This is a genomic window from Stomatobaculum longum (assembly GCA_000242235.1).
Lineage (GTDB): Bacteria > Bacillota > Clostridia > Lachnospirales > Lachnospiraceae > Moryella > Moryella longum.
The window spans coordinates 115,344-172,370 of record JH590864.1 but is presented as its reverse complement, the minus strand read 5'-3'; the positions used below and the strand labels follow the sequence as shown (position 1 = coordinate 172,370).

General features: G+C 57.0%; 50 protein-coding genes, 1 tRNA gene, 1 other RNA gene and 1 riboswitch (1 of these 53 cut by a window edge). Of the genes, 8 read left to right on the top strand and 44 right to left on the bottom strand.

The genetic code is table 11. The features are described from left to right. Both HMPREF9623_RS09305 and HMPREF9623_RS09300 read right to left on the bottom strand, forming a co-directional pair. Positions 1-698: the 5' portion of a hypothetical protein gene (locus HMPREF9623_RS09305; protein ID WP_009533632.1), read on the bottom strand. It extends 7 nt beyond the left edge of the window; the window shows 698 of its 705 coding nt (coding positions 1-698); its start codon is at positions 696-698; its stop codon lies beyond the left edge, outside the window. A gap of 144 nt (positions 699-842) precedes the next feature. Next, positions 843-925: transfer RNA gene (locus HMPREF9623_RS09300), tRNA-Leu, on the bottom strand. Positions 926-1,149: 224 nt separating this feature from the next. On the opposite strand from HMPREF9623_RS09300, the gene HMPREF9623_RS09295 reads away from it, so the two are divergent. Then, positions 1,150-1,428, top strand: a complete 279-nt coding sequence (locus HMPREF9623_RS09295) for a type II toxin-antitoxin system HicB family antitoxin (RefSeq protein ID WP_009533631.1) — start codon at positions 1,150-1,152, stop codon at positions 1,426-1,428. 13 nt (positions 1,429-1,441) lie between these two features. Here HMPREF9623_RS09295 and HMPREF9623_RS09290 read toward each other — a convergent pair whose 3' ends face one another. From HMPREF9623_RS09290 to HMPREF9623_RS09195, 20 genes are all read right to left on the bottom strand, one after another. Further along, positions 1,442-1,783, bottom strand: coding sequence for an arsenate reductase family protein (locus HMPREF9623_RS09290; protein WP_009533630.1), 342 nt, complete (start codon positions 1,781-1,783; stop codon positions 1,442-1,444). A 272-nt stretch (positions 1,784-2,055) separates the two neighbouring features. After that, entirely contained in the window at positions 2,056-3,168 is a 1,113-nt protein-coding gene (locus HMPREF9623_RS09285) for an ABC transporter ATP-binding protein (protein WP_009533629.1), read from the bottom strand. A gap of 152 nt (positions 3,169-3,320) precedes the next feature. Beyond that, positions 3,321-3,713: a hypothetical protein gene (locus HMPREF9623_RS09280; RefSeq protein WP_009533628.1), complete on the bottom strand. Its 393-nt coding sequence runs from the start codon at positions 3,711-3,713 to the stop codon at positions 3,321-3,323. A 45-nt stretch (positions 3,714-3,758) separates the two neighbouring features. Continuing rightward, positions 3,759-4,769, bottom strand: a complete 1,011-nt coding sequence (locus tag HMPREF9623_RS09275; protein ID WP_009533627.1) for a FecCD family ABC transporter permease — start codon at positions 4,767-4,769, stop codon at positions 3,759-3,761. Then, complete coding sequence (locus HMPREF9623_RS11000) at positions 4,766-6,376, bottom strand: ABC transporter substrate-binding protein (RefSeq protein WP_009533626.1); 1,611 nt, start codon at positions 6,374-6,376, stop codon at positions 4,766-4,768. The genes HMPREF9623_RS09275 and HMPREF9623_RS11000 overlap by 4 nt, the downstream gene beginning before the upstream one ends. Positions 6,377-6,395: 19 nt before the next feature. Further along, complete coding sequence (locus HMPREF9623_RS09265) at positions 6,396-7,691, bottom strand: sirohydrochlorin cobaltochelatase (protein WP_009533625.1); 1,296 nt, start codon at positions 7,689-7,691, stop codon at positions 6,396-6,398. A gap of 39 nt (positions 7,692-7,730) precedes the next feature. Beyond that, entirely contained in the window at positions 7,731-8,339 is a 609-nt protein-coding gene (locus HMPREF9623_RS10995; RefSeq protein WP_009533624.1) for a hypothetical protein, read from the bottom strand. A gap of 101 nt (positions 8,340-8,440) precedes the next feature. After that, positions 8,441-8,926: a hypothetical protein gene (locus HMPREF9623_RS10990; protein ID WP_009533623.1), complete on the bottom strand. Its 486-nt coding sequence runs from the start codon at positions 8,924-8,926 to the stop codon at positions 8,441-8,443. Positions 8,927-9,100: 174 nt separating this feature from the next. Then, a riboswitch (cobalamin riboswitch) is annotated at positions 9,101-9,275 on the bottom strand. Between the two features lie 4 nt (positions 9,276-9,279). Beyond that, entirely contained in the window at positions 9,280-10,572 is a 1,293-nt protein-coding gene (gene eno / locus HMPREF9623_RS09250; RefSeq protein WP_083826809.1) for a phosphopyruvate hydratase, read from the bottom strand. An 81-nt stretch (positions 10,573-10,653) separates the two neighbouring features. Further along, a complete protein-coding gene (locus HMPREF9623_RS09245) occupies positions 10,654-11,613 on the bottom strand; it encodes a 3-hydroxyacyl-CoA dehydrogenase (protein WP_009533621.1) in 960 nt (319 codons plus the stop codon). 81 nt (positions 11,614-11,694) lie between these two features. Then, complete coding sequence (locus HMPREF9623_RS09240) at positions 11,695-12,495, bottom strand: segregation and condensation protein A (RefSeq protein ID WP_009533620.1); 801 nt, start codon at positions 12,493-12,495, stop codon at positions 11,695-11,697. Beyond that, entirely contained in the window at positions 12,485-13,366 is an 882-nt protein-coding gene (locus tag HMPREF9623_RS09235; protein WP_040800287.1) for a metallophosphoesterase, read from the bottom strand. Before HMPREF9623_RS09235 ends, HMPREF9623_RS09240 begins: the two co-directional genes overlap by 11 nt. Beyond that, entirely contained in the window at positions 13,359-14,780 is a 1,422-nt protein-coding gene (locus HMPREF9623_RS09230; protein ID WP_009533618.1) for a serine hydrolase, read from the bottom strand. The genes HMPREF9623_RS09235 and HMPREF9623_RS09230 overlap by 8 nt, the downstream gene beginning before the upstream one ends. A 79-nt stretch (positions 14,781-14,859) precedes the next feature. Beyond that, positions 14,860-16,038, bottom strand: coding sequence for an alanyl-tRNA editing protein (locus tag HMPREF9623_RS09225; RefSeq protein ID WP_009533617.1), 1,179 nt, complete (start codon positions 16,036-16,038; stop codon positions 14,860-14,862). A gap of 102 nt (positions 16,039-16,140) precedes the next feature. Next, positions 16,141-16,740, bottom strand: a complete 600-nt coding sequence (gene thrH, locus HMPREF9623_RS09220; protein WP_009533616.1) for a bifunctional phosphoserine phosphatase/homoserine phosphotransferase ThrH — start codon at positions 16,738-16,740, stop codon at positions 16,141-16,143. Positions 16,741-16,809: 69 nt separating this feature from the next. After that, positions 16,810-18,576 (bottom strand): ABC transporter ATP-binding protein, encoded by a 1,767-nt coding sequence (locus HMPREF9623_RS09215; RefSeq protein ID WP_009533615.1) that lies wholly within the window; start codon positions 18,574-18,576, stop codon positions 16,810-16,812. 1 nt (position 18,577) lies between these two features. Beyond that, positions 18,578-20,326: an ABC transporter ATP-binding protein gene (locus HMPREF9623_RS09210; RefSeq protein WP_009533614.1), complete on the bottom strand. Its 1,749-nt coding sequence runs from the start codon at positions 20,324-20,326 to the stop codon at positions 18,578-18,580. Positions 20,327-20,551: 225 nt separating this feature from the next. Then, complete coding sequence (locus tag HMPREF9623_RS12025) at positions 20,552-25,156, bottom strand: hypothetical protein (protein WP_009533613.1); 4,605 nt, start codon at positions 25,154-25,156, stop codon at positions 20,552-20,554. 11 nt (positions 25,157-25,167) lie between these two features. Then, positions 25,168-31,665, bottom strand: a complete 6,498-nt coding sequence (locus HMPREF9623_RS09200; protein ID WP_009533612.1) for an InlB B-repeat-containing protein — start codon at positions 31,663-31,665, stop codon at positions 25,168-25,170. A 22-nt stretch (positions 31,666-31,687) separates the two neighbouring features. Continuing rightward, entirely contained in the window at positions 31,688-33,352 is a 1,665-nt protein-coding gene (locus HMPREF9623_RS09195) for a hypothetical protein (RefSeq protein WP_009533611.1), read from the bottom strand. Positions 33,353-33,765: 413 nt separating this feature from the next. On the opposite strand from HMPREF9623_RS09195, the gene HMPREF9623_RS09190 reads away from it, so the two are divergent. Next, positions 33,766-34,272: a hypothetical protein gene (locus HMPREF9623_RS09190; protein WP_009533610.1), complete on the top strand. Its 507-nt coding sequence runs from the start codon at positions 33,766-33,768 to the stop codon at positions 34,270-34,272. A 154-nt stretch (positions 34,273-34,426) separates the two neighbouring features. Here HMPREF9623_RS09190 and HMPREF9623_RS09185 read toward each other — a convergent pair whose 3' ends face one another. From HMPREF9623_RS09185 to HMPREF9623_RS09130, 13 genes are all read right to left on the bottom strand, one after another. Continuing rightward, positions 34,427-35,314, bottom strand: a complete 888-nt coding sequence (locus HMPREF9623_RS09185; protein ID WP_009533609.1) for a radical SAM protein — start codon at positions 35,312-35,314, stop codon at positions 34,427-34,429. Between the two features lie 107 nt (positions 35,315-35,421). Further along, entirely contained in the window at positions 35,422-37,104 is a 1,683-nt protein-coding gene (locus HMPREF9623_RS09180; protein WP_040800354.1) for a glutamine--tRNA ligase/YqeY domain fusion protein, read from the bottom strand. Between the two features lie 36 nt (positions 37,105-37,140). Further along, entirely contained in the window at positions 37,141-37,863 is a 723-nt protein-coding gene (locus HMPREF9623_RS09175) for a hypothetical protein (RefSeq protein WP_009533607.1), read from the bottom strand. Between the two features lie 11 nt (positions 37,864-37,874). Beyond that, a complete protein-coding gene (locus HMPREF9623_RS09170) occupies positions 37,875-39,689 on the bottom strand; it encodes an acetyl-CoA carboxylase carboxyltransferase subunit alpha (protein ID WP_009533606.1) in 1,815 nt (604 codons plus the stop codon). Between the two features lie 9 nt (positions 39,690-39,698). Further along, positions 39,699-40,133, bottom strand: a complete 435-nt coding sequence (gene fabZ, locus HMPREF9623_RS09165) for a 3-hydroxyacyl-ACP dehydratase FabZ (RefSeq protein WP_009533605.1) — start codon at positions 40,131-40,133, stop codon at positions 39,699-39,701. Between the two features lies 1 nt (position 40,134). Beyond that, the gene (fabF, locus tag HMPREF9623_RS09160) at positions 40,135-41,376 is read right to left on the bottom strand and encodes a beta-ketoacyl-ACP synthase II (protein ID WP_009533604.1); all 1,242 of its coding nucleotides are present in this window, start codon (positions 41,374-41,376) and stop codon (positions 40,135-40,137) included. A gap of 56 nt (positions 41,377-41,432) precedes the next feature. Continuing rightward, on the bottom strand, positions 41,433-42,179 hold the full coding sequence (fabG, locus tag HMPREF9623_RS09155; protein ID WP_009533603.1) for a 3-oxoacyl-[acyl-carrier-protein] reductase: 747 nt from the start codon (positions 42,177-42,179) through the stop codon (positions 41,433-41,435). Next, positions 42,176-43,081, bottom strand: a complete 906-nt coding sequence (gene fabD, locus HMPREF9623_RS09150; RefSeq protein WP_009533602.1) for an ACP S-malonyltransferase — start codon at positions 43,079-43,081, stop codon at positions 42,176-42,178. Before fabD ends, fabG begins: the two co-directional genes overlap by 4 nt. Continuing rightward, on the bottom strand, positions 43,074-44,012 hold the full coding sequence (gene fabK, locus HMPREF9623_RS09145; RefSeq protein ID WP_009533601.1) for an enoyl-[acyl-carrier-protein] reductase FabK: 939 nt from the start codon (positions 44,010-44,012) through the stop codon (positions 43,074-43,076). Before fabK ends, fabD begins: the two co-directional genes overlap by 8 nt. Next, positions 44,009-44,242, bottom strand: coding sequence for an acyl carrier protein (gene acpP / locus HMPREF9623_RS09140; protein ID WP_009533600.1), 234 nt, complete (start codon positions 44,240-44,242; stop codon positions 44,009-44,011). Before acpP ends, fabK begins: the two co-directional genes overlap by 4 nt. A gap of 107 nt (positions 44,243-44,349) precedes the next feature. Further along, positions 44,350-45,297, bottom strand: a complete 948-nt coding sequence (locus HMPREF9623_RS09135; protein WP_009533599.1) for a beta-ketoacyl-ACP synthase III — start codon at positions 45,295-45,297, stop codon at positions 44,350-44,352. A gap of 8 nt (positions 45,298-45,305) precedes the next feature. After that, a complete protein-coding gene (locus HMPREF9623_RS11545) occupies positions 45,306-45,473 on the bottom strand; it encodes a hypothetical protein (RefSeq protein WP_009533598.1) in 168 nt (55 codons plus the stop codon). A gap of 66 nt (positions 45,474-45,539) precedes the next feature. Further along, positions 45,540-46,712: an NAD(P)-dependent malic enzyme gene (locus HMPREF9623_RS09130; protein WP_009533597.1), complete on the bottom strand. Its 1,173-nt coding sequence runs from the start codon at positions 46,710-46,712 to the stop codon at positions 45,540-45,542. 303 nt (positions 46,713-47,015) lie between these two features. On the opposite strand from HMPREF9623_RS09130, the gene HMPREF9623_RS09125 reads away from it, so the two are divergent. The 5 genes from HMPREF9623_RS09125 (at position 47,016) to HMPREF9623_RS09110 (ending at position 49,845) form a co-directional block, all read left to right on the top strand. Next, entirely contained in the window at positions 47,016-47,459 is a 444-nt protein-coding gene (locus HMPREF9623_RS09125; protein WP_009533596.1) for a DUF3290 family protein, read from the top strand. Positions 47,460-47,498: 39 nt separating this feature from the next. Next, on the top strand, positions 47,499-48,143 hold the full coding sequence (locus tag HMPREF9623_RS09120; RefSeq protein ID WP_009533595.1) for a DUF421 domain-containing protein: 645 nt from the start codon (positions 47,499-47,501) through the stop codon (positions 48,141-48,143). Positions 48,144-48,186: 43 nt separating this feature from the next. Next, positions 48,187-48,527: a transfer-messenger RNA gene (gene ssrA, locus HMPREF9623_RS11300) on the top strand. Positions 48,528-48,619: 92 nt separating this feature from the next. Continuing rightward, positions 48,620-49,255: a Type 1 glutamine amidotransferase-like domain-containing protein gene (locus HMPREF9623_RS09115; protein WP_009533594.1), complete on the top strand. Its 636-nt coding sequence runs from the start codon at positions 48,620-48,622 to the stop codon at positions 49,253-49,255. Next, positions 49,252-49,845 (top strand): sugar O-acetyltransferase, encoded by a 594-nt coding sequence (locus HMPREF9623_RS09110; RefSeq protein ID WP_009533593.1) that lies wholly within the window; start codon positions 49,252-49,254, stop codon positions 49,843-49,845. The genes HMPREF9623_RS09115 and HMPREF9623_RS09110 overlap by 4 nt, the downstream gene beginning before the upstream one ends. A gap of 53 nt (positions 49,846-49,898) precedes the next feature. Here HMPREF9623_RS09110 and HMPREF9623_RS09105 read toward each other — a convergent pair whose 3' ends face one another. The 8 genes from HMPREF9623_RS09105 to HMPREF9623_RS09070 all read right to left on the bottom strand — a co-directional run bounded on the left by HMPREF9623_RS09105 (position 49,899) and on the right by HMPREF9623_RS09070 (position 54,644). Next, positions 49,899-50,177 carry a DUF1294 domain-containing protein gene (locus HMPREF9623_RS09105; protein ID WP_009533592.1) on the bottom strand — a complete coding sequence of 93 codons (279 nt, stop codon included), beginning with the start codon at positions 50,175-50,177 and terminating at the stop codon, positions 49,899-49,901. Positions 50,178-50,289: 112 nt separating this feature from the next. Continuing rightward, entirely contained in the window at positions 50,290-51,054 is a 765-nt protein-coding gene (gene yaaA, locus HMPREF9623_RS09100) for a peroxide stress protein YaaA (RefSeq protein ID WP_009533591.1), read from the bottom strand. Then, positions 51,051-51,506: a thioredoxin-dependent thiol peroxidase gene (gene bcp / locus HMPREF9623_RS09095; protein WP_009533590.1), complete on the bottom strand. Its 456-nt coding sequence runs from the start codon at positions 51,504-51,506 to the stop codon at positions 51,051-51,053. Before bcp ends, yaaA begins: the two co-directional genes overlap by 4 nt. 134 nt (positions 51,507-51,640) lie before the next feature. Continuing rightward, positions 51,641-51,820 (bottom strand): NUDIX hydrolase, encoded by a 180-nt coding sequence (locus HMPREF9623_RS10985; RefSeq protein WP_050806357.1) that lies wholly within the window; start codon positions 51,818-51,820, stop codon positions 51,641-51,643. After that, a complete protein-coding gene (locus HMPREF9623_RS09085) occupies positions 51,814-52,488 on the bottom strand; it encodes a DNA alkylation repair protein (RefSeq protein WP_009533589.1) in 675 nt (224 codons plus the stop codon). Before HMPREF9623_RS09085 ends, HMPREF9623_RS10985 begins: the two co-directional genes overlap by 7 nt. 4 nt (positions 52,489-52,492) lie before the next feature. Further along, positions 52,493-53,491, bottom strand: a complete 999-nt coding sequence (locus HMPREF9623_RS09080; protein WP_009533588.1) for a helix-turn-helix domain-containing protein — start codon at positions 53,489-53,491, stop codon at positions 52,493-52,495. Between the two features lie 155 nt (positions 53,492-53,646). Further along, a complete protein-coding gene (locus HMPREF9623_RS09075; protein WP_009533587.1) occupies positions 53,647-54,192 on the bottom strand; it encodes a DUF1697 domain-containing protein in 546 nt (181 codons plus the stop codon). A gap of 182 nt (positions 54,193-54,374) precedes the next feature. Continuing rightward, on the bottom strand, positions 54,375-54,644 hold the full coding sequence (locus HMPREF9623_RS09070; protein ID WP_009533586.1) for a CsbD family protein: 270 nt from the start codon (positions 54,642-54,644) through the stop codon (positions 54,375-54,377). A 310-nt stretch (positions 54,645-54,954) separates the two neighbouring features. Between HMPREF9623_RS09070 and HMPREF9623_RS09065 the strand changes: the two genes are divergently transcribed. Then, the gene (locus tag HMPREF9623_RS09065) at positions 54,955-55,230 is read left to right on the top strand and encodes a TIGR03905 family TSCPD domain-containing protein (RefSeq protein WP_009533585.1); all 276 of its coding nucleotides are present in this window, start codon (positions 54,955-54,957) and stop codon (positions 55,228-55,230) included. 221 nt (positions 55,231-55,451) lie between these two features. On the opposite strand, the gene HMPREF9623_RS09060 is transcribed toward HMPREF9623_RS09065, so the two are convergent. Beyond that, entirely contained in the window at positions 55,452-56,714 is a 1,263-nt protein-coding gene (locus tag HMPREF9623_RS09060) for a PDDEXK-like family protein (protein WP_009533584.1), read from the bottom strand. Positions 56,715-57,027: the final 313 nt, after the last annotated feature.

Below are 57,027 nucleotides of genomic sequence, written 5' to 3'. Positions count from 1 at the left end.
TTCGCGCTGTCCTGGGCAAAGGTGCGGAAAATCTGCTTGACCTCGCCGTCTTTGATCACAACCGAGATGACCTGCGGGCCCCAGCCCTTGGCCTTGTCGGCCTCGAACGCCTTCTTAATCTGGTCGGCCTGATAGGTGACACCGTTCTGCTGGTTCAGATCGGAGTAGTCCATGTAGACCACATCGCTCGCGAGCTTCAGCTCCTCCGTGCCGATCGAGTAGTAGAGCGGCGTGCCGTCCTCGCTCTCGGTACGGAAGTAGTCGCCGTCCTGCAAAAGGCTCACGCCGCCGTTTGCCACACCGCCGTTGATGATGACCTCCGGGAAATTGCCGGTCTCGGCGTTCTTCTTCTCGATGGTCTTGATTGCGACATTGTGATTCGCGACCTGAATCACATCGCCCGCCTTCAGCGCATTGATTTTTGCCACATCATAGCGGTCAAAGGCAAAGAACTCTGCCTTTACGGTCTTGCCGTTGAAGCTGTCCGCATCCAGCTGCACCGGGAAACCGCCGTTCTGGTGATCGGTCTTGCCCGCCTCGGGTGCAATGATGCTGCCGCCTGCCGCCGTGGTTCCCTCTTCGACCGTAGAAGCCGCAACCGTGGTCTCCGCCGCCGTGCTCTCCTGCTTCGAACCGCCGCAAGCGCTGATGCTGAGTGCCGCCAGCGCCGCAACGCAGAACAATCCTGCTTTTCTCATATAGAACCTCCCGTCATTTACCTGCCATTGTCTTTTGCTCTTGAACCTTAATCTTCATTATACTGGTTTACAGAAATGAATTCAAGCTGCGCCGCGGGTATAAAAAGAGAGGGCTGTGACTTTCGTCACAACCCTCTCATACGCTGCGGGAAATGGGACTTGAACCCACACGGCTTGTGGCCACTAGATCCTTAGTCTAGCCTGTCTGCCAATTCCAGCATCCCCGCTCGGTACTTTGTAATTCTACTATGTCGTTCCGGAGAATGCAAGCACTTTTTTATTTTTTTGCAAAATCAGTTTCGCCGATTGCAAGATCAAGTAGGACAGTTTGAACTCATTCCTACCGCGAATCGCGGGGCAGGGGGTGCCGCTGTTTTCCTGTCATTTATGCGATCTGTCATTCATGCTATAATGGAGCGAAACATTTTTGAGTCTCCGGAAAGGATACCCCATGGCATTTGATTACCCGATTATTCTCACCGAACGTGACGGCCGCTTTCGGGCTGCTTTCCCGGATTTTCCGGGCTGCTACGGCGAAGGCGCAGACCGCGCCGACGCGATCGATGACGCGCGCGCGGAGGGCGTCCGCTGTATTCTCCAGGAACTTGAGGAGGGCAATCCGCTCCCGCTCCGCTCTCTCCCGGAGGATCTCTGCCGAGACAATGCGGGCGAAGTTGTGATGCTGACCCTCACCCTGCCCCGCGAGGAGAACTGGAGCTGGCTCGGTTAAATCGGGCACTATCTCACGCCCAGTTCTTCCAGACCTCGGGCTGATAGCCGACCGTCGCCTGCGCGCCGTTTCGCACGATGGGCTGTCTTAAAATTTCCGGGTGTTCCAGCAAAAAGGCTTCCCTGTCCTCTTCCGCCGTGTGCTGAAACCAGATCACAGTCTCCTTCGCCTTCGCGGCGGTGTCGACCAGAGCTTCCGCGCTGCCGAGCGCCCGGCATACCGCGCGGAGTTCCCCCTTGCTGAGTCCCTTCTCAAAGAGATCCACGCGCTGTACCGGGATGCGGCGCTCCTTAAAATAGCGCTCTGCCTTCTTGACGTCAAAATTCTTGCCGCCGCCGAAAATCTGAATGTTCATATTCCACCTTTCCTCCTATCCCGCTTTCCTTCCGATAATCTGTCATTTCCGCAGATATACACTCGCTATCGTCCCTGCAGGCGCGATTGCGACAGTTCTTTGATGCCCTCTGCCCTCTCGCACTTACGGTCTTTTCCCACATCGATGCTTTGGCTTTCGGCCGTTCTTTCGCACGCCCGCAGGAAGCGCGTGTTGCCCGTGCTCGCAGGCTCGCCCTTGCGAACACTCCTCGACTCTTCGCGATTCGGCCCAAGCGATGCAGTAAGCTCGTTTTATTTCTGCTCTAAAATCCCCTTTGATTCCGCAAGTTCCCGCAAGGCAAGCAGGGCCGCATTGCCGCTTCCGAGCGGCGGCTCCGCCCAGATGACCCGCCTGACCTTTGAGAGACAGGCCTTTGCCGCTTGCAGGTCGGGCGCCGAAACCGGCTCGTAAGGCGCGGTCTCAATGACCTTCTCGGCAAGGCGGATTGCCACCGGATAATCGAGATCCGCGGGGCTGAAAATCCCGGCCGCAAAAGAAGTGCCCTCGCGCCGAAGCCGCCGGTAAACCGGTATGCCGCTCCCGCCGCCCGCGAGTACCAGCGTGTCCGGCGGCGTGCCTTCCGTGCGCCGCGGCAATTCCGCACTGCCGGAGAGCGCGTCGTAGGTAGCGCCCAGTCCGTAAATGCGGCGCATATTCTCTTCGGAAAGCGCCTCTTCCGGTGCAGCCGGCGGCAGCACCTTGCCGTCCGCGACAAGCAGCACGCGGTCGGCACATTTGAGCGCGAGGTCCGGCTCGTGGAGCGAAACCAGAACCGCGAGTCCCTCCCGGGTCGCGAAATCCCGCAGCAAACCGAGGAGCTCTATCTTATGACGAAGGTCGAGAAACGCCGTCGGCTCGTCGAGCAGAATGAGCCGCGGCTCCTGCGCGAGCGCCCTGGCGAGCAGCACGCGCTGGCGCTGGCCGTCACTCAGCTCCGCAAAGGGGCGCTCTCTGAGTTCCTCGGTGCACACATAGGCCATGGCGCGCGCCACCGCCGCGTGATCCTGTTCCCGCAAGGTGCCGAAGCGCCCCGTGTAGGGGTAGCGCCCTGCCTCGACCACCTCGCGCGCCGTTGCAAACTCCGGCTCTCTCCGCTCGGTAAATAAAAGCGCCATACACGCCGCGCGCTCTCTCCCGGAATAGGCCTGCAAATCTTTGCCTTCCAGGTAGATGCTGCCCCCCTGCAGGGCAAGCTGTCCCGCAGCGCTCTTTAAGAGGGTCGACTTGCCCGCACCGTTCGGCCCGAGCAGGGCCATAACCTCACCCGGGTGAAGTTCAAATGCGACCTCCGAGAGCACCACGCGCGCGCCGTAGCCCGTTTTGACCCCCTCTGCCGCTAGTTTTTCCCGCTGCTTATTCCGCATAGCCTCTCCTCCTCTCGATACGCCCTCTGCCTGACAGCACCGTTCTTTTTCTTTTTTAACCGCTGCGCGATGACAAAGCGTTGCCGCAATATCGCGTCTATTGGAATGCATTTGAATGCGAAAAACAATGACGGCGTTTGCTACGTCTCTTTTTATACACCGACTCTCAAGAGCCACGCTTCGATATCGTCTGTCGCTGCCCCCGGGGAAAGCAGCATGGTCTCCGCATTGGTTTCATCTACCAAAATCACTTCTTCGTCACGCGGAAAGTACCGCCTGATCCATAGAATGAAATTTGCGTAATCCCGGATTCTATGTTCCGAATCAAAATACTCCACCGCAAGCGTGCGACGTGTTCGATCGAGTCTCAGTTCAAACCGGAAGCGATTCGCATACCTACTCCAAGCAATATCATAGGCCACAGACTCGCCTTGACGCTGTTCCGTCTCTGTGCCCGGATATATTTTTGCAATCTCCTCCCCGAACGTTCGGATGTCAAATTCTCCGCCTGTTTCGCGCAAGTGTAAAAAACTAGTGACCGACATGTTCCCTCCGCATATCCTCTTATGTTCCGACTGTGTACCGCTGCCTCATTTTCCCCGCCGTTTTACCAGTAGCCACAGCACAATCGGCGCGCCGAAAAAAGAAGTCACCGTGCTGAGCGCAAGCTCGGTCGGCTGAAAGGCTGTCCGCGCAATAAAGTCCGAGGCCATGCAGAAGACCGCGCCACCGAGAAACGAGGCCGGTAGCACGAGCTGCGGCTTGTTGGTACAGAGCAGGCGCTGAATTAAAAACGGCGCGGCCACACCCACAAACGAGACCGGCCCCGCAAAGGCGGTCACGGTCGCGGCGAGCAGGCTTGCGAGGAGAATTAAGAGCGTGCGAAGCCGCATGACATTGACGCCGAGGCTCTCGGCATAGCTCTCGCCGAGCTGCACGGCGCCGAGCGGCTTGGCGAGAAAGAGGAGCGCTACCGCGCAGCCCGCAATGAGCAGTGCCGCTGTCCTGACCTCTGCGAGGCTCATGCCGGAAAAGCTGCCCTGCGACCAGCTGTGCAGGGACACAATCTCCGAGTCCGCCGCAAAACTCAGCAAAAAATCGGTCGCGGCCGAACAGATATACCCTATCATGATGCCGGCCACCAGGAGAGCCGCCATATGGCGCACCCGGCTTGAGACCGCAAGCAGAAAGCCGAGCGAGACCAGCGAGCCGAGAAAGGCGGCGAGCACCAGCGCAAGCGAACTCGTCGCGCGGTTTCGCGCGAAAAAGAGCATCATGCAGATTGCCACCGCAAGCCGCGCGCCCGAGGAGACACCGAGCACAAAGGGGCCCGCAATCGGGTTCGCAAAATAGGTCTGCAGGAGAAAACCCGAGACCGCGAGCGCGCCGCCGAGCAGCAAGGCCATCAGCGCGCGCGGCAGGCGTATCTTGAATAAAATGCTCGCCGCCGGATCTTTGCTGCCCGGCGTACTGAGAAGCGCCCACAGCTTCCCCGGTGAAAAGAGCACCGTCCCCGCGGCGAGATTCCAGTAGAACAACAAAAGCAGCGCAAGGCCGAGAAACAGAAATACCAGCGCGCTCCGCCCTCTCCCCGCACTCATGAGAGTTTCCTCAGATACTGCAGCGGGACATCGGTCTCGCCGTGCAGCACATGGTAAAAGTCGAGCGTCAGACCTGCGACCGCATCCGCCGACTGGTACATGTCGCCGCCGAGCTGATAGACCTCCCCCGCCTGTACGGCCTTGAAATCGGCGAAGAGCTCATCCTTTGCCTTGAGCTCCGCGAGATCTTTGAGCGGCGCCTCCACGGTCGCATTGTAAATCAGTACATCGGCATCGCGCGCCGCCTCGAAAAATGCCTCTCGCGACACGCGCTGCACCGAACTCCTGCCGGCCTCATCCGCGCCGACCCCGACATAATGCCCGCCCGCAAGCTGTATCATCTTCGGCACATAGTCCGTGCGCCGCCGGACGACAAAACTGCCGTCGCGGTTCATCGCAAAGAAGACGACCTGTTTGCCGCTGTCCGCGACATTCCGTAAGGTGTCCATTTTTTCGCACTGCGCGTCAAAAAACCGTTCGGACTCTGCCTGATGATTTGTCAGCACGCCGTAGAGCCGCACCCACTCGGTGCGCCCGAGCGGGTGGCTCTCGTTGCTCGAGTAGTCGACAAAGACCGGAATCCCGAGCCGCTCGAGCATCTCCTTCACCTCGGGCGCGTGCAGTATCATCAGCGACTCGATGGCGAGATTGCAGCCCTCCGATGTGAGGAGCTCGTAGTCCGGCGCGCTGTACTTTCCCGCAAAGCGCATGGCACCGCTCGAAAGCGCCTGCTTCGGCGCGTCAATGTGCCAGCCCTCCGCTCTCGTGCCGGTAAAGCGGACATCGCCGAGCGCCCCGTTTACTTCAAAGAGACTCATTGCCGCCGTCGCCGCGAGGTAGATATGGTCCAGCGGCTGCTGTAAACGCACCACATCACCGGGCAGCTCTTTCGGCGCTGTCTCTCCTTCCGGAATCACCAGATAGCGCGCCGCGCCGTGCACATCGATCAGCGCGAAATTCTTCTCGTAGAAGTATATGTCAAAGGTCTTTGCATAGCGAAGGTCCATCCGTTTAACAAAGCGCAGCCCCGGAATCTCCGGAGCTGCCGCCTGACTTACCTCTTCTGCTTTGACTTCTGTGACTTTGACCTGATGGTCGTACCAGACACCCTTGGTGCCGACGAGGGCGAGCGGGAATTCCGTGTCGAGCGCCGGGACGGGGATATCGAACCCGTAGACCTCCTGCGTACTCCCGTCCTCAAACTTGACCGTGTCGGTTGTTGGCTGTAAGAGCACGGCGCCGTCCTTTTTGGCATCCTCGGCGCGCCCGGGGAAAAGATTGAGGATGCGCTTCGACTGAAGCGACACATGGAGGGTCATCTTCCCGTCCTTTACGGTCAGTGTCCCGCGGTCGTGCATCGCCTCGCTCACATGAAACATCGAGCTGTCCGTCTCAAAGCGCGCCGTATAGACGCCGTCCGGCAATGCAGCGGTCGCCGCGACCTGACTCTCCGCCGTCACCGCTGTCGTCTCTTCCTTCGCCGCCGTCTCGCTGCTACCGGCGCTGCTCTCGGGCGTCTTCGCCCGACAGCCGCCGACAAGCATGCTAAGCCCGAGCGCCAGCGCAAGTAAGCCGCCGACGCCTCGCATCCTGCTGTTTCTCTTCATCTTCTCTCCCTGTCAGTCTTTAGTTTGCCTTGCTCTCGGCCGCCGTGGTCTCGGCTGCGCCGCTCTCTGCCGTCTTGCCCTCGGCCTGGTCGATGGCTGCCTGCGTGTGCGCCGCATAGACCTTCTCAATGTCGACGATACCGCCCATGCCGAGAATCTGGGTCTCGACGCGGTCAAAGTTCTTCGACGCGATAAATTTCTGCACCCAGGAATCGTCCTCCGTGCCTGCCATATCGTTGTGTGCGTGGTCGCCTGCGACAACCATCATCGGGCGAATCGTGACCTTCTTATAGCCCGCCTTCTTGACCGCCTCAATCACAGCGTCGACCGCGGTCTCCTCCGGCTCGCCCTCGACGGTGCCGATGAACACATTGTTGTAGCCGAGCTTCCGCATCGCGGTCTGCATCTCGGAATAGGTGATTGCCGCGGTGTGAGAGGTGCCGTGTCCCAGGAAGACAAACGCCACGCCTTCCTGTCCCGCCTTCTGGACAGAATCAAAACCGCCGTCGGTCACAGCCGCCTGGACAAGCAAGGTCGCGACCTGCTCCTTGTCGGCATTGATCTCCTCCGCGTCCTTGCCCACTTCGCCGAGCAGCGGCTCTGCGAGCGCGACCTTTGCGAAGTCCGCCTTGTGCTTGTCGAGCGTCTCCTTTAACTCATCGTACTCCTTGCCCTGCATGAGGTGGGTCGGCTGGACAATGAGCTCTTTGACGCCGTTCTTCTTGGCGCGCTCCAGTGCCTGCTCCACATTGTCAATCTTCTCGCCGTCCCGCGCGAGGATGTGGTTCATGATGATCTGAGACGTAAAGGCACGGCGCACGCTGTAGTCCGGGAACTGCTTTGCGAGATAGGACTCGATGCCGCCGATATCCTTCGCGCGGCTGTCGTTATAGGACGTGCCGAAGCTCACCACCAGAATCTCCTTCCCACCGATCTCATCCTGGTTTAAGGGATTGTCCTTTGTCACATCGCCGGTGTCCAGACCGAAATACTCCGGTGACGCGTGCTCGCCCTTCACCTCTGCCTTTGCGCTGTCACTCAAAGCGTCCCAAGCCTCCTTTGCCTCTTTGCAAAGCTTCTCCGTGTCCTCGCTCCAGTTCTGGACATAGATTGCATCAATCTTCTTGCCGACCTCTGCCGCCTTAGCCTTCTCTTCATCGGTCGCAGGGGCCAGTGTCGTCGCTTCTGTCGCTTCCGTTGCCTGCGTCTCCGCCGCGCTCACGGTCTCCGGCTTCTTTTCTTCTTTTTTGCCGCCGCAGGCTGTGACCGCCAGGGCCGCCGTCAATGCCAACAATGCAAGCTTTGTCTTTCTCATCTCTCCGCTCCTTTATGAATGTGCTGTTTGCCGAAGTCCTTACTTCTGCAGTTCGAATGTGAGCTGATAGTCGATTGCATGCGGCGTGCTCATCGCCGTCGTATCGCCGACCATCGCAAGCGGCTTATCGAGCTCCGTGACCGAAACCATAAAGACCGAGTGGCCGTTCTGGATCTCCGGCGTAAAGCGAATGCCCTCGACTTCCATGTAGTCGTACTTGTCACTGCTCCAGACAATCTTTGCCGTCGCTCTGCCGTCCTTCACCGTGAGCTCGGTCGGGCTCGCAATCTTTGCTCTGCCGCTGCCGCCGGAAAGCGTCACATTGACCTGATAGGTTCCGTCGGCAACCGTCAGTTTCTCGTGCTTCTCCGCGAGCATCTGTGCCGCTGCCTCGGCCTGTGCCGTGATATCGTCGCCCGCCTTGAAATCCTCTGCCTTGAAGTCCGCAAGCTTCTTTTCGCCTTCGCTCGCCGCGCTCTCGCCCTTCGATGCCGCATCGGATGCTGCGCTCTCGCCTGCCGAAGACATCGCTGCCGCCGTGCTCTCGGCAGCCGAAGCCGCGCTCTCCGCCTTCTTTGCGCCGCAACCCGCTGCGAGAACGGCTGCGAGCGCCGCTATTGCCACCGCTACTCCGTATTTCTTCTTCATTGCCTAACCCCTCTGTCTATTTATTCCTCAAAACCGTCTCTGTTCGCATAAAAAGAGGCTCATCCTCGCGGAGAGCCTCTGGCATTTCAGCAAACAGTATCTTATCTGGACTCGGAAACCGTGGTCTCGCCGGCCTTGTCAGCACCCGCAGCAGCTTTATCTACTGCCTCGCCTGCCTTCTCTGCCGCTTTGCCCGCCTTGTCGGCTGCCTCACCGGCCTTCTCCGCCGCTTCGCCCGCAGCCTTCTCGCCGGCCTTCGCCGCATCGGAGCCTGCCTTCGCCGCATCGGAAGCCGCCTTGTTTGCGCCCTCCGCTGCTGCGGAAGCTGCATCGGAGCCTGCCTTTGCCGCGTCGGAAGCTACTTTGTTCGCCTCTTTAACCGCGCCGGAAGCTGCCTTGCTCGCCTCTTCGACACCGCTGGAAGCTGCCGCATTTGCGCTCTCCACCATGCTGGAAGCGGACTCCACAGCACCGGAAACCGACTCGGAAGCTGCCTTGCTCTCGTCCTTCTTGCTGCTACAGCCGGTCGCCAGAACTGCCGCGAGCGCTGCTGCCACTAAAACTGCTCCAACTTTAACTTTCTTCATTTCAATTTCCTCCCTTTGCATGAAATTATGCCGTTTCATTGTAACATATCCGCGCAAAAATTCCAAATAAAGTGCAAAGAGAGACTCATCTTTGCAGAGAGCCTCTCTTTGTCACACAAAGAAGAGGCAGCTCGCCTCTTCTCTGCGTTCCCGGACAGGCACTCGTGCTCAGGAAGGTACTTAAAAGACAGGGCCGGTCTCCCGGCTCGCGGCTCACAGCCCCTTGTCTGCCTTCCCGCTCTCGCAGTGACAGACGGACTCCCCGCATACGGTGACGAGTTCGCGCAGATTCTGCTGCTTCCCGATTATCCGGAGATCTCTCTCCGGCACCCTGCCTTTATTTTTTCGTGTGATTAACGGTTGAACGCGTTCTTGCCCGGATACTCCGCCGCGACACCGAGATCCGACTCGATGCGGAGCAGCTGGTTGTACTTCGCGACACGCTCGGAACGGCTCGGCGCACCGGTCTTAATCTGACGCGTGTTCAGCGCGACCGCGAGATCGGCAATCGTCGTATCCTCGGTCTCACCGGAACGGTGGGAGGTAATCGCCGTGTAGCCCGCCTTGTGCGCCATCTTGATTGCCTCAAGGGTCTCGGAGACCGAACCGATCTGATTAAGCTTAATCAGAATCGAGTTGCCGCAGCCAAGCTCAATGCCCTTCTTGAGGCGCTTCGTGTTCGTGACAAAGAGATCGTCGCCGACCAGCTGAACCTTGTCGCCGAGCTCCTTCGTCATCTCTTTCCAGCCCTCCCAGTCCTCTTCGTCGAGACCGTCCTCGATGGACCAGATCGGATACTTCTCAATGAGGCTCTTCCAGTGCGCAATGAGCTCCTTCGAGGTGAAGTCCCTGCCGGACTTCGGCTGATGATAGAAGCCGATGCCCTTGTCGCTCTTCCACTCGGAGGAAGCCGCATCCATCGCGAGCACAAAGTCCTTGCCCGGCTCGTAGCCTGCGTCGCGGACTGCCGCGAGAATGTGCTCAATCGTGTCCTCGTCATCCTTTAAGTTCGGTGCAAAACCACCCTCGTCGCCGACAGCCGTCGTATTGCCCTCGCTCTTCAGAATCTTCTGGAGGCTGTGGAACACCTCGGTGCACCAGCGGAGACCCTCGGAGAAGCTCGGCGCGCCGACCGGCATAATCATGAACTCCTGGGTGTCCACGGAGTTCGTCGCGTGTACGCCGCCGTTTAAGATATTCATCATTGGCACCGGGAGGTTATTGCCGTTTGCGCCGCCGAGGAAGCGGTACAGCGGAATGCCGAGCGACTCGGCCGCAGCCTTTGCCGAAGCAATCGAAACCGCGAGAATCGCGTTTGCGCCGAGCTTCGACTTATTCTCGGTGCCGTCCGCCGCGAGCATTGCGGCATCGACCGCGTAGACATTCTGCGGATCCAGACCGTGCAGCACCTCGTTAATCACGGTATTGATGTTCTCGACTGCCTTTCTCACGCCCTTGCCGCCAAAGCGGGACTTGTCGCCGTCGCGAAGCTCAATCGCCTCAAACTCACCGGTCGAAGCGCCGCTCGGTGCGGTGCCTCTGCCGACCGAACCGTCGGAAAGCGTGACCTCTGCCTCGACCGTCGGATTGCCGCGGGAGTCAATGATCTCTCTTCCGATTACCTTCTCAATAGAAAGATGTGTCAACATATTGGTTCCTCCACTTCTGAAATCTGTTAAAGAACTCTTGTCCGTACCAGTATAGCACGGAACCGTTTGCCCTGCCTCTTATTTTTCGTAGCGGTAAAAGCCCTCGCCCGCGTTGACGCCGGTCTTGCCCGCGTCGATTTTTGCCTTGAGTCCCGCCGCAATCTTGCCGGCCGTGCTCTCCGGATTTTTTGCCTCCGGGTTCATCGAGACGATGTTGTAAGCGGTCTGAAGCCCCACAATGTCGAGAATCCGGAAGGGGCCGTAGGGCGAACCCGTGCCGAGCGTCCAGGTCTTATCAATGGTCTCCGGATCCGCGACCTCATTGGCCCAAAGCGCCTCCGCGGCACTTAAGAAAGGCACAAGCATTGAGTTCAGAATATAGCCCGGCTGCTCCTTTTTGAGTTCCAGTGGAATCATGCCGATTTCCTTGGCAAATTCCACGACGCGGCCAAAGACCGCCTCCGAAGTCCCGCTGTGCCCCATGATCTCCGCCGTATTGCTGCGCCAGATATTGTTTGCAAAGTGAAGCGCGAGATAATTCTCCGGATAGGGCAGCAAATCCGAGAACATGCTCGGAATCATCGTCGAGGAATTGGTCGCGACAATCGTCTTTTCGTCGAGAAAGGGGGCGAGTTTCGCGTAAAATTCCCGCTTGGCCTCCCTGTCCTCCGCCATGCTCTCGATGATGAAATCCGCCTCGCGGACACTCTCCGCAAGATCCAGCGAGAGCCGAATGTTCTGTTTCGCCGCCTCGACAGCCTTCTCGAGGCGCGCGAGATCCTCTGCGCTCTTGACCGCCGCCGCGTCGCCGAAACCGCGCGGCAAATCAAGCGGTTTGCCCGCGAGCATCGCCTCGCCGATCCGCGCGAGCTCCGCGCGGTACACATTGTAAAGTCGCGTGAGCTTCGGCTCCGTTCTGCCGATCGAGCCCTCGCTCCGGAGCCATATCGTCACCGGGAAGCCCTTAAACGCCGTCTGAAACGCAATCTGCGCGCCGAGCACGCCGCCGCCCGCCACCAATACATGCCGAAATTCCATATTCACCTCCGGTCTCTCCGAGACCTTGTACATTTATCGATACAAAGAGAGCATACCACGACCTGGAAGCCGCGCGCAAGCTCAGCCGTCAAAAAGCTCCGAGAAGTCGTGCCGGTTCTCCAACTCCTCCGCCGAGACCTCGAGGTAGATGTCGAGCGCCGGGCTCTCCTGCGAAGCGGTCAGAATTCCCGCCTTCATGAGTTCGAGCACCGCGAGAAACGTGACCACGAGGAGCAGCTTGCTGCGCCGCTTTTCAAGTAAGTCCCGGAACGAAAAACTCTCGTGCGCGCGCGCATAACTCATGACCGCTTCAATCTGCATCTTCAGACTGATAGGCTCGCGTTTGATGGTCCCGAAGCGACTCCGCTCCGGATCGATCCTGTCTTCGCGCTGACGCATGACCTCCTGAAACACAAACTGAAGTCGCGTGAGCGTCACATCCTGAAAGAGCTCGTCGAGATCCACGGGCTGCGTCCACTCCGCGACTTCTTTCGGAAGCGCGGGTTCGCGGAAAAAGACCTTGTAGGCGTCAAATTCGCGGTCGGCGAGTTCCTCCGCCATGAGCTTATACTTCTTGTGCTCCAAGAGGCGATTCACAAGTTCCGCTCTCGGATCCACCTCTTCGCCGGTCTCCTGATCCACCTCGCGCGGCAGGAGCATGCGCGCCTTGATATCGAGCAAAGTCGCCGCCATCAGAAGGAATTCCGAGAGCTGATCGAGATCCTCCCTCTCCATGCCGGAGAGATACGCCATATACTGCTCCGTGATCTCGGCAATCGGAATGTCGTAGATATTGATTTTATTCTTTTCAATCAGCCTTAAGAGAAGATCGAGCGGCCCCTCATACTTTTCAAGCCGCAGCGAGAGCGCCTCATCTGCCATGTCCTCTCCCCTTTCGAAGCTCCAGCACCATGAGCTCCGGCAAATTCATAAAGCGGAGGTTGATGCTGTGCGTACCGATGCCCGGGCTTAGGAGCATCGCGTGTTCTCCCCGGTAGAAAAGCCCGCTCGCCGGGCGGCGGAAAAATTCAAACTGCGGCGTCATGAGACCTATGTTCCCCGGGAGCCGCACTGTGCCGCCGTGCCAATGCCCCGCGAATGTGAGATCCGCGCCCCAGCGCGCATAGGCGTCAAAAAAAGCCGGGCTATGCGCAAAAAGAAGCTGAAAGCGCGTCGCATTTGCCGCGCCGAGGTGCTCCTGCACATAGTCCGCATGCATCTCATCGTGCGGCGCTCGCCGGTAAAAGTTCTCGGTGATATGGAGCCCCGAGAGTGCAAGGTCATTGCCGAGCAATACAGTCTCATCCGAGAGATAGTGTACGCCCTGCCAACTAAGCCCCGCCTGCAAGTCGTCGAACAGCTGCAAATAGCGCCCGCGGTCGCGGTCCAGCCGCGCCTCGTGGTTTCCCTCGCCGTAGTAGACCGGCGCGATTTCCGCAAGCCGCTCCGTCAGCGCGAGGGTCGCCTGAATCGAAGCACCGTGCTTTGCCGTCACCATATCTCCGCCGAGGAAGATGTAGTCCGGCCGAAGCCGCTCCGTTTCTTTCAGGAGCCGCGCCGCAATGTCGCCGAGACGGCGCTCGTGAAAGTCCGAGAGGTATACAATGCGGCGCGGTCTTTCGATTTTCGGGCTCCGCAGTTCATAGCGGCGCACAATGAGGCTCCGACGCTCCCGCTCGGATTCAAAAAGGGCGGCCGCCGCAATGCCGACCGCCGCCGAACCGAACGAGAAGAAAAGCTTCTTCTTATCCAATCCAAACCCCTTCCCTGTTGACTCGGTATCCATCCGGTGTGCGGCTGTCTGTCAACATTTTGCCGTCACTTCCAAGATAATACCACTGATTTCGATACTGTAGCCAGCAGTTTTGCTGCAGTGCGCCCTGCCCCGGTGCCAGGTAATACCAGGCGCCCGTGCTATCCTGCTGCCAGCCCTCCTTCATATTGCCGTCCGCGTCAAACCAGTACTGCGCACCGTTAATCTCCCGGCGAGCATTCTTCACGAGCTCACCGTTTGCTTCTCTGTACGCCCACACGCCGTTTCTTTGGAGCCACCCCGCCTGACTTGGCAACTTTGCCCCCGGTCCGCTTAGTGCCTGATTTTGATTTGCCGACGGATTTGCTTCCTGTCTGCTTGCCGGATTTGCCTGACTTCCCGCCGGACTTACCGTTTGTCGGCTTACCGCCTGCTGATTTTCCGCCGGATTTTCCTGCTGACTTTGAGCCTGACTGTTTGCCGTGAGCGCCTGTACTCTGCCGCTTGTCTCCTGTGCCGTTTCCCCGCCCACGGCTTCCTGTTTTTTTCCGCCGGACTCTCCCGCGAGCTGGAACCCGTAGTCGAGCAGCGCCCTTGTGTCCGCGTATTGCGTCCGCTTGCTCTTCATAACCACCGCAATGAGACGCACGCCGTTTCGCTCCGCGCAGGTTACGAGCGTATTGCCAGCCGCGCTCGTATAGCCTGTCTTGCCGCCGAGAATGCCCGGATAATAGTCCGAACCGCCCGGCGCAATCATACGGTGTCCCATTGTGATGTCCGTGCCGTTCGGACGCTTTTTGGTCGCCGGAAAATGGTACGAAGTCGTCTGATCCAGCGCACGGAAATCGGCGCGATCAAAACAGGCCTTCGCAATCAGCGCCATGTCATGCGGTGTCGTGACATGGTTTGCGTTGTTCAGACCGTTCGGATTCACGAAATTCGTGTTGGTGCATCCGAGCTGTCCGGCTCTCCGGTTCATCTTCTGTGCGAACGCGGAGACCGAACCCGAGACATGCTCGGCGAGCCCGTTCGCGACCTCGTTCGCGGATTTCAGCATGAGCCCGTAGAGGCAGTCCCGCACCTTGACGCGATCGCCCTTTGTGAGCTCCAGATTCACCGCGCCCGACTCCAGATTTCCGGTCGCGCTGTCGGAGAACACAACCACATCGTCCTGTGAGCTGTTCTCGAGCACCAGAAGTGCCGTCATAAACTTGGTGATTGAAGCCGGATAGAACTGCTGATTTGCGTTCTTCTCATACAAAAACTGTCCCGTCGTCGCATTGTAGAGCGCCGCGCCCTCCGAGGCAATCTGCGGCGCGGTCGCCGCATAAGCTGGCTTTACGCCGATAGAGCCGCCGAAAAGCAGCAGTGCCGCGATGAGACAACAGAGCCCTTTTTTGATTTTTTCCTGCATCAAAACGAAATCTCCCTCCCCTGAGATGCCGTCTCCGCTCTCAGTTCTATTTCATTTTTCTTATAATTTTATCACAGTCTTACTTCTCATTTTTTACAAAATCATGAAAAAGAGTGGGTATTTCTGTCGCTTTACAAAAGATACGACCCTGAATGCGATCTTTTCCACCGCCGCCCTTGCCGCCGCGCGAGCGGATTTCGGCGAGAAAAGACTCCCGGTCAACCCCGTCGCCGGACAGGAGAAACGCATAGCCCGTCTCCTCCGCGCCGGAGAATAGCCCGAGTACACCGGAAAAGCACTCTCTGAGCGGCTTTAGCGCGCGCTGGAGCACACTCTCCGGGAGCGGCGGCAGAACAAGGCAGGGTGCCTGCTCACCCCTCTGCGCCGCTGTCTCTGCCTTGGCAAGAATCAGTTCGACCGCAAGCGAAGCCGCGCGGCTCTCGGCGGCAGCGCTCTTCTCCTGCACTTTCATAACCGCACTGTCCAGTTCGCCGAGCGGCGTCGAGAGTCGCGCCGAAATCTCTTTTGCCTCGTCGAGGCAGGCCGAAAACGCTGTGAGCGCCCGCATTCCGCAGGCAAGATACAGTCTGGTGCCGCCCTTATAGTTCATTGCGCTCAGAATCTTTACGAGTCCCACCTCCGAACTCCGCGCGACATGGGGCGCACAGCAGGCGCAGGTGTCCACATCCCCGATTTCGACGAGGCGGATTGCCCCCGTCAGTTCCTTTTTCTGCCGGTAAGAAATCGCCGCAAGCTCCGCCGCGTCCGGATAAAAGGCTCGCACCGGGATGTCCCGGAAAACGGCCTCATTGACCGCGCTCTCAAGCTTTGCGAGATCCGCCGCGCCGAGCGGGACACTGAGATCCACCTGCACTTCGCGCTCGCTCAGATGAAAGCCCACATTTTCCGCGCCGAAGAGGCGGTGCGCAAGCCCCGACAACATGTGCTCGCCCGTGTGCTGCTGCATAAAGTCAAAGCGGCGTGCCCAGTCGACCGTCCCCGTGACCGTGCTGCCGACCGATAGCGGCGCGTCGACCAGATGGGTGATGATGCCATCCCGTATCGTGACATCCAGAATTTTTGCCCCGCCGAGCGTGCCGCGGTCCGCCTTCTGCCCGCCCTGTTCCGGAAAAAAGGCCGTCCGGTCCAGAATCACCGCAAAACAAGTCTCGCCGTCTGCCGTTCTCTCCGTTAAAGAGAGCACTTCCGCCGTAAAGCAGAGCTCCCGCGGATCTCTGTCAAAAATCGCCTCTGTCATACGAATCTCCTCTCCGCCCGCCGCGGCAAATGTGCAAACGCTCCGATTTCCCGCACACGAAAAGACAGCCTCCTTTCGGGAAGCTGTCCTTTGCTCATCTCGTCACTGCGCTGCCTTGATTGCCGCGAGCAGTTCCGCATAGGTCTCAAACACCGGATACTGCGGGTAGGTCTTCTTGATTTCCTCCGTCGTCCGGAACAGGAAGCCCGCCTTGCTCGCCTCGATCATGCCGAGGTCGTTGTAGCTGTCACCGCTCGCAATCGTCTCATAGCCGATTGACTGGAGCGCGCGCACCGTCGTGAGCTTCGAGTGCTCGATGCGCATCTTGAAGCCCGTGATTTCACCGCTCTCCGCGACCTCAAGCGAGTTGCAGAGTATCGTCGGATAGCCGAGCTTTTTCATGAGAGGAGACGCGAACTGCGTGAACGTGTCACTCAGAATCATGACCTGGGTAAAGCTCCGGAGCTCGTCGAGGAACTCCTTGGCGCCCGGCATCGGATCAATCGTCGCGATGGTCTCCTGAATCTCCTTGAGCCCGAGGCCGTGCTCCTTCAGAATGTCAATGCGGTAGCGCATCAGCTTGTCGTAGTCCGGCTCGTCCCGCGTTGTGCGGCGAAGTTCCGGGATGCCCGAAGCCTCCGCAAACGCAATCCAGATTTCGGGAACCAGCACGCCCTCCAGATCCAAGCAAACAATATTCATGTTGTGCCTCCTCATTTCGCAATTTCACAATAACAGCCACATTATACCAAAGCGACCCGCTCTTTGCCACTAAATCGACTTGCCGAGGAACTGGCTCTCATAGAGCGTGTAGTAGAAGCCCTTCGCCGCCATGAGTTCCTCGTGGTTGCCCTTTTCGATGATGTGTCCGGCCTTCATCACAAGAATCACATCGGCGTTCCGTATCGTCGAGAGACGGTGCGCGACAATAAAGCTTGTGCGCCGCTCCATGAGCTTGTTGAATGCCTCCTGAATTTTGAGCTCCGTCCGCGTGTCGATCGAAGAAGTCGCCTCATCCAGAATCAGCATCGACGGATTGCTCATCATGACGCGGGCAATGCAGAGGAGCTGCTTCTGTCCCTGCGAGAAGCCCTCGCCGTTCTCGGCAATCACCGTGTCATAGCCCTGCGGCAGTTTTTCGATGAAATTCGCAATGTGGCAGATGCGCGCGACCTCGCGCATCCGCTCCTCACGGATGCCCGGATTGCCCATCGTGATATTCTCGCGTATCGTGCCGCTCTTTAGCCAGGTCTCCTGTAAGACCATGCCGAAGCCGCCGCGGAGCGAGGTGCGCGTCAGATCGCGGAGATCCGTGCCGTCGAGGGTGATGCTGCCGCCCGTCACATCGTAGAAACGCATCAGGAGATTAATGAGCGTCGTCTTGCCGCAGCCGGTCGGCCCGACAATCGCGATTTTCTGTCCCGGTTTCACCGCAAAGTCAAAGTTCTCAATGAGATGCTGTTCCGGCACATAGGAAAAGGCGACCTTGTCAAACCCGACCGCACCGTCGAAGCGCTCCGGTGCCTTGGCATCCGCCGCGTCGGGCACCTCCTCCGCCTCCTCGATAAACTCAAAGAGTCGCGCCGCGCAGGCAATCGCGTTCTGAAGCTCGGTCACAACGCCCGAAATTTCGTTGAACGGCTTTGCGTACTGGCTCGCATAGCTGAGAAAAGCCGTGAGCTCGCCGACCGTCAGATGCCCGCCGATCACCGAGAGAGCACCGACCGCGCCGACAATCATATAGACTAAGGCATTTACAAAGCGCGTCGTCGGGTTGGTCAGCGAAGAGAAGAAAGTCGCTTTCAGCGAAGTCTCGGTCAGCTTTTCATTGAGCGCATCGAAATCCGAAATCACGGCGCGCTCGCGGTGAAAGGCCTTGACGACGCGCTGTCCCTCGACCATCTCGTTAATCATGCCGGTCTGCTCGCCGCGAAGCGTCGACTGCGCGCGGAACAAAATATAGCTGTGCTTTGAGATATAGCCCGCGAGCAAGAAACTAAGCGGTGTGATCAACACGACCGCGAGCGTAATCCAGACATTGACCGAGAGCATGAAGAGGAGCGTCCCGAGTATCGTGAGAACACCCGTAAAGAGCTGGGTAAAGCCCATCAAAAGGCCGTCCGAAAACTGGTCGGCATCCGCAATCACACGGCTCTCGATCTCGCCGACCGGATGCGCATCGAGGTAACTTAACGGCAGGCGCTCAATCTTCCGGAAAGCATCGTTTCGAAGCGCCTGCACGACCGCATAGGCCAGGTGGTTGTTGCAGAGATTCATGCACCACTGAAAGATGCCCACGCCCGCCGCCGCGAGGACAAGCTGTAGCATGATGCGCCGCACACCGTGGAAATCCACCCGTCCCGCGCCTATCATGTGGTCCACAACGGCACCGGTCAAACGCGGCGCGAGCAGAGTCAGAACAACCGTCAGGAAGGCAAAGAGTAGCGATGCCATCAGGTACAGCCGGAAGCGGCCGATGTAACGGAGCACCTTTTTGACGGTGCGCCACTGAAAATCATTTTTCTTCTTCTGTTTCATCTCACGCCTCCTTCGGGAACTGGGAGTAGTAAATCTCCTGATAGACCCGGTTGTCCCGGAGAAGCTCCTCATGTGTGCCGCTGCCGACCAGTTGCCCGTTATCGAGCACCAGAATCCGGTCCGCATACTGCACCGAAGCCGCGCGCTGCGACACAATGAAGCAGGTAATGTCCTTTGCGCTCTCGCGGATTGCGGTGCGAAGCGCTGCGTCGGTCGCAAAGTCGAGCGCCGAAGCACTGTCGTCGAGAATCAGAATCTCCGGCTTCTTCATCAGCGCGCGCGCAATCGTGAGGCGCTGCTTCTGACCGCCCGACAGATTCCGGGCGTTCTGCTCCAGATGGAAGTCGAGCGTGCCGGGCTTGGTCTCGACATATTCCTTCGCCTGCGCGACCGTCAGCGCCTCCCAGAACGCCGCACTATCCGCATCCTCTTTGCCCCAGCGAAGATTGTCGGCAATGCTGCCCTGAAAGAGCTCGGCCTTCTGTAAGACTATACCGATTGCCGCGCGGAGACTCTCGAGCGTCAGCTTCCGCACATCCTCTCCAAAGACCGCTACCTCGCCCGCCGTCACATCATAGAAACGCGGAATCAGATTCACGAGCGAGGACTTGCCGCTGCCCGTGCCGCCGATAATGCCGATGGTATCGCCCGCATAGGCCGTAAAACTGATGTGCGAGAGCGCTTCGCCGCTCTCTGCGTCATAGCGGAGCGAGACATCCCGGAATTCGACCGCCTTCTTCCGGCCGTTTGCATCCGCTACCTCGCCCGCAAACACCTGCGCCGTGTCCTCGCTGCCGTCCTGCATATCGCACCGCACCTCCAGCACTGCGGCAACGCGGTCACTGCAGGCCATGGCGCGCGTCACCTGAATAATCAGATTGGCGAGCTTGATTAACTCCACCAAGATCTGCGACATATAATTCAGCAGCGCGACCACCTGACCGGTCGCGAGAATGCCTGCGTTTACGCGCACGGCGTCTGTCTGAATCAGTGCGACAATCGCGAGGTTAATGAGCACATAGGTCAGCGGATTCATGAGCCCCGAGATGCGCCCCACACGGATCTGCTCCGCAAACAGCGCCGCATTCCGCTCCGCATAGCGCTGTCTCTCATTCTCCTCCTGGCAGAAAGCCCGGATCACGCGGACACCCGTCAGGTTTTCGCGCGTGCTCGTCATAATCTCATCGAGCCTGCCCTGCACCTTTTTATAGAGCGGTAAGGTGGTCAGGAGAATCCAGAAAACAACCGCACCGATGACCGGAATCGCGACCGCAAAGATCAGCGCCGACGGCACATCAATCGTAAACGCCATAATCATGGCGCCGAAGACAATGAAAGGCGAGCGGAGAAACAGCCGCAGCACCATGTTGACGCCGGACTGCACCTGGTTTACATCGCTCGTCATCCGCGTAATCAGCGTGTCCGCGCCGAAAAGATCCAGCTGCGAAAAACTGAGCTCCTGCACCTTGGTAAATAGCTGATGCCTCAGTTCGCCGCCGAGCCGCATTGCCGCCTTTGCCGCAAAATACTGCGCGGTAATCGAGAATCCGAGTCCCGCCGCGCCGAGCAGCAAGAGCAAGGCCGACTGCTGCAACACATAGCCGCGATCTCCCATCGCAATACCGCGGTCAATGAGCCGTGCCATAATGAGCGGCACAATCAGCTCGAGCAGCGCCTCCACAAGTTTAAAGAGAGGCGCGAGCACTGCCTCTCTCCTGTACTTCTTCAATATTGGCAACAAAACCTTCATACGCCCCTCCCTTTCTCACAATATCCTAGCGAGCTAAACCAAAGCTGTCAAGAAAGGCGGCGGCCGGGCAATTCCGCTGCAACCGGCACCGTCCGATGATAACTCCGACGACGAAGCGGAGACCTTCCACTAACAAAATAGGCGGGGCGGTGAAGACGAAAAGTCTTCACCGCCCCGCCCGCATATACGAGAATTAGGGGAGTCTCGTTTCTGCCGATATGAGCCTTACGGCGTCTCGCGAATCCATGCACCGGAAGCATCCACATGGTAGCCATCCGGCGTCACTTCATTCGCATACATGGAGCCATACGGTCTGCCTGCGCGATGTCCGTATACCCAGCGATTCTGAGATGCATCCCAGTCCCAGGTCGGCGCAGGCGCTGCCGGATTCAGGTAGTACCAGCTTCCGTTGATCTCCTGCCAGCCGGTCTGCATCGAGCCGGTCAGCAGGTTCAGATAGTACCAGCTGCCGTCCGCGCTGTCGCGGTACCAGCCCTTGTCCATAGAGCCAAACCAGCCGTCGTGAATTGTGGAGAGATGGTACCAGACACCCTGGTCATTCTTCCACCAGCCGCTGTCCATGACACCGTCTGCGTTAAAGTGGTAGCTGTAAATTTTTGTCTTGCCATCGTAGTTGTAGGCAATATCTGCCCAAGTGCCCTTGATTCTCTTGCCACTGCCGAGATCAAAGTACCAGCCGTGGTTTGCAGAATCAAAGTTCACCCAGTTGCCCTCGACACCATTCTGGTATACACGGTTGCCCGTGCCAGTCGATGTGGTGCTGCCGGTGATGCCTCTGCGGCCACTGCCGCCGCGGCCACCACCGCCGCCACCATTCGGCGTCGGGCTCGGCGGGGTCGGGCCAGGAGACGGAGGAGTCGGCACGACACCAGCGATTCTTGCGAGAATACCGTCAATCAACGCTTTCAAATTAGCGTGCTCTGTAACCAGCTCTGCCGTCGTAGGTCTCGGCATGCGATTTACAAGCGCATTCGCCTGCGTTACTGCGTTCGTCAGATCTGCGAGCTCAGTCGGCGTGAGATAAGGCGTGATGTTCGGATTCGTCATGATCCCATTGCCTCTGTTGATCTCCGAGATCAGATTATTTCTCGCATTCTGCCAAGCTGTGTCGTCCGCCGGAATGTACATCGCGTAGACAGTCATGTCGCGGGTCACCGGATCGGTGTCTGCGAATGTCGCTGCTGTCGCATTGTTCTGCTTCCGGAACTGGTCAAACTCATACTCAATGCCGGTCGTCGGATCTGTGTAGTTCACAGCGAGGGCACCGCGCATGGTCGTGTAGTCCGCATGGCTCGCAATATCGCCGCCGTGCGGGACACGGAAGGTATAAGTCGTACCGCGTTTCGAATCAATCACGGTCACTGTATGTGCCTTCTTATAGCTCAGCACAAGATAATCGCCGTTCTTCGCCTCAAAGCTAAAGTTACCGTCAAAGCCGGCTGCACTGAGGTCGCTCGGATTCATGGTGACTTCCGTATAAACTGCTGTTCCCGAACCATCCACGGTGCGCTTCCAGAGCGTATAGTCCGCGTTGTTCTTGAGGCTCTCATCGAGGCGTGCTGCCACGCGAACGGTCGCATTGCTGTTGGTTGCCGGCACTGTCTTATTCACACCATCCACATCGCGCGCCAGACCAACCTGCAGGCTCCACGGTGTCTTCAGCTCATTGTCGCCCGTCTGGGTCTTCAACTCGTTTGCCTGTGCCGCAGGCACTGAGCCGCGGTTAAACTTCACAATGTAGGTGAGCCGGTCAACAGCTGTACTTGCCAGTGTTGCACTGTCATCTGGGTTATCAATCAACTCGCTGAGAAGCTGCGCGTTGTTTGCCGGATCAAGAGCAAAACGCCCGTCCTTCGGTGCAAAATCGAGTTCTGCCTTCGGCTGTGCCGGAACCAGCGGCTGACCGTCAAAGGTCGCTGCCAAGGTGACCGAACCTCTCGGCATCGTGACACGCTGCGTCATAGCATCCGGGTGTGCCATGCTAAGACCGCCGAGTAGCACATTCCAACGCTTGAACGTTGCGCCAGCCGGGACATCCGCATCAATCTTGATGATGTCGCCCTCCTGGAACGTCACATTCGTGTTGTCCGCGCCAATCGGGATAGTCTGCTGCACACCGCTGACAGTTCTCTTGATCTCAGCGACTTTGCCGCCGTTCACAAGTTTCAGCGTGTAGGTGTTCACTGTCGCGGACGGACTGCCGGTCACCGGAATTACCGTGCCCTGCGCCATCTGATTCTGCGGGGTCTGGCTTCCGCCAGTAGGTCTCGCAACCACAGTGTAAGTCGTATTCGGGTCAAGGTTATCAAAGACAATCGCTGCACCGGATGTCGCCGGTGTGACCCAGGTCGAAGCCGGAACCACATTGCCGTTTGCGTCAATCAGTGAGTACTCCGTGTTCGGTGCAGTCGGGCTCACCGTGATGGTCTTCTGCCCGGCGTTTGCGCTGTCGTTGCCGACAGTTGCGTTCGATCCGGCTGCCGGAACCGTTGCGACAGTCGGCTGACTGCGATGGTTCGCCGCAATTGCAGAAATCTGTGTTCCCGCCGCCGGGTTGTCTGTGGTAGGCAACTCATAAACCTGATACTGCGCGTTGACCGGGAGACCCGTAAACGCGCCGCTCTGGAGCGCTGTGCCCGAAAGCGTTGCAATCACATTGCCGTTCATATCGGTGATCGCATAGTTTCTGAGGCCGTTTGCCCCATCCACCTTCACATTGCCGGTGCCGTTCGCTGCAACTTCTCCATTTGCATTCGGCATCGCAAGCACGCCGTCATCCGTTGCGCCAATGCGCTGGAAAACTACTGTGTAAGTCTCGCTGCCGCCGATGACTGTCGTAGCGCCCGGAAGTGCGCCGACGCTGCTGGTCCAAGGCCCTGCAACATAGTTGGTAGCCGGCGTCGCAGTCGGCTTGGGAACATCCGCCCAGGTGGTCGGATTCCAGTTGTTAGAAGCGTCCTTTGTGAATTTGCCGACTTTTACAGTCGTATTACCACTCAGCGTACCATGTGCGCTGTGCGTAAAGTGCAACGTGTACCACTCGTTCGGATTCTCAACAAACTTCGGATAAACCTTTACGGTAGTCGGCGTACCCGAGCCTGCCGGAACCACAAACTTCTGATCTGCAGTCGGAATCACAGAGCTGTTGGTCGCCGCGTCGTAAATCTTTGTCTCGGCACCGTTCATCTCCACATACCAGCCTTCCAGCATGTAGTTCGGATCCGGATCCGCATGTACCAGTAAGCTGCCGTCTGCTGCGAGACCGATCAGCTGATCCCAAGTATAGGAACCGACGCGGATGGAGCGCGGCGCCGTATTTCCAGTAATGTTGCCGTTTGTATTGCCCAGATAGTTGATACGCGCCCATACAGCCGCATCGCCCAGATTCTCGACATAGGTCAATGTGATGACTGCGCCCATGCCGTCGGAACCAGCCTGCAGGTTAAAATGCAGGTTCTGATCCGTTGTCGAGAGACCAGTCGGCCCCTGTGCCCCGCCATTGGTTCCCGGATCCAGGTTCGGCGGGTAGTTATAGCCCGGAAACTGCGGAGCTGCCACAGTCTGTGCACCGGTTGTTCCGACCGGCCGCATCTCATCAATGTCCGGAAGATTCGGTCTGCCCTCCTGGCCATCCAGCGGCTTTCCGTGGTTATCGCGATACTTGACCTGCACGCGGAGCTGATATGCCGGGTCGCGATGATAGGTGTAACGAATCTTCACATTCTGGTTCGGCATCTTGCCGCTCAGAACACCGCTCGCATTGATCGCAAAGTTGTTGTGCGCTGCCAGCGTGTTGGTGCCATAGACGCAGGCACTCGCATTGTCATTCTGTCCGTTTACGACAGTATAGCTGTCATAGACATAACCCGCGATGGTCGGCGGCGTAAACGAAATGCTGTCCTCAGCGTGCTTCGCCTCGCTGGTCGCCGCCTTGATCGTGGTGTTGGTCTGATCCACATATTCCATGCTCAGCGAGAATGTCTTATTTGGATCAACCTTATAAAGATAGCGGACAGTCAGAGCATCGTTCGGCATGGTGCCGCTGACCACATGCGCCGCGCTTGCGCTCGCCGTGATAGCGCCGCTACCGCTGCCGCTCGCCTCGCCATATTTCAGTTTCTTATTGTTTGCTACTGTCACGGTATCGACCGTATAGCCCGGCACTGCCGAAGCCGAGAGCGGAACTGCCGTGACAGTGTCACCCATGGCTTTCTGGTTGGCATCTGTCCAGGGCGCGCCGCCCGGATTAAAGGCGATATAGTCATTCTGGTAAAAGCTGCCGCTTGCAGTTGCTGCGGGCGGTGTAGCACTGCTGTTCAGCATGCGGTAGTGCATGACCGTAAACGGATATGTCTGCGATGATCCCGCGGGCACCCACTTCGCTTTAATTTTGAGATTGCTCCCAAAAGGCATTACGATCGGCAAAGCCGTGATCGCATCCTCCAGGTGATCATTCTCATCATACCATTTTACAAACGTATAACCCGTCCAAGTCGGCGCAGCCCCTGCTTTCCAAGGAAGCGCTGGTCTCGCCTGAGGGTCGCTCGCGTTAGCACTATGGCCGACTGAATCCTCCAGTGGAACGCCGCTGAAACCCGGCGCATTCTTTAAGTAATCGCCCTCATTCAGATTAATACTATTGGTAGTGTAGCCATTGCCACCTACCCCGACGCCCGGGCCATCGCCTGTATCAAAGGTGATGGTTCGTGCCGCCGCATAGACCGGCAGCGCCGGGGCTGCCATGGAAAATACCATGACAGCCGCCATCGCCGCGGCGATCCGAGACTTTAATGTACGTCCCAATCTCATTCTATTCCTCCTCAGTGAATCCACGCACCGTTTGCGTCAACGCGGTAACCATCCGGCGTCGTCTCATTCTGGTACATGGAACCCATAGGTCTCACAGTGGAGCTTGCCCTGTAGAACCAGCTCTCATTCACCGCATCGTACTCATAGGTAGCCTGCGAAGTGGTCGGCGCGAAGTAATACCACTTGCCGCCAATCTCCTGCCAGCCGCTCTGCATGATGCCGGTCGCCGGATCCAGATAATACCAGTGCTTATCCGCCTCATCGCAGTGCCAGCCGGTCTTCATCTTGCCAAGCCAACCGTCGTGCTCGGTGTTGCAGTAGTACCAGTTCAGCTTCTCGTCGAGGAACCAGCCAAAGTCCATAATGCCGTGCGAGTTGAAGTGGTACCAGCCGTTCTTATTGACATCGCCATTTGCGTAGTCAAGCTTTGCCCAGCGGCTCACCAGACGGATGCCGCCGTTCAGCGTGAAGATCCACTCCGAGTGCTCGGGGTTAATGAGCTCCCAGTTGCCGTTGGTGCCGACCGTGTAGCCCTTCTCATAGTCCGCGACAAAGCCTTCCTTGCCGCTGAGACTCGGACCGCCTGCCGTGCTGAAACTGAGGGCGCCGCTGCCGCCGTGACTGCTGCGGCCACCGCCGCCACCGCCGCTTCCGCTGCGACCGCCGTTGCCGCGACCACCGCCGCCGCCGCTTGCGCCGCCGGACAGGTTGTCATCGGTTATCTTGTTGTAGTGGTTGTAGCGCGGATTCAGCGTATTGTCATAGCGCTTCATCACATCCAGCAGATCATCGAGTGCCTGCTGCAGCTCTGCTGCGGTTGCTCTCGGGCTGGTCCGCTCAAGGACTGCAATGGCGTCATTGATGCCGGTGTGCTCGCCCGGAACGCCGTTGATCAGCGCCGCGGTCTCTTTCCGCTTCAGGAAGAAGTCGTCCGCGAGCTTCAATGCCTTCTTGATGGCATCCTCGAGGCCGTTTCTCGTGTCATCAACGACCTGCCGGTTGTCTTCCCAGTAGCCGTAGACAATGGTGCGCTTCTTAATCGGCGCCGTGTCATCATACTGCTTGAACTTGTCAGCCTTGCGGCTCCAGCCCTTCCAGTCGTATTCCACGCCGGTTGCCGGATCCGTCTGATGCGTCGCCGCGCCGGTCGGCTCGTTATTCGTGACCGTGTTGTACTGCGTCGAGTAGTCGCCGTCGGACGGCGAATCGCCCTTTCTGACCGGGAAGCTGTACTGCGGCCACGGCGCATTGGTGTCTCTGTTGTTGATCCAGGTCACCTTGTATGCCTTCGAGTAGGTCAGATAGTACTTCACGCCCTCTTGTGCGGTGAACTGGAACAGACCGCCGCTCGCGTACGGATCTGCCGGCGTCAGCGTCTCCGGCACATAGTCGTTGACACTTGTGTCATAGCGGAGCAGCTGGTAGTCGAGGTTATTCACATCTTCCTTGTCGAGCTGCACATAGGTGCGGAAGGTCGCATTGGAAGGTGTGGTGCGCTGCACCAGTCTGCCGTTTACATAGCGCTCAATCCTGGTCTCCACTTCCCATGCTGCCGTAAACGCAGACGGATGATTTGCCGCTTCCACTGCCGGGTGGCTCTTTAATGCGTTTGCCACGTTTGCCGGGACGTTCTTCTTGGTGTAGACCACCTTGTAGTCTACGTCCGCGTGGTTCACATTCATCAGCACCTGGTCAGCCGGTGTGGTCAGCTGGTTCTCAAGACCCGGAATTTCATTCGGATCCAGCGCCATTTCGCCCGGATTGCCGCCGCGGATCTCATCCGTGACCGGCGCGTTGCCATTCAGGTTGCGGTTATAGTAAGCGGTCAGGACCACGTTGGTATCCGGCATCGTGAACGTCAAAGTGGTGTTCGTGACCAGACCCGTAATGCCCGGAATCACACCGGTCGTCACTCTCCAGCCCTTGAAGGTCTCGCCCGCGCTGTTTGTCGCAGGTGCGGTGAGCACCACAGGCTCGTCCTTATGCGCCTCATCGAAATAAGCCGCATTGATTGCGTTGCCGTTTACAGTGTCAATCTGGCTCTCTCCGTCCGTCGTCGTGATGCTGAACTTCGGAATATCAATCTCGCCGCCCGGATCCATGACGACTTCTGTGCCGTCCGGAAGCTTGCTGAGCGGGGTAATGTCATTTCTGCCGTGCGGTCTCGCGACCACCGTGTACTTCTTGTTCGCAGTGAGACCCGTGAACTTGATTCTGCCCGGCGTTCCTGCCTGCCAGCCGTCCGCCTGGGTCTCAGGCGTCGTCACGACATTGCCGTTTTCGTCGATCAGCGCATAATCCGCGTCCTTATCGGACGGGTCAATCGTGAAATCAACCTTGGTCTCATCGTCCGGGTTATAGGTGATCTGCTTGTTCGTGTCGACTGCCGGCACGTGTGCGGGACTCGGCGCACTGATCGGTGCCGGAACATTCGAAATGTCGTCGCCGACCTGAGCCGTGTTATCGCCCTCTGCCTCATAGACCTGATAGGTCGTGCCGGGCGTCAGGTTGTTAAAGTAGGTTCTGCCAGCCACGCTGCCGTCGCCGACTCCCACGACCTTACCGTCGGGATCCACGACAATGTACTTATAGCCCGGCTTCGTGTTGTAGGCCGTCACAACGCCCTTGCCCTGGGTGTCAAGACTGCCGCCCGCATCCACCGGGTGCACAGGAAGACCGAAGACCGCCGGATCCGGTGTAAACTTGACCAAATAGGTCTCGCCATTCTGAATTGCATCGCCCGCGTTCATCGCAGTGCCGTTATGGAACCAGCCCTTGTAGAGGTAGTTGACCTCGCCAGTGTAACTGGTCGCCGCAGGCTCAACCTGTCCCCAGGTCTTCTCTTTCCAAGTGTGTAGCGTGGTCGGAACACCCGCGTTCCAGGTTACATGGCCGTCAAACGGTCCGAAGTTGATATCAACCCACCAAGCCGGATCTTCCTTAAATGCCGCGACCAGATTCTCGCCGCCCTGGAAGCGATCCGTATCCTGGAGGAGATGCTCACCGCCATCCATCACGCGGTTGTTGTTCGTATCCACGAACCAGCCGTCCAGCATATAATGATGATCGTTCGCAGTGACGATCGGAAGCAGGCGCTTTGCCTTCAGATCTGCATACGTATAGCCTTGCCCTGCGCCGTTGTCCTTCAGCACACTCACCTTGAAGGAGTTGGTGCCGTTTGCCTGAACATCCGGCGAAACCTGCTTGGTCGGATCATCTGCCGGTGCCATGTTGTCGGAGCTCAGGATTCCGAGCTCAGTGCCGCCGACAACATCCTTACCGCTGTAGAACTGGATATTGCTCCAAGCGCTCGCATCTCTCGTGTAGCTATACGTGAGCTTCAGGTCACCAGTCGGCATCTTTGCCTTGTAGTGCTTGGTCGCCGGGTTGAACGTTGTCGTCTCGCCTGCAACCGGAACACCAGTCGGGCTGTCTGCATGCGTACTGAAAATGTAACCGTAGCTCTGCGGCATCGTGAGCGCATCGCCCTCAACTGTATCATCCGTCGCATGTCCCACAACGCTCGCCGGAACAATGTTCTTCAGGAGGCTGTCTGCCGTTCCAAGATCCTCGTGTGCAACCGTGAATTCCTGACCGGTTCCAGCGCCTGTATAGTAATAGGTAATCTCGACATCCTGGTTCGGCATCACGCCGTTGTAGTTGCCAAGCGCGTCCGCACTGCCGGTCAAAGCAGATGTGAGCGGCAGCGGATCGGTACTGTTTGCCACATTGCCCGTATTCACGACCATGTGATCAAAGCTGTAGCCAAAGCTGCTAACCGGATGAATCACAACCGGATCCTCCGGATGCACCATGCTTGTCGTAGACGCTGCCACTACAGTGCCGGAAGCTGTCACATGATTCACCTTTAACTGGAAGCCCGGATGCGCGGGATCAACGCGGTAGCGCCAGGTAACACCCGCATCCTGTCCCGGGAAGCGTCCCGCAAAGTTTCCGTACGTCGCGCTGCCGGACACATTGTCAAAGGCACCAAACGGCGCCGGTGAAGCCTGATCGCTGAACTGATAGGTCGCCGGGTTCATAAAGGAATCCACCGGTGCCCAGACATAGCCCGGAACCACCTTGCGGTTGCCAAACAGCGGGTCTTCCACCGAGAAGCCGCTTGCCGACGGGGTCGTTGTAGTCTGGAACACAATGCTTCCATCGTGATTCTCATAGGAAGTTGTATACGCAAACTTGATGCTGTGGTTCACCGAATACATTGCATCGTAAGTCTCCGGTGTCGCCGGGAACGTCGTGGGAATCGGCACTGCAACCGCCGGGCTCACGCCTCTCTTGTTCCAGCCGAGGAAGTTATAACCGTACTTTGTGACCGTCGGTGAGAGTGCATTGGTCGGGTCTCCTGCGAGACCGCTGAGCTGCGCCGGTGTCGGCGTACCGCCCTTTGCGTCAAAGGTAATGGTGCTGTTGTCTCTCACATAGTGATAGGTCACAATGATGTTCTGCTTCGGCATGCTGCCGGTAACTTTGCCGAAGTTCGGACTGCTCGCCGTGCTGTCTGCCGTGAGCTTTGCCGTTGCCGGCGGTGTCACCGCCTCGTCGGTGTCAACGCTGGACAAGCGATAAGAAGGCGGCGTCACGGTGGGAGCGCCCTCGTTGACCGCATCACCCGCCGCAAAGTTCTTCGCCGCACGGTTCTCTGCGCCGGTCACATTGTCGCCGTTCGCGTCCACATACTTAAAACTCATCGTGTAGCCGGCTCTCCGAAGCGCCGCATTGTTTGTTGCGGTCACCGAATCTGCAACCGAGAGACCGTACTTATCAGCCTGGTCTGCCGAGAAGAAATTGCTGAACGGCATCACGCTGCTCGGCGTCACGCCGCTGCCCGGCTCTGCGAAGTTCTTCTCCTGCGCCGCAGTCGGTGTTCCGACGCCATTAAATGCAGTTGGCAGGTTATCGCTCTTCACCGAGACACCGATGCTGGAGCCTGCAATGCTCTGCATCACGGAGAGCTTTTTGCCTGCCGCAACAAATACATTGCTCGGCTTGTTCTCGCCGTCTGTGTTGCCGGTTACCTGAATATTGGAAGCGCCACCGCTCAGCTTGCCGCCCGCAAGCTTAAAGCTACCGCTCTCAAAGTTGATGGCGCCGCGTCCGCCGGTCGCGGACTCATTGCCGCTGACCTTTGATCCGTCCTCCATCTGGAGCGTTCCACCCTTGATGTCAATAGCCGCGCCCTTGTCGTTGGCAGAGATCTTTGCATTCTGCACCGCTGCCTGATCGCCGAGGCGCAGGGTACCTGCCCCCACGGAAATCAGCGGTTCTGTGCGGGTCACGCTCGCCTTGTTGCCGGACAGAGTTAACTTCTCAATCGTGTACTTTCCGCTGCCGGTCTGCTTGAACAACGGCGCACCCGCGTTCGCTGCCGTAATCGTTTCAATTCCGCTGTATGGAGTCGCACCCGGACCGTACTCGTAGTCCGTTGTCGAAATCACGACATCCGTGTTGCCGCCGCCGTTCAAATTCACAGGCGCGCCATCGTAATGAATAATGTAAATATATCCCTTCTTGCCTGCGAGCTTATCGACCGCATGCTGCACGGTCGCAAACGGCGACTGATAGGTGCCCTCATTAGAATCGCTGCCATGGCCCGGTCTGTCATCTACATAGTAAGACGTCGCCTTGATCAGAAAAGCAACTCTCCGGTGCACCGTCTCATACGGGTGCAGGTCAATCTGCCAGGAATACGAAACGCCGGAGTCGATGTTGTTCGTCTGTGTATCCGTATTTCCGGTAAACATATAGGTCCAGTACTGGCTATAAACGCCCACATAGCGCGCATCCGGAGGGGTCAGACTCAAGCTGGTTCCCACATCATTGGTCAGCAGGTCAAACGTCTGCTTTGTCGATCGGTTCACCATGTGGAAGCCCGCATTTGTCTTATAGCAGGTCGCATAGTCGTCGCCGTTAATCATGCTGTCGGCGCCGGTGCCCATCCAGAACCGCCCGGTCGTATTGGTCGTATTGTGAAGATAGTAGTCCACGATAATGCTGCGGTTATCCGGTCCCGGCGAGACCCGCATGCGGTACTCAACTCCCAGATTGGTATCCGTCACGACATCGCCATTATGCGCCGGGCTGGGTTTCATCGCCTTATAGCCGCTCAGGCCAAAATAGCTACTTGCCTGGGGCGCCGATGCACTGGGGTTATCCGCCTTGACAACCCAAGACGCATAGCCAGCATGACTCCATGTTGTCTGAATACCGCCGGTCGCGTAATTCGTCTGCCCCGTATCCAGACCGTGGATGTCAAAACGCATTGTTGATATGCCATCGCCCTCGGACGATGCACCTGTCACCGGGCCAATCCACTGGAAGGCTGTCGCCTCCGTGGCGCCGTTGTCACTTCCACCCGGCTGCAACTCCGTCGCATACGCATTTCTCACGCCCAGCCCGCTGACTGCGAGGCCAAAGACCATGAGGAAGGCGAGGAGTTGCGCAAGGGCTCTCCGAAGGATGCCGCGGAGAGAATTCTTGTAGCTACTCATATCTTTCTGTCACGCTCCCTTCTTAGTTCGGATCTGCGATAAAGAGTGCCAGGTCATCCGGCACATCGTTCTTCGTCACAGTCGTGTTCGGGCCGGCAATCAGGCCGCGCGCGAAGTGGTCGCGCTCGCTTCTGTCGTAGTGATAGAAGCCCGCACCCGCACTGCCGCTGTTTCTCCAGCGCGGTGCGTCCTCGTCGCCGGAGAAGCCGATGAACTGGCCGTTGTAGACCAGAATGTAGCCCTCACCGGTGTTCAGCACACGTCTGCCGCTCACAATCTTGCCGTTCTTGTCGACGACAAAGAAACGGTACTGCGGCGTGCTAAGCGTGCCGATATTCTGGATGACAATGCCGTAGCCTGCATCTTCCGGTGCATCCAGGCGAAGGCCGTTGATGTAGAACTTGTTGTCCTTCTTCTGGAGATAGTTGCGGCTACCGTAAGCCTTGCCGCTCGGTGCGAACGCAAAGGTTCTCGGGCCGTCCGCGAGTTCCACCGTGATTTCCTTGCCTGCCTGCATGGAGCCGTCGTTCATCTCATCCGGCGAGAAGAGGTACAGATCCGCCTTCTCGATGCCGTACATATTGCCCTCGATGAAGTCCTTTGCGCTCCAGGCATCCACATCGTACTGCGCGACAAATTCGCTCTTCGCGCGGTCAAAGAGGACAAAGCCCGTCTTCATGCGGCCGATGCCGTCGAATGCATACTCGCGGCCGCCGACCTTCAGAATCTTATTGCGGTACGCTCTGCCCTTAGAGTCGGTTCTCCACCAGGAGCTCTCGAGATCCAGGTTCGCATTCTCATCGAGGTTTGCCGACGGATACATCCAGAGCCACTTGTTCTTCATCAGCGGGCCGCCGTCGTAACCGTCGTAGTAGCGCACGCGCTCATCGGCGGTCGGGTTGGAGCGAACCGCGTTCGAGATACTTGCGACCTTGTCCCACCACTCGATCATGACGCCCTTCTCATCGAAGCCGTAGGTCGCGCCGTTGATGTCGCGCTGGAACGGCTGCTCGCCCGCGCGACTCCGGTACTTCTTCGAGTCCGCCCCGAAGTAGAACCACATCTTCTCGTAGTCCTCGTAGCTGCGACCTGTCACCTCACTCGTGAGGTGGGAACCCCAGTCGTAGTAGAGCCAGCGGTTCGTGTAGAGCGCACCGTCCGCATCCGCGTAGTAGCGCGCGTTGACAAACGGATCCTCGTCGCTGAGGACATTGCCCTCCTCGTCGATCCAGCCGGTCAGCATGTTGCCGTTCTCATCGAACGCATAGTACTGGCCGTCGATTTCCTTGCGGAAACCCTTGCCCTTCGCGCGATAGCCCTTGCCGTCGGCACCGAAGTAGTGCCAACCGCCGTCGCCGTAATTGCTGTCGGGATCGCTCTCGTGGTCAATGAAGACCCAGGCATTTTTTGCCATGCGGCCGTCCTGGTCGACATAGTAGTCCGACCCGCCGTAGGAGAAAATGCGGTTCTTCAGAAGAACTCCGGAGTCGCCAAGGTAGAACCAATCTTCCTTCGACTTCTTGAAGGCATTGGTCACCGGCTGATCCTCCCGGTTCAGGTACTGCCACTCGTCTCCGACTTTGTTCCAGCCCTCAATTGCATAGGCTGTCACGGTCGGAAAGAGGCAAGTAGCAGCTGCCGCCAGCAGAAACGCTCTGGCTGCTTTGACATGTTTCGTTTGTTTCATGTCCCTCCCCTTTCTCTCTGCACTGCCGGGTAAGTCTCTCGACTTTCCCCGCAGAAGGTTGCTGAGCCCCCTTCTGCACATTAATACTTTCTTAATCAATGTATCACGACTGCCTGTTTCTGTCTATAGATGTTCTGACAAGCGGGACTGTTTTTTCGATTTTCGTGATTTTCCCTATTTATTCTCCTAGGCTAACTGTCGTTTTCTCTATGTTTCATCTGAATCTTTCTATTTTACTGGTAGTGTTTCACAATCCCCTGATAGCAGACCTGTCTTATCCACTATTCTCTTTGAAATACAGGTGCCATTTTTTCGTTTTCCCTCTTTTTGTGCCGTTAGGAGCCGCTTACGGCTTTTCTTTTTGGGCATTCTGGCTTACACTACTAGAAAAGATTGAGAGAGGAGTTTTAAGCATGGCTAAATTATTGGGAAGACTTGCGCACCTCGCACTGATCGCGGGCGCTGCGGCGGCAGCTGTCTCCTACTACCGCCAGTACAGTGAGTTCCACCGCGATCTGGACGAAGAATTCCACGACTACGAAGAGGACGGTGAGAGCGATCACGCCCCGCACACCGAGACACCGAACCGGAACTATGTCTCGCTGAACGCAAACCGCGGTGAGTTCACGGCGGCGGCCCAGAACACACTGGAGGCGGCGAAGGGTATGGTCTCGAGTGCTGCGGGCATGTTAAGGGATGTCGGCAACATTCTCGCCGACAACCTGCAGGCGGCTTCCGGCGAGAAAGCAGCGGAAACACAGGCGACGGCAGAGACTGCGACCGAGACCGTGCGTGAGACCGCCGAGGCGGCCGCAGACAGCGCGGCGGAGGAAATCACCTCCGAGAACATTCTCGCGAAGTCCTATGCAGCAGCCGGCAGCAGCGCAAAGCGCGCTACCGAGATCACGGAGGAAGAATAAAACAAACCGCGCCGCAGAGAGGTAAGTACCTCTCTGCGGCGCGGTTTTCTTTTTTTTACATTCCGACCGATCAACCCATGTCAATCCGGCATGGATGAATCACTGCCCGGTTTTGCTCTTGCTTTGTCCCATCACGCTATATTTCCGCTAAACGCTATATGCCCTCTAAATTAAAGTCCGGCAGGAAGCGGCTGCCCTTGCTGTCCGCCTCCTGGATATAGCCGTTCCGGAAACCGCATTGCAAAAAATACGCCTCGGCGCGCGCTCTCTCCCGTCCGGTCAGCGCGCGGTTCAGTTCCGGAAAACGCGTCTTTACAAAGGGCGTATACTGAAACATGAGGCTCACATACTGTTCTGTCCCAAACAGCGCTGCGATGTCATCCAGGACCGCAAAGCTGTTTTTTAAGTGCAGCGGCAGCACGAGATGCCGTATCATCACCCCGCGGACTGCCTTTCCTTCTTTATTTAATGTGAGGTTTCCGCTCTGCCGGTACATCTCCTGCAGCGCCGCCCGCGCAACCGCCGGATAATCCGCCGCACCGGAAAAGCGTGCAGCGAGTGCGCTGTCCGCATACTTATAGTCCGGCAACCAGACATCGACCAGGCCTTCGAGCTCCCGGAGCACTTCGACCCGCTCATAGCCCGAGGTATTGTAGAGCACCGGCACAGTCGGGCGGTAGAGCTCCAGGGCCTTCACGATCTCCGTGACCCAGGGCGTCGGCGTCACGAGGTTTATATTGTTTGCGCCCTTTGCCTCGAGTTCCCGGAAAATATCCGCGAGCCGCACTGCCGTCAGCGCTTTGCCGTAGCGCTCCCGGCTTATTTTATGGTTCTGACAGAAGACGCAGTGCAGATTACAGCCCGAAAAAAAGACAGTGCCGGAGCCCTCGGTGCCGCTGATACAGGGTTCCTCTCCGAAGTGGAGCGCCGCCCTTGCGGCAAGAAGCCGGGCGCTGCATCCGCAGGCACCCGGCTTCTCTTCCCGATTGACACGACAGAGTCTCGGACAGAGCTCACAGGAGCGCAAGTCCAAATCTATCATATATCACTCTTCTTTCCTTCTCAGAAACAGCGGTATGCGCCAAAGTTTCGGCGCAGCAAGCGCTTAAGGCTGCCCGCGCTTTGCTTTTATGCTTGTCTCCTTCCGTCTCAGAGCTTAAAGCTGCTCTTCAGCGAGACAATGCGGTTAAAGACAAGGCTGTCCGGACGGGAATCCTTCGAATCCACGCAGAAGAAGCCGTTTCTCACGAACTGGTAGCTGTCATAGGCCTTGGCGCCGTCAAAGTTCGGCTCCAGTTTGCAATCCTTTAAGATGATGCGGGAATTCGGATTTAAGTTCAGGTTGCCGTTTGCGTCGAGCTTGCCCTTCTCCTCATCGACCAGGTTCTCGTAGAGGCGGCACTCGGCATTGACAGCGGTCGAAGCATTGACCCAGTGAATGGTTCCCTTCACCTTTCTGCCCTCAAAGCCCGTGCCGCTCTTGGTCTCCGGGTCGTAGGTGCAGTGCACGGCGACCACCTTGCCGGTTTCATCTTTGTCGACGCCGACGCACTTCACAAAGTAAGCGCCCATGAGACGCACTTCATTGCCCGGGAACAGGCGGAAGTACTTCTTCGGCGGCTCCTCGCGGAAATCGTCCTCCTCAATCCAGAGCTCTCTGCCGAACGGAATCACGCGACTGCCGAGTTCCGGATTCTCGAGGTTATTCGGCATCACGAGGTCCTCGGTCTGTCCCTCCGGATAGTTGTCGATGATCAGCTTGAGCGGCTTTAACACCGCCATCATCCGCGCACGCGAGAGTTTCAGATCCTCGCGGATGCAGTACTCGAGCATCGCGGAATCCACCGAAGAATTTGCCTTCGATACACCGACCAGCTCCACAAAGCGCTTAATCGACTCCGGCGTATAGCCGCGGCGGCGCAGCGCCGCAATCGAGACCAGGCGCGGATCGTCCCAGCCGTCCACAATGCCGTCCTCAACGAGCTTTTTGATGTAGCGCTTGCCGGTCACGACATTCGTGAGGTAGAGCTTTGCAAATTCAATCTGGCGCGGCGGCTCCTCGAACTCGCACTCGTTCACGACCCAGTCGTAGAGCGGGCGGTGATCCTCAAACTCCAGCGTGCAGATTGAGTGGGTGATGTGCTCGACCGCGTCCTCAATCGGATGTGCGAAGTCGTACATCGGGTAGATGCACCACTTGTCGCCGGTGTTCTGATGGGAGAGGTGCGCAATGCGGTAGATGACCGGGTCCCGCATGTTGATATTCGGAGACGCCATGTCAATCTTTGCGCGGAGCACTTTCTCGCCGTCCGCGTACTTGCCCTCGCGCATCTCCTCAAAGAGCTTTAAGTTCTCCTCGACCGAGCGGTTCCGGTACGGACTCTCCTTGCCGGGCGTGTTGAAGTCGCCGCGGTACTCGCGGATCTGATCCGCGGTCAGATCGCAGACAAAGGCCTTGCCCTTCTTAATCAGCTTGACCGCGCACTCGTACATGGTCTCAAAGTAGTTGGAGGCAAAGAAGATACGGTCGTCAAACTTTGCGCCGAGCCACTCGACATCCGCGCGGATGGACTCGACAAACTCCCACTTCTCCTTGGTCGGATTCGTGTCGTCATAGCGAAGGTTAAAGAGACCGTGATACTCCTCCGCAAGACCGGAATTCAAGAGAATCGACTTTGCGTGCCCGATGTGCAGGTAGCCGTTCGGCTCCGGTGGGAAGCGCGTCTGAACATGCGAATATCTTCCCGATGCCAGATCCTTGTCAATTTCATTCTCGATGAAGTTCTTCTCGCGGCGCTCGCCGCCCGCTGCTTCCTCTGTTGCCGCTTCCATTGCTTTCTTGTCCTCGCTCATGGGGCGTCTCCTCTCTTATTTTGTGACATTCACGGCGCTGAGCTTATAGCCCGCGTCGGTCTTGGTGAAAATCATATTCGGTCTGCCGCCGTTAGCCGAGACGACCAGATTTCCGTCGGCCGCCTTGATTGTTAAGAGATCGGCGTGCAGGACAGATTCACAGAACGCATCGGTGAAAATCTGCTCTGCCGTATACTTCTGCAATAACTCGTCTTTGTTGTCGACCTCATTGCCGGACGCCAGTCCGAGATACAGCGGGTAGGTCGCCATACCGGCGAGCGCGTCCGGATTCTTGTCCCGCACCGCGAGCAGCGCCTGTCCGACCGTGTAGAGCGCATCCTTATCGCCGAGCGCCGTCGCCTCATCGGCCGCGGCGCTGAGCTGAAAAGTTCCGTCCTCGGTCTTGCCGAGCAAGCGTATACCCTCTCCCGGCACGATGCCGTTTGCCAGTCTCGTGAGATCCGGTTTCTCGGCGGCGTCCTCGCCGGTCGCGATATAGATAAGCCCCCGGTCCTTATTCTGCAGCGTGAAGCCGTTCATCGACGCCTCGAGCACCACGCCACTGAGCGTCTCTTCTGCTTCCGCCGCCGTACCGGTCGCCGCGCTCTCTTCGCTCACAGACGCCGTGCCGGGCACCGCGCTGTTTGTCGCTTCTTTGCTCTTTTTCTGTCCGCAACCTGCAAAGAGCAGCAGCGTGGCGGAGAGTAAAAGGAGCGCCATTCCGTTTTCCCGTCGCATGCAGAACCTCCTCAGAACTTCCGGAAGCGCTCGTAGCGCTGGTTTGCGAGTTCCTCGCGGCTCATTGCGCCGTAGCGGCCGATAAAGTCGAGAAGTTCGGGATCCAGTTCCCGCGCGATGTCACGGATGTTTTCAAAGGTCGCCGGTTCTTTCTCCGGAATAATCTTTTCGATGACGCCGAGCTCCAGAAGATCCTTGGAAGTCAGGCGCATATTTTCCGCGGCGCGCTCTGCCTGCTTGCCGTCGCGGTACAGAATCGCGGCAAAGCCCTCCGGTGACAAAATCGAGTAGACCGCGTTCTCCATCATCCAGACTTCGTTTGCCGTCGCGACGCCGAGTGCGCCGCCGCTCGAACCCTCGCCGATGATAATCGAGAGAATCGGGGTCTTCAGCGCCGCCATCTTCTGCAGATTCTCGGCGATTGCCTGCCCCTGGCCTCTCTCTTCCGCGCCGATGCCGCAGTAGGCACCCGGCGTATCCACAAAGCAGATCACGGGGCGCTTGAAGCGCTCGGCCTGCTTCATGAGGCGGAGTGCCTTCCGATAGCCCTCGGGATTCGGCATTGCGAAGTTCCTTCTCTTGTTTTCGAGGAAGTCTCTGCCCTTCTGGATGCCGATCACCGTGACCGGAATGCCGTGGAACGAGGCGATGCCGCCGATTACGGCCTCATCGTCCCCGAAGCAACGATCGCCGTGGAGTTCCATAAAGTCCGGGAACAGGGCGTCGATGTAATCCATCGCGTGCGCTCTGTCCTTTGCGCGGGACAGTTTGACTGTCTCCCAGGCGCTCCGCACCGTGCCCTCGGGCAGGTCCGTGCGCGCTGCTTCGTCGCTCTCATCCTCTCTCTGTCCGAGCGCGAGGCGCTGTAGATTCTGAATGGCCGAGGCCGCCGCCTGGAAAATGCCCGGTGCCTTCTGCGGCTTCACTTCCGCCGCCGTTCCCTCGTTGACATGCTCGGCCGCCTCAAATTCAACAGCTTCCACCGCCTCTTCCGCCGAGAGCTCGGCAGCGCCGCGCACATGGAGGCGCAGAATGTGAGCGAGCACGGCTCTCTGGTCGCGCCGCGGCACAATCGCATCCGTGAAGCCGTGCTTCAACAAAAATTCCGAACGCTGGAAGCCCTCCGGGAGCTTGCCGCCTATGGTCTGCTGAATCACGCGGGCACCCGTAAAGCCGATCAGCGCGCCCGGCTCCGCGAGAATAATGTCGCCGAGCATCGCGTAACTTGCGGTCACGCCGCCCATGGTCGGGTCGGTCAGGACCGAAATGAAGAGTTGGCCGCTCTCCTGCAGTCTGCCGAGCGCCTCCGAGGTCTTGACCATCTGCATGAGGGAGATGATGCCCTCCTGCATTCTCGCGCCGCCCGAGCAGGCGTAGAGAATCACCGGGAGCTTTTCCTCCGCAGCGCGCTCTGCCATGCGCGCAATTTTTTCGCCCAGATTGTGGCCCATCGAGCTCATCAAAAAGCGCGCGTCGCAGACACCGATGGCGACCGGAATCCCGTCGATTGTGATTTTTCCGGTCACGACTGCCTCATTGAGCCCCGTGGTCTCCTTGACTTCCCAGAGCTTCTGCTCGTAGTCCGGGAAATCGAGCGGGTTCACGACCGGGAGTTCCTGATTCCACTCCTCGAAACTGCCGGGATCCGCGAGCAGCTTGATTCTGCGCTTCGCATGAATGCGGACCAGGGTGCCACAGCTCGGGCAGGCAAAGTCATTTGCCCGCACTTCCCGCACGCTGTGCACCGCACCGCACTTTTTGCACTTCCACTGCTTTACTTCCAGTTCTGCTTCCGTCGTATTTCGCTTGAAAAAATCGATGCGCATTTTCCCCTGTCACTTTCCGAGGATAAAGGTGAGTTCTGCTTCCACCGCCTTCTCATCCTCTACGTATGCTGTCGCCTTGCCTTTACCGACAGGCCCCTTCACCTTCTCAATTTCACAGACGAGTCTCAGCCGGTCGCCCGGCACGACTTTCCGCCGAAAGCGCGCGTGATCCACCGCGCCGAAGTAGGCTGTCTTCCCCGCATTTTCTTCCTGCGAGAGAATCGCAACCGCGCCGGTCTGCGCGAGCGCCTCGATAATCAGGACGCCCGGCATGACCGGTTCTTCCGGAAAGTGTCCCCGGAAGTAAGATTCGTCAAAACTCACTGCCTTATAGCCCTCGGCGCGCACGCCGGGCTCCAGTTCCGTGATGCAGTCGACCAGCAAAAACGGATGCCGGTGCGGCAGTATCTTCTCGATTTCTTTGATGCCAAGCTTTACCTGCATGTCACGCCTCGTACTTTCTCATGATGATAGACGCATTGTGACCGCCGAAGCCGAGCGAGTTGCTGAGCGCCGCGCGCACCCGCATGGAGCGCCCCTCGCCCTTCACATAGTCGAGGTCGCACTCGGGATCATCGACCGCGAGCCCCGCAGTCTCGTGGACAAAGTCCTCCTGCACGCTCTTTGCGAGCACCACGGCCTCAACGCCGCCCGCCGCGCCGAGCAGGTGACCGATCATCGACTTCGTGGAGCTGACCGCGAGCTTATCGGCCGCCGCACCGAACGCGCTCCGGATTGCAATCGTCTCCGAGAGATCGTTTAAGTGCGTGGAGGTGCCGTGCGCGTTGATGTAGTCGATGTCCTCCGGCTTGAGCCCAGCGTCGCGGAGCGCAAAGCGCATTGCCTCGGCCGCGCCCGAGCCGTCCTCGAGCGGCGAGGTGATATGGTTTGCGTCACAGGTCGCGCCGTAGCCCGCCATCTCGGCATAAATCTTTGCGCCGCGCTTCAGGGCGTGCTCAAGCTCCTCGAGCACCAGAATGCCCGCGCCCTCGCCGATCACGAAGCCGTTCCGCTCCTTGTCAAACGGAATCGAAGCGCGCTTCGGATCCTCCGAAGTGCTGAGCGCCGTGAGCTGCATGAAGCCCGCCACGCCGATCGGTGTGATGCAGGCTTCCGTGCCGCCCGCGAGCATGATGTCCGCATCGCCGTGCGCAATCGTGCGGAACGCCTCGCCCACATTGTGCGTGCCGGAAGCACAGGCCGTCACAATGTTGATGTTCTTGCCCTTCAGCCCGCACTGGATTGCGACATTGCCCGCCGCCATGTTGCTGATCATCATCGGGACAAACAGCGGATTGACCATGTTCGGCCCCTTGGTGATCATGCGGTTATACTCACGCTCAACCGACTGCAGAGCGCCGATGCCCGAACCGATCGCACAACCGGCCATGTAGGGATCTTCCTTCGTGAGATCCAGGCCGCTGTCCGCAAGCGCCTCCTTTGCCGCCGCGACGGCAAACTGCGAAAAACGCTCCATGCGGCGCGCCGATTTCACGTCCATAAAATCTGCCGCCTTGAAGTCCTTGACTTCGGCGGCAAGTTTCACTTTGAACTTCTCCGTGTCGAACTGGGTGATGCGGTCAATTCCGACCTGTCCCGCTTTCAGCGAGTTCCAAAACGCCTCCGCGCCGATACCGATTGCCGTCACAGCGCCGAGTCCGGTCACAACCACTCTTCTCTTTTCCATGTATTGCGTTCTCCTGCAAAGCCGCGTTGCCTAGTTTCAAAGAACGGCGGAAACTCTTAAATAGAGAGTCCGCCGTCAACGGACAGAACCTGTCCGGTAATATAGGAAGCCTCATCTCCCGCGAGGAAAGCGACGGCTGCTGCCACATCGTCCGCGCTGCCCATGCGTCCCAGCGGAACGCCCGAGAGAATCGCCTCTTTTGACTTGTCACTGAGCACCGCCGTCATGTCGGTGTCAATAAAGCCCGGTGCCACCGCATTGACTGTGATGCCTCTGCTGCCGAGCTCGCGCGCCGCGGTCTTGGTCATTCCGACAAGGCCCGCCTTTGCCGCCGCGTAATTCATCTGTCCCGCGTTGCCGTGAAGCCCCGAGTAGGAGGAAATGTTGACAATGCGGCCGCTCTTTTGGCGAAGCATCTTCTTTGCCGCCTGCTGCATGCAGAAATAAGCGCCGTAGAGATTGGTCTTTAAGACCTCGTCGAACTGCGCCTCCTTCATGCCGATCAGAAGACCGTCGCGGGTGATGCCGGCATTGTTCACGAGAATGTCAATCCGGTTTTCTTTCGATAGCACTTCCTCGAACATGCGGAGCACATCCGCTTCCTCGCTCACATTCGCCTGAATCAAAAATGCCTTGCCGCCCGCAGCCTCGATCTCTGCGCGCACTTCCTCGGCCTTTGCCTCGGAGCCATTGTAGTTTAACGCCACCACAGCGCCGAGAGAGGCGAGGCGCACGGCAATGGCTCTGCCGATGCCGCGCGATGCGCCGGTGACCAGCGCTACCTTACCGCTCAAATCGCTCATAACTTAGCCAGATCCTCCATGGTCTCAATGTTCACGACCGTTGCCGCTCTGTCAATCTTCTTCACAAAGCCCGCGAGCGTCTTGCCGGGACCCAGCTCATAGAAGGTATCCACGCCCGCTGCGAGCATATTGCGGATGCTCTGCTCAAAGCGCACCGAACTGTAGACCTGTTCGGTCAACAGCTCTCTGACCTTCGCCGCATCCTCGACCTTGTCGCCGGTCACATTCGCGTAGTACGGAATGCGAAGCGGATGAATTTCTGTCTCCGCAAGCACCTTGCCGAGCTCCTCACCGGCTTCTCTGAGTAGGCCGGAGTGGAAGGGACCGCTCACGTTCAGCATGAGCACGCGCTTCACGCCTCTCGCCTTGAGAGCCTCCGCCGCTGCCTCGACCGCCTCTTTCTTGCCCGAAATGACAATCTGCCCCGGACAGTTGTAATTGGCAATCCAGACTTCCGGAATGTCCGAAAGTGTCTCCTCAATCAGCGCCGCCTCCGCGCCGAGCACCGCCGCCATTGCGCCGATACCAGCCGGAACCGCTGCTTCCATGAGTTCGCCGCGCCGCGCAACCACGCGAATCGCATCCCGTTCCGAGAGCGCGCCCGCAGCGAAGAGTGCCTCGTACTCGCCGAGACTTAAGCCTGCCGCCGTGTCCGGCGTAAGACCGTGCTTTTCAACCACTTTCAGAATCGCAATGCCGGTCGTGACCATCGCAGGCTGGGTGTACTGCGTCAAATTCAGCTTCTCGTTTTCTTCAAAACAGAGCGCCTTCATATCGTAGCCGAGAATCTCCGAGGCCTCCTCGAAGACCGCGCGCGCATCGGCATCGGCCTCGTAAAAACTCTGCCCCATACCGATTTTCTGTGCGCCCTGTCCCGGAAACAAAAATGCCTTCTTAGACAAAGTCCGCCGCCTTTCTCGCGAGCTCATGACACTCGCGCATCATGTCCTCAATAATCTCCCGACAGGGCTTGATGTCCTGAATGAGACCCGCAATCTGTCCTGCCATGACCGTGCCGCGAATTACATCGCCCTCCTGCACGGCCTTCCGAAGCGAACCCAGAGTCAGGTACTCGAGCTCTTCAAAGCTCTTGCCCTCTGCCTCGAGGCGCGTGTACTCGCGCGTCATGTCGTTCCGGAGACTGCGCACCGGGTGACCGTAGGTTCTGCCCGTCACTGTGCTGTCGATATCCTTCGCCTTCACAATGCGGTTCTTATAGGCCTCGCTCACGACTGCCTCGGTGCTCGCGACAAAGCGCGTGCCGATCTGCACGCCCGATGCACCGAGCATGAAAGCCGCCATCATTCCTCTGCCGTCGGCAATACCGCCCGCACCGATGACCGGAATCTTCACGGCGTCCACGACCTGCGGGAGCAGGGTCATCGTGGTCGCCTCACCGATGTGACCGCCGGACTCCGTGCCCTCCGCGACCACGGCATCCGCGCCGAGGCGCTCCATGATTCGTGCCTGCGCGACCGAAGCAACCACCGGAATGACTTTGATGCCCGCCTTTTTCCAGTCTTCCATGTACTTGCTCGGCATACCGGCGCCGGTCGTCACAACCTTGACGCCCTCTTCAATCACAACGCGCGCGACATCGTCCGCGTGGGGCGACATCAACATGACATTGACGCCGACCGGTGCGTCCGTGAGGCGCTTTGCGTCTCGGAGCATATCGCGAATCACTTCTCCGGGCGCGCTCGCACCGCCGATGAGGCCGAGGCCGCCGGCCTCACTCACCGCCGCCGCGAGATGCTGCTCGGCGACCCACGCCATCCCACCCTGAATGATGGGATAGCGTATGCCGAGGAGCTCTGTCACTCTTGTGTTCATTCCTCGACGCCCTTGTCCTTCAGGTACTTCATGACATCGCCGACCGTGTTGAGCTTCTCAAGATCCTCGCTCGGAATCTCAACCTTGAACTCATCCTCCATTGCCATGACGAGCTGGAACAGATCCAGAGAATCCGCGCCGAGATCGTCTTTGAAGGAAGTCTCCTCGGTGATGCTGTTCTCGTCTGCGCTGAGCTGCTCTGCGATCATCTGCTTTACCTTTTCAAACATGTTATTCTCCTTTGTTGGGACAAGTTAATTGACACTTGTCATTGTTTTGTCAATATTGTTCACTACTTTTTTAACCGATTCTCTGCCCTACGTCAATAGCGTATCCGTCAATACCGTATCACGGTCGCACCCCAGGTGAGACCGCCGCCGAATCCGGAGAGCACCAGAATATCGCCCCGTTTTAACTTGCCCTCGCGGTTCAGACGGTCAAACAGGGTCGGGATGCTGCCCGCCGAGGTGTTGGCCGTGTCCGAGAGATTCATCGGGAATTTTTCGAGCGGCTCGCCGAGGTGCTTCGCGACTGCCTCAATGATGCGGGAGTTCGCCTGGTGCAACACATAGGCGCTCACATCCTTTTTGTCGACCCCCGCGTTTTGCAGCGCCTCCTCAATGCAGAGCGGCACGGTGCGAACCGCAAAGCGGAACACTTCCTGACCGTTCATGTGCAGGAAATGGTTGTCCGGGTCCGTGCGCCCCGTCAGGTTGTGTCCCTTCACGCCGTCCGCGCCGAGTGCGGAGCCCAGAATATCTCCCTTCGCGCTGTCCTCGGTCGCCTCGAGCACCACAGCGCCGACCGCGTCGCCGAAAAGCACGCAGGTGGTTCTGTCCTGCCAGTCGATATAGCGGGTCACGAGGTCACCGCCGATCACCAGCGCCTTCGTCGCGAGGCCGGTGCGCATGAGACCCTCCGCCGTCCGAAGCGAGTAGAGAAAGCCCGAGCACGCCGCATTGATGTCGAAAGCGACCGCATTCATCGCGCCGATTGCCGCCTGAATCTGGCAGGCTGCGCTCGGCGTCACATTGCCGTCCGTGCAGGTGCCGACGATGATGAGGCCGATTTCCTCGGCAGAGACACCGGCCATTTCGAGGGCCCGTTCCGCCGCCGCCCGGCCGAGGCTCTCGACACTCTCCGCCTCATCGGCGACATGCCGCTGCCGTATGCCGGTGCGGGAATAAATCCACTCGTCGCTCGTCTCAATGACCTTTGCGAGATCATCATTCGTCACTACCTTTTTCGGCAGGGCGGAACCCGTGCCGGAAATCCAGAGCTGCATGCGTCACCTTACGCTTTCTGAAGCGACGGGTGTGCGCTCCGGTATGCTTTTTCGCAGGCGGGGCAGCGTCCGCAAATCTTCAAGTAGTCGAGCTTCTCCTGCTGTTCGTATTCATTCCCCTCAACCTCTGCCGCCGCAATGTGACCGCAACCGTACAGAATGGTGTGTTTTGCCATGTTACATCCTTCTTTCTATCTTGCCCTGTTTGCCTGCCTTTGCCGCGAAAAATGTTGCAATCCGCCTCAGATTCTCGCGACGCCCGTGCGTCTCGCCGCTTCCGCGACAGCCTTTGCGACCACTTCCTTGACGCGCGGATCGAAGGCCTTCGGGATGATATTGTTCTCGTTGACTTCATCGTCCGAAATCAGATTTGCGATTGCGACAGCCGCCGCCATCTTCATCTCCTCGTTGATGTCCTTCGCGCGGACATCGAATGCACCGCGGAACAGACCCGGGAACACGAGCACGTTGTTAATCTGGTTCGGGAAGTCCGATCTGCCGGTCGAGATGACCTTTGCGCCGCCCTTCTTCGCCTCATCCGGGAAAATTTCCGGCGTCGGATTTGCGCAGGCAAAGATAATCGCATCCTTATTCATGCTGCGCACCATCTCTTCGGTGACCATGTTCGGGCCGGAGAAGCCGAGGAAGATGTCGGCGCCGACCAGCGCGTCCTTCAGGGTGCCGGTCTTATGATCCAGGTTCGTGACCTCGAGCATTTCCTTCTGCGCCCAGTTGAGGTCCTTCGAGTTCTCGGTCATGATGCCCTCACGGTTGCAGAGCGTCAGGTTCTTAAAGCCGTAGGAGAGCAGGAGCTTCGAGACCGCAATGCCCGCGCTGCCCGGTCCGTTCACAACGACCTTGACCTTCTCCTTGTCCTTGCCGACCACCTTCAGCGCATTGATGAGACCCGAGAGCACCACGATTGCCGTGCCGTGCTGGTCGTCGTGGAAAATCGGAATATCGCACTTCTCCTTCAGCTTCCGCTCGATTTCAAAGCAGCGCGGCGCCGCGATGTCCTCGAGGTTCACACCGCCGAAGGAACCGGAGAGCAGGTAAATTGTATTGACAATCTCGTCCACATCCTTGGACTTGATGCAGAGCGGGAACGCATCCACGTCGCCGAATGCCTTGAAGAGCACACACTTGCCCTCCATGACCGGCATGCCTGCTTCCGGACCGATGTCGCCGAGGCCCAGAACCGCCGTGCCGTCCGTCACGACCGCGCACAGATTCCAGCGTCTCGTGAGTTCATAAGACTTGTTCACGTCCTTCTGAATCTCCAGGCAGGGCTGTGCCACACCCGGCGTATAAGCGAGCGATAAATCTTCCGAGGTCTTGACCGGAATATCCGTGATAACTTTGATCTTACCCTTCCACTCGTAATGCTTTTTCAGTGATTCCTCTGCGTAGTTCATGTTATCCTCCTGTCTGAGCAATCCCGGGCAACGACACAAACCCGTATGGGGAAATCATACACAAAATAACAAGTCTTTTCAAGAATAAGCGCCCTCCCCGCAATGCGATTCCGTCCGCTCCGCGCAGAACTTCAACGCCTTTATTAAGCTTCCCTTAATTTTAGTCCATGCTTCTATATAACAATTAACATCTGCCGAATTCTGTCAAAAAGGGCTTGCTCTTTTTGCCCTGTCCTGTGGTAGAATCGGCCTGTCACTCACTGTAACTGTCTCAGGGCGTACAGCGCCCTTTCGGAGTGTTCTATGAAATTTTATTCCTATGAGTTCCTGCTCCGTCGCAATATCGGCATGAACCGCGTTCAGCTGGTCATTGCAGCCGTTCTGTTTCTGGTGCTGCTCTTCAACGGCATACGCTACTTTAAGGACAAGCAGATTTCCCGCTACCGGGAACTCGCACTGATTGCCCTGCTCCTCTTGATTACCATGGGACTCCTGCAGATTAACCGCTACCGGGAAATGCAGGCGAGTGGCCAGCGGGCGGAACTCGCAATCCACTCGGTGGAACGCATCGCCAAAGAGCTGGATGTCCCCGCGGAAGAGGTCTTCCTAAACGCCACGGAATTTTCCGGGAATCCCATCATTTTCGCGAAGGGCAAGTACTACCGCGTGCTCTTCATCAACGATACAAGTTGCAATCTGGAACCCATGGAACTGCTCGGCACAGAGCCGGAATTCATCCGCGAATGAAGTGCCCACTCTCACGCATCGCCTGCGAGGATTTTAATTATGCTTTCTTTTTTCAATAACTTTTATTTTCTCGTCGCAATCAAGCTCTTGATCGGTCTTCTCTCCCTCTCCTTCGTCATCAACATCAGCGGAAAGGGAAACCTTGCGCCCTCGAACGCCTCCGACCAGATTCAGAACTATGTACTCGGTGGTATCATCGGCGGCACCATCTATAACAGTGCCATCACCGTGCTGCAGTACATTCTGATTCTGCTCCTCTGGTGCATTGTGATTCTGGGCCTCAAATGGATCAAGACCAACAACCGCTTCATGGGACAGCTACTCGACGGCCAGCCCCTGGTGCTTGTAAACCACGGCAAACTGAACATCGCAAATTGCCGCCGCGCCGGTCTCTCCGCGCACGACCTCTCCTTCAAGCTCCGCGCAGCGGGCTACTACTACTGGGAGGATTTGCAGCGCGTTGTCGTCGAGCAGAACGGCCAGCTCTTAATCATCCCTTACGGCGAAGAAAATCCGAAGTATCCGCTGGTCACCGACGGGCAGATTCAGACGGATATTCTGGAAATTATCGGCAAGGACGACACCTGGCTCACGGAGACCCTCGCCGGTATGGGCTACCGCGATCTGAGCCGCATCTTCCTCGTCGAATACCGCGACGGAAAACTCCTGGTCTCCGCATTCTAAGCTTGTGATATAGGCCTGAATATGGTATAATTCATACCTATTCGGGGATGTACCGGTTTCGACAGGGACCGTGCAGCCGGTGAAGCTATCCGCATGCGGTGCGTTAAACGGCAAACTTAAATACAAACGCTAACGAAAATTTAGCATACGCAGCCTAAGGGCTTGCCGTCCGACCTGAAGCACTCACACTCTGGGACCCGGGCGTCGACATTGTGAGAAACGACTTGCGTTAAGCTTTGCGCGCAAGGGCGTAACATGAAGCTACCAAAACCGCGAGGGCGTCTGCTCCCGCGCGGCAGAGGGAATGTCAAACAGCCGACTATGATAGTAGAAGAACGGGGAATCGGTTTTTGGACACGGGTTCGACTCCCGTCATCTCCAGCGCCAAAAAGAGCGCACATCTACGCCGGAAACGGTGCGGATGTGCGTTTCTTTTATAACAGACTCGAAAAAGGAGAAATTAAGGAGGTTTTAGAATGGAACTATTGCTTGTATCCTATCTTGCCGGTACAAAAACAATCACGGCGAACTATCTTTCCAAACTGTCTTCCAAGACAATTACCTTTATTCCCACAGCTGGAAATGTGGAGCCGTATACCGGTTTTATTGACGAAGGCATCGCGATGCTGAAGGACTTAGGCTATCAGCTGCATTTGCTCGATATCTCTAAATTCGAAGAACCCGTGCTGGTACAGGAGCTGGAGCGCGCAACCTGTGTCTGCATCTCCGGCGGTAATACCTTTTACCTCCTGCAGGAGCTCAAAAAGAAGCATCTCACAGAACTTCTTGCGCGCCGCATCCGAGAGGGCATGTTCTATATCGGTGAATCCGCGGGTGCTATCATCACCGCACCCGGTATTGAGTACAACCAAATCATGGACGATAAAACCCTTGCGCCCGCTCTCACGGATTACACGGCCCTCAATGTATTTGACCACTCCGTTCTCCCGCATATCGGGGAATATCCCTTCGAAACGAGTTCCCGCGAGACCTTGGAGCGCTACCGGAATTCGTTGAAATTGATTCCGCTCAACAATCACGAAGCCGTCCTGGTAAACGATCGGGGGTATACCATACTGCGCGAAACCGACCCTGAAAGGAAAGCTCTATGACGCCGTTAGAACGCATGCAATCTATGCAACCCTATCACAACAGCTACGAAGGCACACCCGCTCATTTACAGGACAAGGCAAAGCAGCTTTGCTGGGAATACAATCAGACCTCTCCCCGGGAAGAAGAAAGGCGCCGGGCTATCCTACAGCAGTTGTTTGGCAGCTGTGACCCCCAGACCTTTATTGAGCCCTCCTTTCACTGCGACTACGGCTTTAACATTCACACACACGGCTTTGCCCTTTTGAACTACAACTGTGTGATCCTCGATACCTCTCCGGTGCATATCGGCGCGGGCGTCTTTATTGCTCCCGGAGTGTGTCTTGCCTGCTCGGGACATGCGATCGATCCGGCGCAGCGGGCAGAGGGAATCGGTTCTTCCGCGCCGATTACAATTGAGGACCGCGCCTGGATCGGAGCCAATGTGACTGTCTGCGGCGGTGTGAGCATAGGCGAGGGTTCCGTTATCGGCGCAGGCAGCACTGTCATCAAAGACATTCCGGCGGGTGTGATTGCGGCGGGTGTCCCCTGCAAAGTACTTCGCCCCATCACAGAAGCAGATAAGTTAAAGCCCGAGGAAATCAGCTTCTGAGGCGAAGACCGCATAAAGAAGAGGACAGCACGACTTATGTGCTGTCCTCTTCTTTATGTAAATACTCGATACGCAAGCCAGCCCCAGAGTAAGAGGGCAAGCGGCACCGGTATGCGAAACTTCCACTTTTGCGTCTTATGCCGAAAGAAATGCATGCCAAAGAGCGCGCCCGGCGCGCCGCCGAGAAAGGCACTGAGTAAGAGTGTCCGCTCCGGAATGCGCCAGGCTCCGCGCACTGCTCTCCGCTTGTCCAGACCAAAGAGCAAAAAACCGATACAACTCAGCGCCGCTATCCAGAGCAGGAATACGCTCTGTTCTGTGTTCAAGTGCATGCCACTCCCCTCCTGTCCCCTAATCTCTCTCCTAACTTACCGACTTGCCGCTATCTATATCGCCAAGCGCTTTTCTCAATCTCTTTCAGAGCCTTGCGTACGCTACCCCGAATCAATCTTCCTCGTAAGTTCCGGGCTCCCGTGCAAAGACATAACTTGTCTCGGTGGAGAGTTCCTCCCGGTAGGTATAGCCGCTCCGCGAAAAGCGCTTCAACTCCTCCGGTCTCTCCGCGCCTATCTCCGCGAGATAGCGCACCATCTCCCCGCGCGCCATCTTCGCATAGATACCCTTCTGCAAAACCTTACCGCCTATAAGTTCGCCGAACACACAGGTGATGAAGCGATCCTCCGGCTGTAAATACGCCTCGATTGCCTTCGAATACTCCTTCGAGGCGAGGTTGATGATGACGCCGCTCTCATCCCGAACGGCACGGTGCAGCTTGTCGCCCCAGAAGGCGTAGAGATTCTTGTGTCCTGCGACGGCTGCCTTTGCCTGCATTTCGAGGCGATAGGGCAGCACGGCATCCATCGGCCGCAACACGCCGTAAAAGCCGGACAGAATGCAAAGTCTCTCCTCCAGATAGGCGAGCGCCGCGTCTTCGAGCACTTCCGGTGCCATGTATTGGTACTGAATGCCCTCATAGGCGAGCAGCGCGGGCGTGTCCGCCTCTCGAAGTGCCATCTCCGCGAGACGGGCCGCATTTTCCGCGGTCAGCTTGTCATTGCAACCCCAGAGCGCCTTCAGCTCCGGATACGAGCGCGCCCTGAGCCAGGCGAGCAATTCCTCTGTCTCCGAAAGATATTGCGGCAGATGTCGGGGCGCTAAACTGTCTCGCTGCACGCGCATCTTTTTCGCCGGGGAGATGAGTATCTTCATGCGAGTTCTCCGAGCATATCCGCCGGATTTTCGGCGGGTTTCACCTTTTCAAAGCCTTTCACGATGATACCCTGCTCGTCGATTAAGTAGGTGGTCCGCACCACGCCCATTGAGACCTTGCCGTACATCTTCTTTTCTTTCCAGACATCGTAGGCCTGAATTACCGTCTTCTCGGGGTCCGAGAGCAGCACAAACGGCAGGCCGTACTTTTCCTCAAACTTCTTGTGCGAGGCAACGCTGTCCTTGCTGATGCCGAGCACCACCGCCCCCTTCTCGCGAAACTGCGGATACAACTCCGCAAATACGCAGGCCTGCTTCGTGCAGCCGGCCGTCATATCCCGCGGATAAAAATAGAGAATCACGCGCTGCCCGAGGTACTCGGAGAGTTTTCTCGGCTGCCCGTTCTGATCCGGCAGTGTAAAATCGGGTGCTTTGGTTCCGTTTGCCAACATAGGGACTCCTCTCTCACATTTCTGTGATGCACAAGGTAAAAATTTCAACTTTCCGCTGAAATCAGTTTACCATATTTCGGATGCTTTCCGACCGGTAAAAGCCCGCCGCGCGGCACGCAGTAAATGGGATTCCGCTACGCCACGGCCTCCGCAACCGCCTCATAATCCTGCCGGAGCACAGCTTCCGGCTCTTCGGGCTGTAGCATCAGAGCCTCCGTGCCCACCGGCCTTTCATAGACATAGACGAAGGCCACTTCCTCATCCCAAAACAGAGCGCCGTGAAACTCCTTTTGATAGGAGAAGCAAGTCAGCACTTCAAGCTTTTCAGGTACTCTTTCTGCTCTGCGCTAATGCGGTAGCTCTCCCGCGCCTTCTGTATCGCCTTATTGTGTGTCCACCGCGCAAGCCGCTTGTTTTCCAGATAGGGGATGGTTGCCTCCCACTGCTTTGCGAGCGCCGTCGCGAAGAACCAGGCGAGCATCATGTTGACATAATATTCCTCGGATTGTACCGCCGCCGGGATTTCCAAATATGCGGCATCAAAATCCGCGTCCAGGAAATGCTGCATCAGCATCCCGATTCCGAAGCGGCAGGTATAGGTCTTTTCCGATTTTGCCCAGACACGGATGCGCTCTAACAGCTCTTCTTTATGCTTTGAAAAGGCCTTCGGCGAAAAGATGTCACAGACCGCCCAGTTATCCACGAAGGGCAGAAAAGCCTCTGTCTCTTCAAGGCAGCACGCAAAGTCCTTCTCCTCCGCGATCAGGAGTGCGTGGAGCAAGTCTTCGTCGTAATAGTCGTGCGGCAAAGTCCGCAAAAACCGGCAGTGTTCCGGATCCTTGTAATACCGTTTCGCGAGTTTCCTGAGTTCCGGCACCTGGACACCGATGATGCGCGTCGTGGGCACGCCCGGTATTAATTTTGCCTGAAATGCCGCATATCCCTCGTCCCGAAGCGCAAAGAGTTCTTCTTGGATCTTCATAGCTTTAGTCTCCGTCCACCTTCAGCATCATCCGCATGATTCCGTAAACACCACCATAGAGGACGCCCGCCACCATCCAAATGATCCGGGACTCCTCCCAGTCCTGCGTCCAAGTGCTCCAGCCGAGATAGATTGCGGTTGTGAGGCACCAGTACGCGGCGGAAAGGGCACCCATCTTTGCCTGTACGCGCTTTTTGTTCTTGGAGTAATTCCCCTCCTGAAGTACGGTGTCGTAACTCTCTTTGATTGTACTGACACGCACAATCAGGTTTATCCCCAGCGCAACCAGCACGAGCAAGAGGCTCGTACACAGAAACCAAACCAAGGCGCTTGCATCCATGGCGCCCGCAACGAGGAGCGGAATCACCGCCACAATGCAGATCACGGTGCCGCCGGCAAGTCCCAGCGAATAGCGGCTCTCGTAGTCCCGCTTCTTCTCCTTCACCATGCCGCTCACACCGTATTCGGTTTCAAACGGCTCCCGCTCCAAGTATTCAAAGCGGCTCAATTTATTCCGGTCTGTAATCTGAATGAATACGCCTACCGCCGTGAGGAGAAGCAGAACCGCCAAACCGACTGCCATCGCCGGACCTTCCGCCAAGTTGTAGTTCGGACTTTCGGCGATTCCGGCAAGCAGAAGCAATGCGACCGGACTTAAGGTGAACAAGCTGACCGAATTCGCGAGTCGGGGCGCTGTCTCCCGCTTTGCGTCCAAAAACGCGTTGGCCTCCTCCATGCTCACTCGCCGCAGGAGACTGTCCGCATCTCTCCCGGAGGTTTCGACAGTACTCCGGTTTTCCCGCTCCATATCATCCTTCAGAAGGTAATCCGTGCTCACACCAAAGAGCTCTGCCATCTGAATGACCTTTTTGAGATCGGGCACCGAGCCCGCGCTCTCCCATTTGGAGACCGACTGCCTCGATACACCGAGCTGCTCGGCCAAGTCCTCCTGAGACCACCCGTTCTTCTTCCTCTCATCTATAATCTTATCCGCCAAAATCATGTCTGTTCTCCTTCCGTTTTTGATAGCTTAAGCATGCCATTTTGCACGTTTGCAGGCTACCAAAGCTGCTTGTCAATTTGTCAAACGGGGGTTGAGTTTCGCTTGCAGCGCCCTTGACGGCGCAGCGACAAGCAACAGTTCATCGGAGCAGTCGCTTATGTTTCGTTTTCGAGGATTGCCGCAATTTTTTCATACGTATTCCCGTTTCGTATGGTGACTTCCCTGTAAAAGGCCTGCTTCATCAGCTTCTTATGATAGATGGTTTTCAGGTACTCCGCCTCATCGTATTTGCCCCAGAATACCGCGTGTCGCCCGAGGTGCACGACTTCGTTATACAGAGCGGCTTTTTCGATAAAGTCTCGTATCCTGTCCGTGTCCATGCCGCAGGCGTAGAACAAAACATCTCTTCTCGCCATCTCCTCGTGCCACCACTGCGGCAGGGCGTCCCGCTCTTCTAGGTATTCTTCTTTGGTGAGCAGAGCAAAGGGGATGGGGAAGTCATACTTCGCTTCCAACAACGCTCTGATTTTCGAGATGCAACTCTCTTTCGCTTCCGCACTGCTGAAAAAAAGATTTCCGCTGTTGATGTAAGAGCCTACCTCTTCAAACCCGGCAGCTGTGAGCAAAGCGCTTAATTCACGCATCTCCACTTTGTTCTTGCCACCCACATTGATGCCACGCAGTAAAAGTATGTATCGCAAGGAAAGACCCTCCCGGAAATCGGCTTCTGTTTTCACTGACTTAATACGGTTATAGCATACTTTGATTTCGCTTGATACCTTTCGTCAGCGCTCCATCTCCTGCGGCTCCTTCCACTTCTTGGCCCAAAAAGGAAAAAGCCCCCTTTACCGCGCTCGGTAAAGGGGCTTTTTCCCTATCAAACTTATTCTTTGTCCTTGTTCAGGATATTCTTGACGCCGTCAAGCGTTCCTTCCAATGCATCCTTCACATTTCCGGCAACTTCCTTTGCCTTGGCGGATGCCTTCTCCGCCGCTTCTTCCGCTACCTTCTTGGCATCTTCCGCGACTTCCTTTGCCTTCGCGGTCGCCTGCTCCGCAGCGCCTTCCTTCTCCGCCTTTACATCGCCGGAAATCTTACCGACACCTTCTTTGACAGCACCCTTCAGCTGATCGATCTTATCTTCAAGAGACATAGGAATTCCTCCTTTCGTGTTGCCTTCGATTCCGCCTTGAAACCGAAGCACCTGTTCTTCTCAAAAGAGAAGATACTGTCCCCTCTGCCGCTCCCTCTTGCCAAAGAGAAGTCTATTGCAGAGCAGCCGATACCACCCGCCAAGCATCGAACACATCACGCCTTCTTTCCACGAGGCTTCGACTTGCCTGCATTGTACTCTACCTAAGCGAAATAAGCAATCGAACACTCTTCTTCGATCTGCTCTGTACTTGATATGTTTTTTCTACCATGTACAATAAAGGTATCAAAACATGAGGAGGTTTTCGGAAATGAAACGCTATTCGTATCAAACACGCGGTGTCTGCGCAAAACAAATCAGCTTCGAACTCGAAGACAAGCGGCTGCACAACGTCGTATTTCACGGCGGATGTCCCGGCAATACCTCTGCCATCAGCAGGCTGCTTGAGGGCAGGGATGCGGCCGAGGCAGCCTCCCTTCTCAGAGGCAACGATTGCGACGGTCGCGGAACCTCCTGCGCCGATCAGCTGGCAATCGCCGTGGAAGAGGCCTTACAGCAAGCGGGTGTCATTTCTTCTTCGAAGTAAGCCGCGCTTACTGTCTCTTATAGCCGGTGATCATCGTCATGACAAAGCAGAATACCGTTGCCCATGCGAAAAACTTGTGTGACTTCATATAGCCGGACCTTCCTTTCTTTTTGTGCTTTACAACTGTATGCGTCAATCTTACCTTGAATCGATACGAAATGCCAGTGCCGAAAGGGCAGCGGCATTTTTTTTGCAATTTCTTTTCAGTAGTCCGGTACCGTTTACGCTTTCATCAATACCTCAAGCGTATCCGCAATTTCAGCAAACACACTCTCGATTGTTTCTTGAAAAGCCCGCCTGTCATACAGCTCTTTGTAGGCGTTGTTACAAGTCCAAAAGTCAATCTCTTCCGCTATATATTTCATCCAATACCAGTGCTTATTGTTGCTATCCTCAACTTTGACAGGCATTAGAGGCTCAAACACATATGTTTCTGTGTCTCCGTCGCGGCTCTCGGGCTTCCAGTTCTTTTTTTCGACCGGATCCCAGGGGACGATACCGAAATAAAGCTTCGTTCCGATTTCAAAACGTAGAGCAATTTTATCCCCTATCTCGGATTCAGCTGCAGGCACACAATAATTTAGGCTCGGCCAGCTTAATTTTTTGCTTTTATAATATTGGTTTGCCTCATCTCTATATGCCTCATGAACAAGATACTTTGAATATCCCTGTTGATCCATGTAATGCTTGATATGATCAAAGATCTCAATCATTTTTTCCGCTTTGACAGCCGCAAGAACACTCGCGACTTTCTCCGCAGCTTCGAAATTATCTCTTGAAGATGAGATTTGATTCATAATTTCCATCGCCACTTTTCCTTCCTCCTTTCCCGTCAGCTGTTTCAATATCTCACGAAACTGGATTAGAATCTCTCTGACAGGATGGATCTGTTCCAACGCATCCGCCTTGATACAGGTCGTCAGCCAATCAATGATTTCTTTGGCAAACGAAATACACTGAATCTGCGCGTCTTTCAACCCGTTTTTACTGCTGTCCGAGGGCTCATGCCCATCCGGGGTAAGGTAATAGATGACGACATCCGGATCATAACTGACAGCGAAGTTATAATAATCAGAACATTGCCACTCCTGATCTGTCGCGTAAACTTTTGCCTCAATCGGAAGCATGTACTTGCCTATCCTGATTAGAAGATCGATGCGCCGATCATTCTTGATGAGTACCTCACCCGCAACCGTAGCCTTATCATAGTCCTCGCCCGCAATCTGCCGAATCTTTGCCCATCCTAAAGTCTCCAGAAACAGTCGTAGAAAAACGCTGCCTTGTCCATGGCTTCCCTTTGGATCCAACAATTCGCGAATCAAACGGCATATTTTCACTTCATCATTCAGAATGCGCTGTACCCTAAAAATATTGAATTCTTTCCCCTGTCGAAACCGCTCCGCCCGATCATAAACGATCATTCTCCGAACATCCTTCAATAGTTGATTGATGTGCTTTTCCGCATTTCGTTCCGCAGCTTCCATATCCGCTCACTCCTCATACTTCTGATATATACATGTAACTGCTTTTGCAAGCTGGTTCCGCAGGCTTTCCGACTCTGACAGCCTCACATAAGAGCCGTATCGTAGTGATGGGTAAAGCATGACGCTTTTATTAATTGTCGACCAAACGGTTCTCTATTTGTCCTTCTTACCATGAAATTTTATCGTTAGCTTCTGAAAGTCGCAATGCGCATTATGATAATTCCGATTCAAAATTGTTTACTCAAAAAATTACCACATGTGAATCGTAGATAAGAAAGCCGGTTTGTGTTACATTCATGGTGGTGTTTTATAA

Bases quoted from the DNA above. Each gene is read 5' to 3' on its own strand.
- HMPREF9623_RS09295 (WP_009533631.1), top strand. From the start codon at position 1,150: ATGGCATTTGATTACCCGATTATTCTCACCGAACGTGACGGCCGCTTT.
- HMPREF9623_RS09290 (WP_009533630.1), bottom strand. From the start codon at position 1,783: ATGAACATTCAGATTTTCGGCGGCGGCAAGAATTTTGACGTCAAGAAG.
- HMPREF9623_RS09285 (WP_009533629.1), bottom strand. From the start codon at position 3,168: ATGCGGAATAAGCAGCGGGAAAAACTAGCGGCAGAGGGGGTCAAAACG.
- HMPREF9623_RS09280 (WP_009533628.1), bottom strand. From the start codon at position 3,713: ATGTCGGTCACTAGTTTTTTACACTTGCGCGAAACAGGCGGAGAATTT.
- HMPREF9623_RS09275 (WP_009533627.1), bottom strand. From the start codon at position 4,769: ATGAGTGCGGGGAGAGGGCGGAGCGCGCTGGTATTTCTGTTTCTCGGC.
- HMPREF9623_RS11000 (WP_009533626.1), bottom strand. From the start codon at position 6,376: ATGAAGAGAAACAGCAGGATGCGAGGCGTCGGCGGCTTACTTGCGCTG.
- HMPREF9623_RS09265 (WP_009533625.1), bottom strand. From the start codon at position 7,691: ATGAGAAAGACAAAGCTTGCATTGTTGGCATTGACGGCGGCCCTGGCG.
- HMPREF9623_RS10995 (WP_009533624.1), bottom strand. From the start codon at position 8,339: ATGAAGAAGAAATACGGAGTAGCGGTGGCAATAGCGGCGCTCGCAGCC.
- HMPREF9623_RS10990 (WP_009533623.1), bottom strand. From the start codon at position 8,926: ATGAAGAAAGTTAAAGTTGGAGCAGTTTTAGTGGCAGCAGCGCTCGCG.
- HMPREF9623_RS09245 (WP_009533621.1), bottom strand. From the start codon at position 11,613: ATGGAATTTCGGCATGTATTGGTGGCGGGCGGCGGCGTGCTCGGCGCG.
- HMPREF9623_RS09240 (WP_009533620.1), bottom strand. From the start codon at position 12,495: ATGGCAGATGAGGCGCTCTCGCTGCGGCTTGAAAAGTATGAGGGGCCG.
- HMPREF9623_RS09230 (WP_009533618.1), bottom strand. From the start codon at position 14,780: ATGCAGGAAAAAATCAAAAAAGGGCTCTGTTGTCTCATCGCGGCACTG.
- HMPREF9623_RS09225 (WP_009533617.1), bottom strand. From the start codon at position 16,038: ATGACAGAGGCGATTTTTGACAGAGATCCGCGGGAGCTCTGCTTTACG.
- thrH (WP_009533616.1), bottom strand. From the start codon at position 16,740: ATGAATATTGTTTGCTTGGATCTGGAGGGCGTGCTGGTTCCCGAAATC.
- HMPREF9623_RS09215 (WP_009533615.1), bottom strand. From the start codon at position 18,576: ATGAAACAGAAGAAGAAAAATGATTTTCAGTGGCGCACCGTCAAAAAG.
- HMPREF9623_RS09210 (WP_009533614.1), bottom strand. From the start codon at position 20,326: ATGAAGGTTTTGTTGCCAATATTGAAGAAGTACAGGAGAGAGGCAGTG.
- HMPREF9623_RS12025 (WP_009533613.1), bottom strand. From the start codon at position 25,156: ATGAGATTGGGACGTACATTAAAGTCTCGGATCGCCGCGGCGATGGCG.
- HMPREF9623_RS09200 (WP_009533612.1), bottom strand. From the start codon at position 31,665: ATGAGTAGCTACAAGAATTCTCTCCGCGGCATCCTTCGGAGAGCCCTT.
- HMPREF9623_RS09195 (WP_009533611.1), bottom strand. From the start codon at position 33,352: ATGAAACAAACGAAACATGTCAAAGCAGCCAGAGCGTTTCTGCTGGCG.
- HMPREF9623_RS09190 (WP_009533610.1), top strand. From the start codon at position 33,766: ATGGCTAAATTATTGGGAAGACTTGCGCACCTCGCACTGATCGCGGGC.
- HMPREF9623_RS09185 (WP_009533609.1), bottom strand. From the start codon at position 35,314: ATGATAGATTTGGACTTGCGCTCCTGTGAGCTCTGTCCGAGACTCTGT.
- HMPREF9623_RS09180 (WP_040800354.1), bottom strand. From the start codon at position 37,104: ATGGAAGCGGCAACAGAGGAAGCAGCGGGCGGCGAGCGCCGCGAGAAG.
- HMPREF9623_RS09175 (WP_009533607.1), bottom strand. From the start codon at position 37,863: ATGCGACGGGAAAACGGAATGGCGCTCCTTTTACTCTCCGCCACGCTG.
- HMPREF9623_RS09170 (WP_009533606.1), bottom strand. From the start codon at position 39,689: ATGCGCATCGATTTTTTCAAGCGAAATACGACGGAAGCAGAACTGGAA.
- fabZ (WP_009533605.1), bottom strand. From the start codon at position 40,133: ATGCAGGTAAAGCTTGGCATCAAAGAAATCGAGAAGATACTGCCGCAC.
- fabF (WP_009533604.1), bottom strand. From the start codon at position 41,376: ATGGAAAAGAGAAGAGTGGTTGTGACCGGACTCGGCGCTGTGACGGCA.
- fabG (WP_009533603.1), bottom strand. From the start codon at position 42,179: ATGAGCGATTTGAGCGGTAAGGTAGCGCTGGTCACCGGCGCATCGCGC.
- fabK (WP_009533601.1), bottom strand. From the start codon at position 44,012: ATGAACACAAGAGTGACAGAGCTCCTCGGCATACGCTATCCCATCATT.
- acpP (WP_009533600.1), bottom strand. From the start codon at position 44,242: ATGTTTGAAAAGGTAAAGCAGATGATCGCAGAGCAGCTCAGCGCAGAC.
- HMPREF9623_RS09135 (WP_009533599.1), bottom strand. From the start codon at position 45,297: ATGCAGCTCTGGATTTCCGGCACGGGTTCCGCCCTGCCGAAAAAGGTA.
- HMPREF9623_RS11545 (WP_009533598.1), bottom strand. From the start codon at position 45,473: ATGGCAAAACACACCATTCTGTACGGTTGCGGTCACATTGCGGCGGCA.
- HMPREF9623_RS09130 (WP_009533597.1), bottom strand. From the start codon at position 46,712: ATGAACTACGCAGAGGAATCACTGAAAAAGCATTACGAGTGGAAGGGT.
- HMPREF9623_RS09125 (WP_009533596.1), top strand. From the start codon at position 47,016: ATGAAATTTTATTCCTATGAGTTCCTGCTCCGTCGCAATATCGGCATG.
- HMPREF9623_RS09120 (WP_009533595.1), top strand. From the start codon at position 47,499: ATGCTTTCTTTTTTCAATAACTTTTATTTTCTCGTCGCAATCAAGCTC.
- HMPREF9623_RS09115 (WP_009533594.1), top strand. From the start codon at position 48,620: ATGGAACTATTGCTTGTATCCTATCTTGCCGGTACAAAAACAATCACG.
- HMPREF9623_RS09110 (WP_009533593.1), top strand. From the start codon at position 49,252: ATGACGCCGTTAGAACGCATGCAATCTATGCAACCCTATCACAACAGC.
- HMPREF9623_RS09105 (WP_009533592.1), bottom strand. From the start codon at position 50,177: ATGCACTTGAACACAGAACAGAGCGTATTCCTGCTCTGGATAGCGGCG.
- yaaA (WP_009533591.1), bottom strand. From the start codon at position 51,054: ATGAAGATACTCATCTCCCCGGCGAAAAAGATGCGCGTGCAGCGAGAC.
- bcp (WP_009533590.1), bottom strand. From the start codon at position 51,506: ATGTTGGCAAACGGAACCAAAGCACCCGATTTTACACTGCCGGATCAG.
- HMPREF9623_RS09085 (WP_009533589.1), bottom strand. From the start codon at position 52,488: ATGAAGATCCAAGAAGAACTCTTTGCGCTTCGGGACGAGGGATATGCG.
- HMPREF9623_RS09080 (WP_009533588.1), bottom strand. From the start codon at position 53,491: ATGATTTTGGCGGATAAGATTATAGATGAGAGGAAGAAGAACGGGTGG.
- HMPREF9623_RS09070 (WP_009533586.1), bottom strand. From the start codon at position 54,644: ATGTCTCTTGAAGATAAGATCGATCAGCTGAAGGGTGCTGTCAAAGAA.
- HMPREF9623_RS09065 (WP_009533585.1), top strand. From the start codon at position 54,955: ATGAAACGCTATTCGTATCAAACACGCGGTGTCTGCGCAAAACAAATC.
- HMPREF9623_RS09060 (WP_009533584.1), bottom strand. From the start codon at position 56,714: ATGGAAGCTGCGGAACGAAATGCGGAAAAGCACATCAATCAACTATTG.